The following is a 57,671-nucleotide window of genomic DNA, read 5'->3' on the forward strand; positions in this document are numbered from 1 at the left end:
CCACACATTGAAGCTTTATATCAACGATTATTAAGCCAGGGTAAAAATAAAATGTGTGCTTTAGGTGCTGCAATGCGCAAGCTTATACATCTGTGTTATGGCGTTTTAAAACATCAGACTGCCTATCAAAGAGATTATTTAGTGGTCGAATAATCTCAAAACCTGATTGACTACCAAGACGGTATCTCATCTCCTAAAAGGCGAGGGAATTTCACTGTGAAATCTAACCCTCTATTTAATTAAATGAGACACCCTCTCCCTGTGGGAGAGGGATGGGGTGAGGGATAAGTCAAAAAATTACTTAATATGCTCAGCAATATCAGTAAAGATCACACCTAAACCATGCGCACCAGCATCTGGATATCCCAGACTTCGATCACCTACAGTCCCGGCACGACCCATACGTGCGACGATATCTTTAGTGGATTCCGCACCTTGAACTGCTGCTTGAGCGCCTAGAACAAAGTTCTCTTTGAAGGTCTTGTCGATATTGGCAGACCACGAATCTGCGCACGGCACCAAAGCATCAATCAGGGTTTTGTCACCTACAACGGCACCACGGCCAAATGAACGTTCACCAGTCGTTTGAATACCTTTTACCGCTGCTTGCAGCATTTCGGCAAAATTCGCCACGGTTAATGTGGTTTTACCTTTAATGGCTTTACTTGCAGCACGGAAAGCTGAACCCCAGATTGGACCTGATGCACCGCCACAATGTTCCATGATGATCATTGAACAGTTCAGCAGAAAATCATCCATCTGTTCAGCTTGAACCAGTTCATGCCATTGGCGTTTAAGTTGTTTAAAACCTTTGGCCACACTCATTCCGAAGTCGCCATCACCAGCATGAGCATCTAACTCACAGAAAGGTACTTCATTTTTAATGATGCAGGCACTCATCACATCGACCACATAGCGCATGTTTTCAATGGTGAATTGTTCATTGGCAATCACAGCATGTTCAGGATGCGTTTCAACATCTGTATTTACTGTGCGTACAGCAGCTTCGTCTTTGGCCGCAAACTCAAATGGCAGTGCAGTTGAACCATCTATTTTAAATGCAGGAGTATTGGCTTCTGCATCCAGATAGGTCTTTAGTTCATCATCCACTGCCAACAAAGAAACCGATGCACCTGCCATGTCGATACTGGTCATGTAGTTGCCGACAAAGGTACGGTAGATTTTGATACCTTTGCTGGCCAGATGTTCACATACATCATTATTAAACACATACAATTCTTGCAGTGGCGTTGTGCCAAAACCATTAACTAGTACTGCAACTTCAGTCAGGTTCGGACGATCCAGGAACAGGTCATCGACAATGCGCTGCGCCAGTTCTTTAGAAGACAGAATCTTTTCACGACGGATCCCCGGTTCACCGTGGATACCGACGCCGTATTCCATTTCATCTTCAGTTAAAGTGAACGTTGGTGTGCCTTTGGCTGGAACGGTACAAGAGGTAAAGGCAAAACCAAAGCTAATCACATTATCCGCAGCTTTTTGTGCCAGTTCTTTAACACGTGCCAGTTCATAACCTTTAGAAGCAGCAGCACCGGCAATCTTATGCACGAAGATCGTACCGGCAACACCACGACGACCAACTGTATATAGGCTGTCTTTTACTGCGATGTCATCAGCGACTTTGACGTAATCGACTTTGATGCCATCTTCAGTTGCTAATGTAGCGCCATTCTGGAAATTCATCATATCGCCAGAATAGTTTTTAATGATCATTAGGACGCCTTTGTCAGTCGCCACTTGCTGCAAGGCTTTATAAACCTGAATTTGTGAAGGTGATGCAAATACGTCTCCACATACGGCAGCATCTAGCATGCCTTTACCAACAAAGCCGGCATGCGCTGGTTCATGACCACTACCACCTCCACTGATCAAAGCGACATTTTGGTGTTTTTCTTTACGAGAAATGATTTTATAAGATTCATTAAATGCCAGTTCTGGATGTGCCAGCACAAAGCCTTTGCACATTTCGACAACGATGTTTTCAGCACCGTTCATGAGTTTCTTCATTGGAACACCAAGAGTCATTGATTTGGGAGATAAATTTATTGGTCTATTATTCATGAAAGTGATGAATTTTGCAGACTTAAAAGTGTAAAAATGGGCGATTAATAGATGAAGGATTAGAGAAAGAGTGTTTTTTAATCCCTCTTTATAAAAGAGGGAATTAGGCAAATTTAGATATTAAGCAGGTTCGGATTCTTCTTCAAACTGTATATTGGGTATGCTCTGTTCGAGTTCTGAAATATCAGACCATTCCAAAGCACCATCAGGAAGCTCAGCATCCTCTAAGTCTAAAATGGAATCCAATAGTTGTTTGATCAGGATATATTTTTGAGGATCAGATTTAATTTTATTAATGCTGTTTTCAGGCTTATTAGAACTAATAGTTTCTGAAAAATATGCATGTTCAAAATTTATTAAAGAGGATATTACCTTACAATTTTCTCCCATCTGATCCTGAATTTTGCTGTTATTAGTCCAAGCAGGGTTATTAATTTCCACAATGTCATAGACTTTATTTTTTGCACATGAAAGCTGTTTATTAAGTTTACGACTTTGACACTTTGGAGTATCTGAATCATGTAAAACATAATATTTATTTTTGAAATGATTTAAAACTTTCATCATTGAAGCAACAGTTACTTTACCTCGTGCTCTGATGATATTTAAATTATGATAATTCTGATTTCCAATTTCAGTTTCACGCTGACGAATATAATTAAATGCTGAATACTCTGTGTCTCCTTCTACAATTAAAATTTTACCTCCAAAAAATGCGTGAGAAATATGAGAATCAAATAAGTTCATTAACTTTAAATTTTCTTTATCATTTTCATCTAATTTAGTTTGCTCAGGAGAAAAGAGAGTTGTAGTTTCAATACTATTTTCTATATTTTTTTCGACTCTTATAATAGTCGTATTATCTTTAGTTAAATCAATAAAGTTTGGGGAATGAGTAGCAATCATGATTTGCCAGTTTTGACTGTCAGGTAATGAATAAAGTACATCACGAGCATTTGCGATTGCTAGAGGATGTAAGCTAACTTCAGGTTCGTCTAGTAGAAGTATATGAGAACTATTTGAACCTAAATTTTCATGTTGAGATTTAGTTCCTTTTTTAGCTTTTATTCCTTTATCTGCTAGAAGTTTAAGGATTGTCCATAAAGCTGTTCTTCGACTACCACTTCCTTGTTTTTCTAAGGGGAATTTTTCACCATGAATTGCTCCCATTTGAACATCAAATTCATCTCCCAACATTTCTATGGAATATTCTAAATTAGAATTTGGTGATGTAATTTTTAATTCATGATTAGGGAAAATTTTACTAATAATACTATTAGCCTCAACTTCTAAAGTTACTATATTTTCTTGTTGCTGTGTTTTTGTTGAAATTTTTAAAATATCGATAAGATTTATAATTTTTTCATAATCTGTTTTTTCATCATCAGGATTAGATTTATAGGATTTTATTGCGGTATCAAGTAAACTTTTTAGAAGAGATTTAATCGCTTTCGCTTGAATTTCCGGCTCATCAAATGTACTAACTCTATGGGGCTTTGGTCGTTTTGACTTTGCAACATTATTTATTCCCCATGGCATTTTTTCTTTATCACTTGAGATAGCGAATCTTCCCTGAAAAACATTATATCCTATTCTTTCTGGTGCTTTTTTTGTTCCTGTCCAAGTCCACTTTTCTTTAATTAAATATGTCTGATCACTAATTTGTTCACACCATTCATCACCCGGTTTCGTTTCATTAGTAGCTATAGAATGTACTTCAATTTCAGGGAAATTTTGGGGATCAATCTGGTTATTATGAAAATCACATTCTTCTAGTTCTAAGCAATCAGTTACTACTTCAATTGCTTTTAAAATTGTACTTTTGCCTGCATTATTAGCACCAACTAAAATAACAACTTTATCTATATCTATTGATACAGGTGTACTACCAATACAACCAAAGTTTTTAATTATTAACTTTTTGATCTTAGGTATATTCATTATTTTCCCCGTTATATTTTTAAAAAGTACATTATTTAATCAGTTTGTAATTGTTTTTTAAAGAAAAAAATAATAATTCTTCATTTATTAAATTTCTATCTAAAAAAATCCCCTCAAGTGAGGGGATTTTTTCTTATCTAAATTAGAGGAATCTTAAACCACTGAATCATCCAGATTTGGCGCTAACCAGCGTTTCGCTTCATCCAGTGTCCAGCCTTTACGCTTCGCATAATCTTCCAGCTGATCGCCAGAGATTTTACCCACGTTAAAGTATTCAGTTTGAGGGTTTGCATAATAGAAACCACTCACTGATGAAGGTGGCCACATTGCAAAGCTAGAAGTCAGGTAAGTACCCATCTTCTCAGTCGTACCTAACCAGTCAAACAATGGCGCTTTTTCAGAATGTTCAGGACAAGCTGGGTAGCCCGGCGCAGGACGGATGCCGACATACTTCTCTTTGATCAATTCATCATTGTCCAGAGTTTCGTCAGCCTGATAGCCCCAGAACTCTTTACGGATCCGCTGGTGCAGATGCTCTGCAAAGGCTTCCGCAAAACGGTCACCCAAGGCTTGAACCATAATCGCATTATAGTCATCACCTTTGGCTTTATATTCCTGAGACAATTCTTCCGCACCGAAGATCGAAACGGTAAAGCCACCCAGATAATCCTGAGCCACATCTTTAGGCGCAATAAAGTCAGCCAATGAGTAGTTAGCCTTACCGGTTACTTTGTCAGACTGCTGACGCAAGTGCTCGAATGTATGTGTGATATTGCCAGCTTCATCAGTCACCGCAACCGTATCTGAACCGGTACGATTCGCAGGGTAGATACTGAAAGTTGCACGCGCATCGAAACGTTTATTTTCAATGATGTCTTTCAACATCGCCTGTGCTTGTGCATACAGGTCACGTGCGGCTTCACCCACGACTTCATCTTCAAGGATTTTCGGGAATTTGCCCGCAAGACTCCAAGAAATAAAGAACGGTGTCCAGTCAAAGTATTCCACCAAGGTTTCTAAAGGATAGTTGGTGAAAGTTTGTGAACCGATGAAGTTTGGTTTAAATGGTGCATTCTTATCGAAGTCGATTTTAAAACCATTTTCAACCGATTCAGCATAAGACAGTTTCGCTGCTTTCGGCTGCTTGTTGGCAAGACGGATACGAATCTTTTCATAATCCGCTGCATAGTCTGCTGCCAGTTTTGGCTTCATCTCGGCAGAAAGCAATTGAGTCGCTACACCGACGGCACGAGACGCATCAGCTGTGTAATACACGCCATCATTCTGGTATTGAGGGGCAATCTTCACAGCAGTATGCGCTTTAGAAGTCGTCGCACCACCAATCATCAATGGAATGTTAAAACCTTTACGCTGCATTTCTTTAGCAACGAAGACCATTTCATCTAGAGAAGGGGTGATCAGACCAGACAAACCGATGATGTCAACTTTCTCATCAATCGCAGTTTGCAGAATCTTTTCACATGGCACCATGACACCAAGGTCGACCACGTCATAACCGTTACAGCCAAGAACAACGCCGACGATGTTCTTACCGATGTCATGCACGTCACCTTTTACGGTCGCCATCAGGATTTTACCTTTGGCTTCGCCTTGAGTTTTTTCTGCTTCGATGTACGGGTTCAACCAAGCCACGGCCTGTTTCATCACACGTGCAGATTTCACTACCTGTGGCAGGAACATTTTACCGGCACCGAACAGGTCACCGACCACGTTCATACCGGCCATTAATGGGCCTTCGATCACGTCAAGTGGACGAACGGCTTTCAGGCGAGCTTCTTCAGTATCCTGGTCGATGTAAGTGGTGATACCTTTGACCAGTGCATATTCAAGACGCTTTTCAACTGGTTCATTACGCCATTCAAGGTTTTCTTCAGCTTTTTGCGCGCCACCTTGACCACGGTATTTCTCGGCAATTTCAAGCAATTTTTCAGTTGCTTCATTTCCGCTTTCACCCTGGTTACGGTTCAGGATCACATCTTCAACCGCATCTTTCAGGTCTTTGTCGATGTCATCGTAAATTGCCAGCTGACCAGCATTCACGATCCCCATGGTCAGACCTTGCTGGATACCGTAGTACAGGAATACCGCATGGATCGCTTCACGTACCGGCTCATTACCACGGAATGAGAACGATACGTTTGAGATACCACCAGAGATCATCGCATTTGGCAGGTTCTGTTTGATCCAGCCAGTCGCTTCGATGAAATCAACAGCATAGTTGTTATGTTCTTCGATACCGGTTGCCACCGCGAACACGTTCGGGTCAAAGATAATATCTTCAGACGGGAAGCCAACTTCATTCACCAACACGTCATAAGAACGCTTACAAATTTGTTTTTTACGTTCAGCAGTATCGGCCTGACCATTCTCATCGAATGCCATGACGATCACCGCTGCACCGTACTGACGGCAGAGGCGGGCGCGTTCTACAAACTCGTCATAACCTTCTTTGAGGGAGATCGAGTTAACAACCGCTTTACCTTGCACGCACTTCAGACCAGCTTCAATGATTTCCCATTTTGATGAGTCAATCATGATTGGCACGCGTGAAATATCAGGTTCAGATGCCACCAGATTCAGGAAGTGCACCATCGCGCCTTCTGAATCGAGCATGCCTTCATCCATGTTGATGTCGATGATCTGTGCACCGGCTTCAACCTGTTGACGGGCAACATCTAGTGCTTCAGCGAAGTTTTCTTCTTTGATCAGACGCAGGAATTTTTTCGAACCGGTGACGTTGGTACGTTCACCGACGTTCACGAACAATGAATCTTTGGTGATGTTAAATGGCTCTAAACCACTGAGGCGACATGCTGGTTCAATTTCAGGGACCTGACGCGGAGCAATACCCTCAACTGCTTGAGCAATCGCGCGGATGTGATCGGGAGTGGTACCACAACAACCACCGGTGATGTTGATTAGACCACTTTCAGCAAATTCTTTAATGAAAGCTGCAGTTTCTTCTGGAGTTTCATCATAACCACCGAAGGCATTTGGCAAGCCGGCATTAGGATGCGCAGACACAAAAGTATCCGCCACATCAGACACAGTTTTTACGTGTGGACGCATGGCATCTGCACCCAGTGCACAGTTGAAACCAATCGAGATCGGTTCTGCATGACGCATTGAGTTCCAGAACGCTTCCGCAGTTTGACCAGTCAAGGTACGGCCAGACGCATCAGTAATCGTACCTGAGATCATGATTGGCAATTCAGTGCCCAGTTCTTTAAACACTTCTTTCACTGCAAAGATGGCAGCTTTGGCGTTTAAAGTATCGAATACGGTTTCGATCAGGATGATATCAACACCACCTTCAATCAAGGCCTTGGTTGATTCGATGTAATTCACTTTCAATTCGTCAAAAGTGATATTACGGAAAGCAGGGTCATTTACATTTGGTGAAATCGACGTAGTACGTGATGTCGGCCCAATCACACCTGCCACAAAACGTGGTTTTTCAGGCGTTGAGTATTTTGCACAGGCTTCTTTGGCAAGACGCGCCGCTTCACGGTTGATCTCAGGAACCAGATCTTCCATGTGATAGTCAGACATTGAAACACGGGTGCCGTTAAAGGTATTGGTTTCAATAATATCGGCACCGGCTTCAAGATACGCTTCGTGAATGCCTTGAATAATCTGTGGCTGAGTCAGCACAAGTAAGTCGTTATTGCCTTTAAGGTCGTATGCCCAATCAGCAAAACGCTCACCACGATAATCGGCTTCTTCCAATTTATGGCGTTGGATCATGGTACCCATCGCACCATCGATAATTAAAATTCTCTTGGCAAGAAGTTCTTTTAGGGTGGCAAGTGTGGACATTCAAACTTTCTCAGTAAGCATCAAAAACGGCAATAATCTTAACAGATTAGTGCGCAGTTTTCTGTAGTGCTTATACAGAATGCTGGATATGCTTGATATGAAAATTTGATAAAGAAACTTAAGTTGGTATAGGAAGCTGAAAACAGATGGAAATCTGGAAATTAAAGTTTTTGATAAAAGGGTACGACTGGAAAATAAAATGTAAGCAGCTTTCATCAGAGTGTCATATTACAAAGCTAATCTTTAGCCAAATATGACAGGCTCGCAAATATGACAGCCGGGTAGGAATGATCAGATATATTGCAAAACATGAATAAAGCTGGGCGATTCAAGCGTTTTATTTTTAATAAATAATTGATTATATTTGTATATTTTTAAAATTTAGAGCATGTGGTTACAGGATAAACGGCAACGAGAAAGTCTAAAAAACTGGTTTATATGACAGCACTTTGTCATATAATTGTCACAATTTAACTGAACAATATGGGGATTCTTGAATCCTCTATTCCTGCTTGCATGAATTCTAATCAAACTCCCTTAGGTTCAGCACAACAGTCGCCTTCTGATAAGCCGGCCAATGTTCATGTGCCCACACCGAAATTTTTTATGCCGGTGTTTCTGACTCTAATTATCTCCACGCTGATCTATATCGGCTTCCAATTGACTTCAGATTTAGCTCATGTCCCACCGATCGGTCTGTATTCAATGCTTCTTTTAGGCACGGCGTTATTCATTGCGCTGGGCTTCGAATTCGTCAACGGTTTCCACGACACGGCCAATGCGGTTGCGACCGTGATTTATACCAATGCATTGTCTGCACCGGTTGCAGTCATGTGGGCAGGTTTTTGTAATTTCCTTGGGGTAATGGTGGCCAGTGGTGCTGTTGCATATGGGATCATTGCATTATTGCCTGTCGAGCTGATTATGAATGTCGGCACAGGTGCCGGTTTCGCTATGGTTTTTGCCATGCTGATTGCCGCGATTCTCTGGAATTTGGGTACCTGGTTCCTTGGCATTCCCGCTTCCAGTTCACATACCCTGATCGGTTCGATTCTGGGGGTAGGTATCATGAACTACCTGTTGAATTCAGGTGGTGGTGCTTCTGGTGTGGATATGGAACAGGTGCTGAAAGTTGGTAAAGCATTGCTGTTTTCACCTTTGATCGGTTTTGCTTTTGCTGGAGTGCTATTCCTGCTGGTGAAAAAGATCTTCAGAAAGCAACTTGAACTGTTTAAGCCACCTGAAGGCAATAAGCCACCACCACCGCTGATTCGTGCCATTCTGATCTTTACCTGTACAGGTGTGAGCTTCGCGCATGGTTCAAATGACGGTCAAAAAGGTATGGGTCTGATCATGCTGATCCTGATCGGTTGTGTACCTTTGGCATATTCATTAAACAAAAATCTGGATGCAGCACATATCCAGTCTTTTGGTCAGTTGTCTGCGCAAACGGCTGATGCGATTTATCCGCAGCATGAAGATATTCCGGACGAAAAAGCACGTGCCATCATCACGACCTACATTCAAACCAAAGAATTGAATGCTGAGGTTGTTCCTGCACTGGCAAGCCTGACAGATCATTTGGGTGATAAAGTCGGTAGCTACAGCAATATTAAAGATGTCCCAGAAACACAAGTTTCAGAATTCCGTAACGACATGTACCTGAGCACCACAGCATTTAAACGTCTGGACAAAGCAGAAGCTTTACCGGCAATGAGCGAGGCTCAGGAAAAAACCGTTGATGAGTATCGAGACAACTTGGATTCATTCCTGCAATACATTCCGACCTGGGTGAAAGTGGCAACAGCCTTGGCATTGGGTTTAGGTACCATGGTGGGTTGGAAACGAATTGTCGTAACTGTCGGTGAGCGGATCGGTAAAGAGCACATGACTTATGGTCAGGGGATGTCTGCCGAACTGGTAGCCATGTCTACGATTGCGGCTGCTGATGGCTTTGGTATGCCAGTATCTACCACTCATGTCCTGAACTCTGCAGTTGCAGGTACCATGGTGGCGAACAAGTCGGGCCTAAACTTTAAAATGGTCAAATCAATTCTGTCTGCCTGGGTATTTACACTGCCAGCAACGATCTGTTTATCAGGTGGTTTGTACTGGATTCTTCTGAAAGTTTTCTAAGAAGATTCGATGTAATAAACGCTGCTTAGGCAGCGTTTTTTTATGGGTGATTTTTATATTTCCTTGTGGAAGATAGGAGTACTCCTCTTCTGCAAGAGATGAGGGATTTAAATAAAAGATGACCCCTCCCTAACCCTCACTTGCGCTGCGCTTTAAAAGCAGTGCTTTAAAGCTTGCTCAGGAGAGGGAATTTCCATTTGGAAGTTATAGATAAATCACATGATAATCCCTCTCCCTATGGGACGAGTAGCGCCACTGCGCAAGGGGGAATTATTGAAACCTCTCTCTAACCCTCACTTGCGCTGTACTTTTAAAGCAATGCTTTAAAGCTTGCTCAGGAGAGGGAATCTTCTTGAAGATCCAAAAGAAGTATTAATTTCACAAAGAAAACACCCTCTCCCTATGGGATGAGTAACATTGCTACGCAAGGGGGTGAGGGTAAAGTAAAAATACTTTTTCACTAACCCATATTTGAGTATTACCTTAAAACTTGCTCTGGAGAGAGATCTATCTATTTAAGAAGAATTACTTCTTCAACTTCTTACCCAATAATCCCTTTGGTAATTTATCCGTTGCAAAACCATACAGCGCAGCAAAAGGCAGAGCAGTACGTGCCAGATAAGCCACACGCCATAAACCGCCATGATTTGCGCCTGACATCATCAACTCAAGGGGATGGTTGAGTTGTATATCAGGATTGGCCACAGATTCAGGATTACGTAGGTCGTGAATCCACAATGCCGCCATAATCGCATTGGTGGTTTCAGGTGCGAAAGCTTCTACATCAAACAGGCTGGCACCGTTAAACGCAGCTTTCAGCAGTGGATTTTTGGTCACAGAGTAAGTTGTGGTAGAAGGAGCGATATTGATGCTCACTTGCTGCCCGTTGGCACGAGCCAATGTTGCACGCCATTGCTGAATGCGTTTAGCCAGTGCATAGTTCGGACCTTGCTCAACGACCAGACAGTCACAAACACCATAAGACTTATCGCCAACCTTAAACAGATCCTGCTTATTTTTCTGGAAAAAATGCTTGCGTGAAATCAGTGAAATCCCTTTAGTTAAAGTGCTTTCTAGCTTAGATAATTGCTGATATTTGCTTTGTGAAGCCTGCACCACTTCTTCAGGTACGGCATAAACATCCGTTGGCGTGCACATATACATCAGGCTGGTATTGGCTTTCTGCTCGCTGACATATTTCATAATGGCATCCATTGCCATAGAAACACGTACGTGCTTTTCACCGTCCAGATAAGCAATTGCCGCGAGATCTAGATCTTGTTCAAACTGAATCAGCCATTGTGCAATTTCTGGAATCTGGGTGAGTAGGTTAGCCCCCAGTTTTTCTTTTAAAATGTCCAGTGAAGTATCAGCTGGCAGCTCTTCAACTGATGGTGCATATAAAGTGGCGTTGCCTTGACTCACTGTATCCAGAATTTTGTCCCACACACGGGTATTCGGCAGATCAATCGCGACAATATTAGCTTTCCATTTGGATAACCAGGTCAGTGGGCCTGCTTCAGAGGCAGCACCGAAGAGCACCATAGTACGATCCGACAGGTCAAACCATTCCGGATGGGCAATACATTCACGCAGGGCATTGGCATGACTCGGTTCGACGATACCACGATCTTCCCAAGATTGAATCTGATCTAGTAGTTCTTGTCCTTGCAGTTTTTTGCCATGATAGGGCACATACCATTCTGGGGCTTTTTCAGACTGACCTTTCAGCTGGAAAGTATTCAGGTTCTGCGCAGGTAAGGACATCACATCTTTCAGTAGATGCTTCTGGCCATCACGATAAAACTCAAAACTGGCATGTGCAGTTTCCAGACCTTGCTTGGCAATACTCAGTGCTGCACCTGCGGAGCGTAATCCATCCTCAACCAGATGTTTAAAGTGTACTGGATACTGCTTACGCCAGTTTTTTTCCTGCTGTGCTGCGGTAGCATGTACAGGATCGACTGCGCCTAAGGCTTCAGAAATAATATTACGGCCGATTTTCGATGTGCTTGGTTTTTGTTGTGAAGCAGAAATGGGAAATTGAAGACCGTCTAGGGAAGTGGACATGCAAAATATCTCGCGATTTACAGCAATTAATATACAGATGTATACATTATCGCTGCTAAGTTGCTTCCTGAGTTGGCATTAAATTCCAGTCTTGGGTCTTAATTTATTACTAGATGTTTCAAATAAAAAGGAAGCTTGAAGCTTCCTTTTTAGTAATGGGTTAAAAATTAATTCGCTGTGCCTTTAATGAGTTCTTCCAGCATGAAAGCGGTATTGTCCAAACCTGCACCAGTGATGTACCAGGCATCAGCACTCACATAGATCACTTTTTTCTCTGCCAAGGCTTTAGCATTTTTTAGGGCAGGGTGTTTCTGAATATTATCCTGAGCGGTGTATTTCTGGGTATTCACTGCACCACGATCCAGGACGATGATGTAATCCGGATTCTTCTCAACGGCTGCTGTAATACGCTGAACATTTTTCTCCGCTGCTTTCAATGCTTCTGGAGAGCCGGCTTCTGGACGGGGTGCATCTGACTGTTCAGAGGGATCCAATACCGGTTTAAAACCCGCTAATTCATAGACAAAGCCAAAACGGTCATTTCCTGCATGTGGCATAAAGTTTTCACCAACCGCAAACAGCATCAGTGCAGTTTTGCCTTCAGTTTGCTTTTTAAGCTGTTGCTGCAGCGTTGCGATTTTACCGAGCTTTTCAGTAGCAATTTTCTCTTTACCAAATGCACGTGCCAAGACATGGGTGCGTTCCGTCAGATCGGCAATATATTGACTAGTATCTGAAGAAAGGTCTAAAGTCGGAGCAATACCTTTAACTGCCTCAGCTTTAGAAGCCGAACGACCACCGACAATAATCAGATCAGGTTTTGTAGTTTTTAGTACATTGAGATCCGGTTCAAACAGAGAACCAGCTTTGGTGAATTTGTCCTGCTGGTATTTGCTTAAGTTGCCTGCAAAGCTTGCAGAAGGCACCAGCTGAGCTTCAAGCCCTAGTGTATTCAAGATATCCAGTGCCGAAAGGTCATATACTGCGATCTTTTTCGGGTTTTTTTTGAGTTGAATATTTTGGTCTTTATAGTCGAAAGTGACCTGTGCAGAAACTGTAAAGGAAGTCGTCAGTCCTAATATTGTGGCAAATGCTAAAGTCTTAAATTTCATGTTTATTCCTCTAAATTCGCGACAAGATTAGCATAATTGGTAGAAATGAAAATCATTTTCATATGTGAATGATTAAAAAAGGGATATTTGCTATCCCTTAATCATTCAAAACTTTAGAAGGGGATTTGAGTCAATTTATTCAGGAAATGCGGAATAAGTCGTGGCTCCAGAATAATCGTCATCACCACACCATAAGCTGCACCCCAAAGATGGGCACTGTGATTAATATTGCTGTTGCCACGTTTGCCCGACCAAATGCTATAGGCCACATATAAAACAGCAAAAATAATCGCAGGTACGGGAATAAAGAATACGAAAATCAGCTTCCATGGTTCAAACAGAATATAAGCGAACAGAACTGCGGATACTGCACCGGAAGCACCCAAGCTGGCCCAGCGCGCATCATTTTTATGTTTCAGATAACTTGGCAGAATCGCTGCAACCAGACCACCTAGATAAAACAGGATAAAGCCCAGATCATATAAATACTGGCGATAAAAACTTTCAATAATGCTGCCGAAAAAGAACAGCGTGATCATATTGAATAGTAAATGCGTGCCATCTGCATGGATAAAACCATGGGTAATGAAACGGTCATATTGACCACGTTGCATGGCAGGCGGCCAGAAAATCAGACGATTCATTACCGTTTCTTTTGAAAAAGCAATAAAAGAAACAATACAGGTGATCAGAATAATAGTGACGGTATGATTAAAAGGTAAATCAAGCATATAAGTAATTCTGTTTCTATCTATTTGACAATGATCATGCCATTAAAACAAATCTAAAGTGCGACTTTTATAATAAATCCGACAATTTTGGTTGAATTTTTATAATTACCCCGCATCTTCAGTTAAAATAGTAGCTTCAGCTTGAGGAAATTATTGTTATGTCGACTGAGAACAGCAACACTCCGGTTGCAGAAGAAATTCCAAATCTTTTGATTACACCGACAGCACAAGAGTATTTAAAGGATCTATTGGACAAACAGAATACACCAGGTATTGGCGTACGTGTGTTTGTAGAAAATCCGGGTACACCGCGCGCTGAATGTTGCATGGCTTATAGTGCACCTGATGAGGTTGTACCTACAGACTATAAGCAGGAATATCCAGATTTTCCGGCCTATATTGACTCTCCGTCAATTCCATACTTGCTAGATGCAGTTATTGACTACAATAAAGACCGTTTTGGTGGTCAGCTGACTTTCCGTGCACCAAACTCTAAAGTGCCACGCGTCGGTCCTGATGCCTCTGTAGAAGAGCGTATTACCTATGTGCTTCAGTCAGAAATTAACCCGGGTCTGGCAGGTCACGGTGGTAACTGTGCACTGGTTGAAGTGGTTGAAGATCCTGAGCATGGCTTAACTGCAGTTCTTAAGTTTGGTGGTGGTTGCCAGGGCTGTTCAGCAATTGATGTGACTTTAAAACAAGGCGTTGAAACAACCTTGAAACAGCATATTCCTGAATTGGCACGTGTGGTTGACCAAACTGACCATACCCAAGCTGAAGGTGCTTATTTCAAATAAGTCTCTAATAAAATTAGCTTGTAAGAAATACCTCGAATGCTCGGGGTATTTTTTTATCTAGATTTAATAATGATAATAATTATCAATACTAATTGTATTTATAGTTACATTTGATACAATGCGTCACAATTCCAGCAATATTTCTTCATAAATCAACTTTTGGGGCACCTTCGAATATGAGTAAGCCGTTTATGAAATCGACTTTGGCCTTTGCAGTGCTTTCAGCATTAGCTGTTTCAGTACAAGCACAAGACCAGGTAACTGAAGAACAAAAAGCAACATTACAGACTGAAACTACTAAATTGCAGACCATTGTGGTAACCACAGCGGGCGGTTTTGAACAAAATATTGCAGATGCACCCGCTTCTATTTCAGTCATTACCGCGGAAGAATTACAAAAAAAATCATATACAGATGTAATTGATGCTGTAAAAAATATGCCAGGCGTCTCTGTGCAAGGTGGCGGCAATAATAAAGAGATTACAATCCGAGGTATGGGTGCAACCTATACGAAATACCTTGTTGATGGCAGACCAATTAGCGCCGGTAGGGCAGTGAATGGTAATGGTACAGACGGTGGGAAAATTGGTGCATATTTACCACCAATTAACATGATTGAACGGATCGAAGTCGTACGTGGTCCAATGTCATCACTTTATGGTTCAGATGCTATGGGTGGTGTAATTAATATTATTACTAAAAAAGCGTCTGCTAGTAATTGGTATGGAAGTATTTCTCCTGAATATACGAAGTCTGATAATGATTATGCAAATGATAGTTATGGCGTCAGCATGTATGTCACAGGCCCATTAATTCAAGATAAATTATCTTTAAGTATAGATGGTAACTTCCAGGGGAATGACGAAAGTGACTTTGTCGGTGGAGAAGGGCAAAAATCTGGTTCAAGTGAGTCTGAGAAGAAAGTGAGAAAGCTCGGTACTGAACTGGTTTGGAATGTCGATGAACATAACGATATTGGTTTGAGATATGATTTTACAGGGCAGCAGTACACTACAACACTGGGTAAAAGTGTGGATGTTGCCACTCAAGCCTCTATCAATGAAAATGAGAAAAATCTATATACCTTAACGCATAAAGCACGTTACGATAATTTTACCCTTGATTCATACTATCAAGATGAGACAACTAGAAAAGTTTATAGTGGTGTCGTTGCTGACGAAAAAAATGAAGAATTAAAAGTCTTTAATACACAAGGCTCATTCTTTTTGGGTAACCATGCATTAACAGTGGGTGGTCAATATCAAAAAGAAAAAATCACTGATACCACAAATGGTCTAGCCGATATTACTGGGGTCACTTCACTCGACCGTTGGTTATTTGCCTTATATGCAGAAAATGAGTGGAGCATTACCGATGATTTCGCTTTAACTGTGGGCGCCCGCTACAATAAAGATGAATACTTTGGTGGTGAAATTACACCGCGCGTCTATGGTGTTTATCATTTAACTGATGCTTTAACTTTGAAAGGTGGTGTAAGTACAGGCTATAAACAACCAACGATTAGCCAAATTTCAGAAGGTTTTGGTAGCAGAACAGGAAAAGGCAGTGCTGTCATCATTGGTAACCCTGATTTGTCTCCAGAAAAAAGTACGAGCTATGAATTCGGATTTAACTATTCGGCTCCTGAACTTGGTTTAACAAGCAGTTTAATGGTCTTTAAATCTGATTTTAAAGATAAAATTGTTGAAGATCGTTTATGTGACACGCCAGGAACAACAAATAGTTCTCCTGTAGAAGAATGGAAATGTTCGGCAAATGGCAAGCCATATCGATTTGTTAGCCAAATGAAAAACGTTTCCGATGCAGAAATGAAAGGTGCTGAATTCACATTAGACTATGATGTACTGGATAATCTTCACGCGAGTACAAGTTATACTTATACAAAAACTGAGCAAAAAAGTGGCGAATTTAAAGGCCAGCCTTTAAATAAAATGCCAAAACATATGCTGAATGTCGGTCTGGATTATGATGTTTCAGATACCTGGACGACCTGGATGGACTATAATTACCGTGGCAAAACCAGTGATTATTTAAGCCGTACTTCTATGGATAATGGGACACCGGGATATGGTACTTTTGATGCCGGTGCAGTCTTTAAAGCGACAGATAACTTAAGGTTGACCGCTGGTATTTATAACATTGCAAATAAAGAAATTACCAATGGCGATTATGACATTGTACTTGATGGTCGTAGATACACCGTGGGTATGAATATCAAATTCTAATTCATAGATATGAAAAAGCCGCTTTCTAGCGGCTTTTTTTAGTCTTCAATCTTTAAAATTTTTAAGGTATTTTCAGTATAATAGAATTTTGCCAGATAGGCACGGGCACGTTCACGCAAATAGCCCTGATGAATCATCTGCTGAATAATCGGTGTCAGCAATTCATTCAGTTCATGTTGAATCAATGCTTCATCAATATTCAGATCTCGTAATAACTGATCAAAAGTATGTTCCTGATTACGTACATACCAAGTATAAATCCCGTCATGCAGTTGCTGCTGCATATATTCCGTCTGGCGCATATGATCCCAGATCTCGTGCCCTAAACTCACCGTCTGGTTCAGATCCTGGGTTTCAATATAGTTCTTGAGTACGGAAAGCGGCATGTCTTTGATCTTATGCCAAAGATTGGCCTGAAAATGGTACAGCTTGTCATCATCAAAGTGCTGGTTCAGGACATGCTCACTCATCTGGCTGAGTTTTAAAATATTTTTTTGCAGATAACGGGAGACCGTGTTGTCCAGACTGGAATCCGTGACATTTTCCAGAACAGATTTGCCCATTTTCATAAAACGGGAAACACCCGGCACACTCTTGGCAATCACAGAATTATCCAGATAATCCTGAATCGAATGCTGGATCAGTTGCGTAATCATGGCCGAGAAAGCAGGGTTATTCACCACCGCTTTGATTAGGCGCTGACGATGACCACTTTTGCTGGCCACATATTGTGCAATTTTATCAATGGTCAGTACCGGAATGACATCTGCAATTTTGGTTGTATCATTGGCTGGATGAACCAATGCGAACCGGATATGTTCGGCAATCTGCTCAATCAGAAAAGAACTGGCAGCAGTATCCAGAATCTGCTTTTGTAGTAGCTGATTGATCAGTTCACAGCTCCACAGATCTTTAAGCGACTGCTTGCGCAACCAGAGATAAAACTCATGAAACTCGCTTTGAATGGTTTCAGATTGAGAAAATACCTGATCAAGAAAATCAAGTTGAGCATCAATCAACTGCTCAATCATCGGGTGTTTCTGCATAACTTCTCTGAAACTTAATTGAAAGGAATGAGTGTATCAGCTAGTGGATTTTTTAGGGTCTGTGTCTTGGCCAGGAAAGGCAAATAATGTTGGGCAACCTGTTTTTCTGCTTCCAGAATCGGCATATGACCAACATTATTTAAAATCACCGGAGTTTCAGCACGTTTCAATAAAGAATATAGCTCTTTCACCACTTCGACATTAATAATTCGATCCTGTTTTCCCCATAAAATTAAAGTCGGGGCTTCCACTGTACGGGTCAGACGGGCAAAGGTATCAGGCGTATACAGCCGGTTGAGCATTACCACCTGATCAATCGATTTGCTGGTTTGTTCCGAACGGGCAATCAACAGTTTTTCCTGCGCATGTCTTAACTGGTAAGGCATCGCTGGTGGATTCTGCATCAGCTGTTTGGAGACATCTTCCAGATCGCCCGGTTTACTGACAATCAGATCTTTGAGCGCATGTGGGTCTTTGGTATAAGGCGTATTGCCCATTTTATAGATGCCGGCACTATTTACTAGAAACAGGCTTTGGGTATCGAAAGGGTATTGGGATGCATAAACTGTCGCAATTGAGCCGCCCAAAGAATGACCGGCCACATGCAGATTCTTTTCAATCTTCAGGGTTTCGACAAAAGCACGTAATTGCGAAGTGACATTGGGTACAGACAAGTCAAAATCTGCTGGAATCCGGGTATCGCCATTGCTCGGCAAATCCGGAATGATGACATGATAATACGGAGTCAAAAACTGGGCGACACGATTCCAATTGTCGCGTGTGCCTGCTAGGCCATGAATCAGGATAATCGAGGGTTTGTTTTTTGCACCGCCTTCGCTATAACTCCAAGTCACATCCCCGACTTTCAAGGTTTTGGATTGTAGACCCGCCTGGATGCGTTGCTGGCTCAGGTAAAGCTGTAAAACTTCGGCAGATTTGGCTTTCGGTGGCGTAAACAGATATTGGCTATGGCTCAGGCTAGATAGGCTAAGACCCAGAGCGACTAAAGTGGAATAGATAATTTTTGAGCGCAATTTTATTATTTTCTTCATTAGCACTGTCCCCTGAAAAAACTGAGCAAAAACGCTCAAAATACTTCCGTGTTATCGATTTGCAATTTATAGATGAATCAAATCGTAATCTTTCACTTATTTTAAAGCATTCCTTAATATTGTACATCTGTTAATTATTAGCTTGAGCAGAAAAACTGCTCAAAAAACGTGATGAATTTCACAGAAAAATTCCCAGAACAAGAAATCATCAAAGCGCTAAAAATTTTACAGCTAATTTTTTTTGCAAGTGACATTCAAAAAATCTAGCAGTAAGATATTCCCACTAAAAACATCGATGGTAAAAAAGAATGCTCACAGCTCAGGAAGCTATAGATCGTCTTAAAAAGGGTAACCAGCGCTTTGTCAATGGTGAAACGCAGCATTTAAAATTATTATCGCATCAGCAACGTGCTGAAATGGCAGAAAGTCAGGAACCATTTGCTATTGTTTTAGGATGTTCAGATTCACGTGTACCTGCAGAAATGGTCTTTGACCAGGGTCTGGGTGATCTGTTTGTCATTCGGGTAGCAGGTAATATTGTTGCACCGTCTCAGGTCGGCAGTGTCGAGTTCGCAGCAGAAAGCTTTGGCTGTCCGATTGTGATTGTCTTGGGTCATACGCATTGTGGCGCTATTCATTCAACAATTGAAGCATTAACCAATCCGGCAACACCGCCATCTGCAAATCTAATGTCAATCGTGAACCGTGTACGTCCATCAGTTGAAATTCTAATGCAGACTGAACTGAAAGATGACCTGAATAAACTATCTAAACATGCAGTCCGTTCCAATGTATTTGCTTCAGTAAATCAATTACGTCATGGTTCTGCAGTTCTAGAAAGCCTGATTGCTAAAGGTAAGTTACAGGTGATTGGTGCAGAATATTCACTTGAAACCGGTGAAGTAACTTTCTTTGACTTCTAAGAAAATTTTAAGATTTGATTCAGTTAAAGGCGCCTTAGAGGGCGCCTTTAATATAAGGATAAGCATTATTTAATAAAATAGTCTGGGCTTTGGTGTTGGGATGAATCTGATCCTGTTGCATCAGACTTTTATTGCCAGCGACGCCTTGCATAAAGAAGGGTAGTAGTTTGACCTTATACTGCTGACTGACCACCTTATAGTTATTTTCAAAAGCCTTACTATATGCCTGGCCATAATTTGGTGGCATTTTCATTCCAAAAACAACCACATTCGCCTTGGCTTTCTGACTTTGTTGTACCAGAGCTGCTAAATTTTTTTGAATCATTTGGGGTGGCTGTCCACGCAGGCCATCATTCCCGCCAAGCTCAATCACCACAATATCTGGACGGTGCGTCTGTAGCAGTTTCGGCAGCCTTGCCAAGGCACCACTGGTGGTTTCACCGCTCACACTTGCATTGACCACTTTATGCTGTTTCGGATAGTGTTGGTCCAAACGCTTTTGTAATAAATGTACCCAACCTTGCTGTGGTTGCATGCCATAACCAGCACTTATACTGTCACCCACAATCATAATGGTCTTTGCCGACAGACTAAAAGGAATCAGGCACAGTCCAAAGAATACCAGGCAAGGCAATACACGATTTTTCTGATTTAGATCTTTCATATAGGACACGTATGATTCAAAGCAGCAACGATTCGACCATCATGCCACAAGCGATTATTTCTGCCCAGAAATTGACACAAAAGATACAACTTTCACAAAAACAACTGACTATTTTTGAAGATCTTTCGCTGGAAATTTTGACTGGAGAACAGGTCGCCATTACTGGGCGTTCCGGTTCAGGAAAGTCAACTTTACTGGGCATTTTGGCCACTTTGGATCAGGCTAGTTCCGGGCAGTTAACGGTTTGTGGAGAGCTGGTATCGAACTTGAATGAAGAACAGCGTGCTTTAGTCCGGCTAAAAAATATTGGCTTTGTATTTCAGTCTTTCCAGCTTTTACCTCATCTTACGGCACTTGAAAATGTCATGCTGCCTTTACGTTTACAGCTAGATTTTAAATATAGTGATGCCGAACAAAAGGCGCTGGCATTGCTACAAAAGGTCGGATTAGACCGTCAGGCTCAGCAAACACCAAAAGTACTGTCGGGTGGGGAGCAGCAACGTGTCGCTATTGCCCGCGCATTGGTCAGTGAACCCAAAATCATATTTGCTGATGAACCGACAGGTAATCTGGATGGGGAAACCGCTCAGGAAATTGAACAGCTGCTCTTTCAGTTAAATCGCGAATTAGGCACCACGCTGGTTCTGGTTACCCATGATCCTGATCTGGCCCAACAATGCCAGCGTCATTTTGAACTGGTCAATGGTCAGCTGATTGAACATGCGAGTGGAGGCTGATATGCAGCATCTGTTTCGTCCTTTACTCAGACAAAGTTTTAATACGACAGGGATTTATCTGCTAATCATCGCGCTGACCTTAGCGATTAGTGCCACAACGGCACTAAAGTTCAGTAATGAACAGATTCAGAACGCCGTTGCTTTACAGGCAGCTGAAATGCTGGCGGGGGATCTGGTGCTTTCTGATAATGAGCCGCTAGCTCAGGAATGGCGTGATCAGGCCAGGCAGCTCGATTTACAGCAATCCGAAGTCACATTTTTCAGTACGATGGCTTATACCAATGATCAGTTTGTCATGGTCAATGTTAAGGCTATTGATCAGGCTTTTCCTTTACGAGGAGAGCTACGGGTTCAGCCTGCAGCAGATAAAATCCAAGCGGGGGAAATCTGGCTGAGTTCACGGGCCATGGATCTGCTCAAGGTCAAACTGGGTGATGAACTGAATATCGCCGATGCCAAATTTAAGGTTACTGCAAAAATTGAGCAGGATTCTAATCAGGAGCTGGGTTTTTCTGGCTTTTCGCCGACTGTGATTATTGCTCAGTCAGAAGTGGCGCGCACCAATGCGATTCAGGTCGGTAGCCGGATTGATTACCGTTTATTAATGGCAGGCAATCCAGCCGATACCCGGCAATATGAAACCTGGTTCAAGCAGAAGATAAAATCTGAAAATGGGACTTCAGATGAAGCAGATGCTGAGGTTGAGGGACAAGAACTGGAACAGCAGGGCAGTCTACGCTTGCGTAATGCCAGCGAAGGCAATACCCGTTTAATGAAACCAATTGCCAATCTGGATACTTTTCTGCAACTGGCGAATATTCTCACCATTTTATTATGCGGGATTGCCATTGCTTTAACCGCACAACGTTATGTACAGCAGAACCAGGATCATATTGCCCTGATGCGTTGTATTGGCGCGACCAAAAATCAGATTCTGGCCGCTTATCTGGCTTTGCTGGGTTTAGTGCTTTTAATCGCCATGTTGATTGGTAGCGTGATAGGTGTTGCATTGGGTTATGGCTTGCTGCAGCTCATGCTACAGCTGATTCCAAACTTGCAGCTTGAGTTCTCTGCTACGGCGATGCTGCTGGGGCCCTTGCCAATTGCCATGCTGACCAGTGCAGTGGTGTTACTGGGCTTTGTCATGCCCAGTCTGTTTCAACTCTTAAATACTCCTCCGATTCGGGTCATTCGTCAGCAGGAAAAATCCGTCCATTCGATGTTGTGGATGTTACTGACCGGAACCTTAAGTCTGATTATTTTCAGTGTGATTTTAACGGAAAATATCGTGCTGACAGCTTGGGTGATTGGGGCCATTATTCTGCTTTGTGCTGTTCTGTATTTTACGGTCTGGAGTATTTTAAAACTGCTGCGTAATCTGAAATTCAATCTGTCTGCCTATGTACGGACACCGTATCAGACCGCTTTACAGATTACTGCCTTAGCTTTAGGACTCAGTTTGATTAGTGTGCTGGCTGTACTGCGTACAGATTTACTTGATCGATGGCAGCAACAGTTGCCGGAAGGGACACCCAACCAGTTTGTTTATGGTCTGCCGCCTTTTGATATGCCTGACTTAAAAGCTCAGTTAGAACAGAATGGCTGGAAAAGCACGCCGCTTTATCCCAATATTCGCGGGCGTCTGGTAGCGAAAAATGATCATCCTTTTGCTGCTGAACTGGTCAAAAAGAGTAATACCTTAAGACGTGAACTGAATCTGACCCAGTCGGATCGCTATCCTCAGGATAATGTGATTGTTCAGGGGGAGGCAGGATTGAAACAGCCGGGTGAGGTTTCGGTCGAAGCCAATACTGCACAAGAGCTGGGCATCAAACTGGGAGATAAGCTCAACTTTAGCCTGCCTGAAGGCATACTCGAAGCCAAAGTGGTGAATCTCAGAACGGTAGAGTGGGAGAGTTTTAGTCCAAACTTCTTCTTTATCTTTGCACCAAATACTATGGATGCCAATGCGGGCAGTTATCTGGGCAGCTTCTATGTACCGGAAACAGACAAAGATAAACTGGTGAATCTGGTTCAGCGTTTTTCGAATACGGTATTTATTGATGTCAGCCTGATTCTGGAAGAAATCAAACGAATTGTGAATGTGCTGGTACAGATCATTACCATTCTGGCTGTGCTGGTCAGTGTATCCGGTTTTCTGGTACTGATGGCCTGTCTAAACCTGCTCATGGATGAACGTAAACGTGAAGTGGCTTTGCTCCGGTCTTTTGGTAGTTCCAAACAGAAGCTGAAAACCATGATGAGTCTGGAAATCGGTTTTATCGGACTATTCGCCGGTATTGTTTCATGTCTGTTTGCAGAAGTGATCAGCGCCATTGCCAGCTATAAGATGGATCTGATCATCCAGCCTCATTGGGAAATCTGGATTATCCTGCCTGTGTTTATGACTGTATTATGTACCCTGATCGGGCGTTATCGTCTGAGTTATCTTTCCGAAATTCCACCTTTACAAAGCCTGCGTGAGATGAATCAATAAGATTCATTTCGCAGGTTGATCGGCCAACTGCTGTTGTAGCATTTGTAAAATCTCTTGCCAGAGTGGGCGGATCGGTTCAAGCAAAGCCAGATTATATTGATACAGCACGATACAGGCAGCGACGCCGAGCAGTAAGGCAACCAGACTGACCAAACGGCCACGCTGCATTTTCTGACCAAGATACCAGAGCGCTGTTAGTCCGGCCCCCATGATCATGCCGCCAATATGTGCGGCATTGTTAATTCCGCTGATCATAAAGCCCATCGCCAGGTTAAGGCCCATGATCATTACGAGCGTTTTTTTATCCAGAATAAAAGGCTGACGGGGCAACATTGGCAGTAAAGATAGAACAGTCAGGGAGGCACCGAGACCCATGACTGCACCCGAAGCACCCGCACTAACACCCGGCAATAAGCCAGGATTGGCTACACCGCCTTCGATTAAGGCATAACTGTCCTGGATACTCATATAGCCACTGAGCAAACTACCCATCAGGCCGGCACAAATATAAAGACCTGTAAAATAGATCCGGCCAAAAATTTGTTCAGCGACACTACCAAAAATATACAGTGCCCACATATTCAACATCAGGTGAATTAAGCCAAAATGAAAAAACATGCTACTAAACAGGCGTATGGGTTCCGCTAAATACGTTAAAGGTGCATAATCTGCTCCCCAGCGAATGGCATCTGGAGAACTTGGCTGTGTGATGTCCATTCCATTCAGAACCTGCCAGCCAAACAGGCCGACATTGATACAGATCAGGAGTGCGGTCATCCACCAGAGCTGCATTTCCAGTTTGCGATGTGTTGTTGGGGGAGAATATTCAGGCATGCTATTTTTTTGCTGTGATTGTATATTTCGAATAAGCTTAACACGAAAAATTGAATTTTCAGGAGTAACGCACTGACATGAAAGCCTTTCTGACCCGCACCCTTCTCGTGATTGTCAGTGTGATTCTACTTGTTCAACTGTGGATTTTTGCAAGTTTAGCCTGGTGGCGAACCAATCCGGTGAATACCACCATGATGATGCGGATCGATTATTGGACTGAACCCTCCAAGCCCATTCAACATCAGTGGCGCCCTTATGATGAAATCAGTACCAATCTGAAGCGGGCAGTTGTTACGGCAGAAGATGGAAAATTCATGCACCATCATGGCTTTGACTGGGATGGTATTCAGACTGCGCTCAGCCGTAACAAGAATGAAGGTCGTGTCGTGGCAGGGGGGTCAACCATTTCCCAGCAGCTGGCTAAAAACCTGTTCCTTGTCAACAAGCGTTCATTCCTCCGTAAAGGTCAGGAAGCTGTTGCGACTTGGATGATGGAGCGCATGTGGTCTAAAGAGCGTATTCTGGAAGTATATTTAAACTCGATTGAGTTTGGAGACAATATCTATGGAGCAGAAGCGGCAGCCAAACATTATTTTGGTAAGACTGCAGAGAGCCTGACTCGTGATCAGGCCATCTTCCTGGCAGCGATTCTCACCAATCCAAAATATTTTGAAGATCATCGTAATGCATCAGCCCTAAAAGCACGTAAACGTATGATTCAGCGTTATATGCGCTATGCTGAAATCCCTTAAATAAAAATATCAAGATAAAGCCCAAATATTTGGGCTTTTTTTATGAAAATGTCATTAATTTGAAGCATACTAAAAGCAATAAGCAAGACTTGAAAATAGCGTAGGTTTAATATGAATACGGCAGCCAGTACGACTTCGGCACCAACCGAATATACTTATAATGATCGTTACATTAATCGTGAACTGTCTATTCTGGATTTCCATTTGCGAGTGCTGGAACAGGCGGTTGATCCTCTGCATCCTTTGCTGGAACGCATGAATTTTCTACTGATCTTTTCACGTAATTTAGATGAGTTTTTTGAAATTCGTGTGGCTGGCGTCATGGAACAACTGGATTTGGGCAATGAAAGCCGCAGTCCGGATGGTTTGACGCCAAAACAAGTATTAGAGCAGATTGCCGAAACTGCACATGCCGCCATTGAACGTCAGTACCGTATTTTAAATGAAGAGATTTTGCCTAAACTGCGTGAGGAAGATATCTGCTTCTTGCGCCGTGGAGAGCTAACACCGGCACAATCGGCCTGGGTGAAAAAATATTTTCAGGAACAGGTTGCTCCAGTTCTTACGCCTATTAGCCTTGATCCGGCACATCCATTCCCACGTCTGGTGAATAAATCCCTGAATTTTATTGTGACGCTCGAAGGGAAAGATGCCTTTGGCCGTCAGATTGATCTTGCGGTTGTTCCTGCGCCACGTTCATTGCCACGTGTTGTGCGTTTACCGGATGAACTGACTGATGGTAAAGAACATCATGTGATGTTATCCGCCATCATTCATGAACATGTGTCTGACCTGTTCCCGGGCATGACCGCGACTGGCTGCTATCAGTTCCGTGTTACCCGGAATGCCGATCTGGCCTTAAATGAAGATGTTGAAGACCTGGCCAAAGCCTTAAAAGGCGAGCTAAGTTCGCGCCGTTTTGGTCGTGCAGTCCGTCTGGAAGTGACTGAAAATTGTCCGCAGCATATTTATGAATATCTGCTGGAAGAATTTGATCTGGATGAAGAACAGCTCTATAAAGTGGCAGGACCGGTTAATCTGGCGCGGTTACTGTCCAACTTCAAACGTCCACATCTACGTTATGATTCACATACGCCAATTCTGCCTAAAGTACTGAAGAAATCTGAAAATGTTTTCAGTGCCATGCAGAAGCAGGATATTTTGCTACATCATCCATTTGAATCTTTTGCACCAGTGATTACGCTGTTACGTGAAGCGGCACGTGACCCTCAGGTACTGGCAATCAAGCAGACATTGTATCGTAGTGGTCCAGATTCCGAGATCGTGCAGGTGCTGGCAGAAGCGGCCCGTAACGGTAAGGAAGTGACTGCAGTCATCGAGCTGCGTGCACGTTTTGATGAAGAATCTAATATTGCAGTTGCCAATGTGCTGCAAGAAGCGGGTGCTGTCGTGGTCTATGGCATTGTTGGCTATAAAACCCATGCCAAAATGATTCTCGTTGTACGCCGAGAAAATAACAAGTTGGTGCGTTATGTACATCTGGGTACCGGGAACTATCATGCGGGCAATGCACGGATTTATACCGACTATGGTTTGTTAACCACGGACAAAGATCTGTGTGAAGATGTGCATCGTATCTTCCAGGAATTGACCGGAATGGGGAAAATGGCCAAGCTGAAAAAGCTGCTCCATGCACCATTTACCTTGCATGCCCAGCTCATCAACTATATTGATAATGAAATTGCCAATGCCAAAGCGGGCAAGAAAGCCCAGATTATCGTGAAAGTCAATGCTTTAACTGAACTGCAACTCATCAACAAACTTTATGAAGCTTCTCAAGCAGGTGTACAGATTGATCTGATTATCCGCTCGATTTGTTGTCTACGTCCAGGCTTGCCGGGACTTTCAGAGAATATTCGGGTACGTTCAATCGTCGGCCGTTTCCTGGAACATACGCGCGTATTTTATTTTAGCAATAATGGCAATTCCCGCATTTATTGCTCAAGCGCAGACTGGATGGATCGTAACCTGTTTAATCGTGTAGAAGCCTGTTTTCCGATTGAAGATGAAGCATTAAAGAAACGCATTTACCAGCAAGGCTTATTAAATTACCTGAAAGACAATCAGCAGGCCTGGTTGTTACAGGGAGATGGAACCTGGGTGCGTGCCCAAGTTGCAGAAGGTGAACAACCGCATAATGCACAGCGTACCTTGCTGGAAACCTTTAAATAACTCTATGCAAACTAAAAAGGCTGATGATTCAGCCTTTTTTATACCCTATTAGGTTTGGAAACCAGTTAATGGCTTCACGAGCTTTTGATAGATTCTGCGAATAGCAGCATAAATCTGGTAATCGTGCAGACTTAATCTGTTTTGAATTTCGGCCAAAGTCAGGTCTTGGCTGAAATACTTTAACATCTGTACTTCAGTCTGATTTAAAAGATGTATCTTTGTTTCCTGACTCACTAAATAACGGGCTAATTCAGGATGTAAATAGGAACCGCCACGTAGAATGATTTTCAGGCTTGCCACTATTTTCGAAACAGGATGCGAAGCAATCAGATATCGATCCACGCCAGATGACAAGAATAAATCGATCATTTCAAGTGAATCATCAGCTAAAACTATAATCAGATGAGGAATCTGGATTCGTGCTTGAATTACATTAAGATTCTTAAGTTGCGTTTTCTCATGAATCTCATATAACACTAGATTGGGAAGATACTGTTCAATATGGGATTGAGCAGACAGATGATTGGTATAGGACAGCATATCTGGTTGATAACCGAGCTGTAGCAATGCAAGATCAAGATTGGAAGAGAGCGGGGGTGGATAAGGTTGCACCAATAATACGGGTGCGGGCAAAAATTAGGCCAAAGAAATCTTATCCTGAGAGTAATTAATATACAGATGTATTTTGGCTTAAATTATTCTTAATGCCAATCCCAAGAAATAGGGATTTAATTTTTATATATTATAAATAGTTAAAGTTTGAAAAACTGGTTTTTGGATCATTTTAATTGACTGAATTTATAAAAATTTACTTTATCAGAAGACACAGGCAATAAAAAAGGAGCAATCTAAGTGCTCCTTTTTTCTTAGGGCTTAATTAAGTTGCATCATGGGCAGTAATTTTTTGCAAAATTTGTAATAACACATCGAATTCGCTTTGTAGCGGTGTGCTCTTACGAGTGACCAGTGCCAGAGTACGGCTTGGTGCTGCGTTGATTGGATTGATGCGCAGATCCGGATTGGCTTTGATCATATTGGTATGCAGCGCAATTTCTGGCAACAGGGTGAAACCAAGATCAGCAGACACCATTTCAATTAACGTCGGTAATGAACTTGCTTTCAGGCGATGATCATTTTTACGCTCACCAATCGGGCAGGCACTCAATGCATGATCACGCAAGCAATGGCCTTCTTCCAGCAGCATCAGGCGAGACAGATCCAGATCTTCCAGAGACTTGGCTTGAGCCGCATTCTGGTCAGATTTGTGATGTACCAGATACAGATTCTCTTTGGCAATTTCAGCAACTTTCAGGCTACGGGTATCGAAAGGCAGCGCTAGCACCACCATATCCAGATTACCATGCTCCAGTTTCTCTACAATTTTCTCACTTTGAGCTTCATGTAAATGTAGCTGAATTTTCGGTAGCTGCTGATGCACTTCATCCAGAAATTGCGACAGGATGAAAGGGGCAATGGTTGGAATAACGCCAAGATGCAGATCACCGGTTAATGGTTCACTCATTTCACGACTTAAACGCATTAAGTCCTGAGCATCAGCCAGTAGAACACGGGCACGTGCAACCACTTGTTCACCAAGCGGCGTTAAACGTACATTCTGGCGATCGCGTTCAACAAGAACGCCACCGAGTAAACGCTCCAGCTCCATAATACCGCCAGACAAAGTTGACTGGGTAACAAATGAGCGGCGAGCAGCTTCTGTAAAATGCAGCGTCTCAGACAGTGTTACGAGGTATGACAGCTGTCTTAGGGATGGTAATGCAGCCATAGTGTCCTAATGTTTATGATTTAAAATGATCAGCAAATAATTCGCTAAGATATGGAATAAAATGCGGAGGGATATCATGCCCCATTCCATCAATTAATTCAAATTTAGCCCCTGAAATTGCTTTTGCAACAGCCTTACCATGACTAGGAGGCAGCAATCTGTCACGAGCACCATGAACCACCAGGGTCTCTTGTTGGATTTGCTTGTCCAGTTGCAGCAATGAACCCGTACATAATATTGCTAAAAACTGTTGAAGTACACCCGCTGGATGGTAACTTCGCTTATATAACTTACGGGCGGTCTGAATCGCTTCCAGATGATTCACATAACCCGGTGAGCCAATAATATTAAACAGCTTCAAGCTATGATCGACAATGCCATCTTCATCTGTGGAAGCGGGTTTGTCAATTAAACTAAAGAGTTGCTTTGGAAAAGGCGGGGGTAACAGTGGCTGGTTATTACTGGTAAACAGTAAGCCCATTTTTTTAACTTTGTCAGGATAACGTGCGGCCAGAATCTGGGCAATCATGCCGCCCATAGAGGCACCGAGCACATAGACCTGACCCAGTCCCATTTTTTCAATCAGAAGATGTACATCATCTGCCATATCGTACAGCGTATAAGGCGCGCCCTGATTGCCTAAACCCAGTACAAAACGGCTCATCATTTTTAAGGTGTTTAAGCGAGGCCCTTTATGGTGAATCTTGGAAGATAAACCAATATCCCGGTTGTCAAAACGCACCAGATGATAGCCCTGATCAATGAGTGATTTACAGAAGAAATCGGGCCAGTATAGCATCTGTGCCCCAAGTCCCATAATCAGCAGAATGGTCGGGTGTTCAGGATTTCCTCCGACTTCCACGTGCAATTCGATGCCATTGCCAAGATCGGCCTTGGTTTCACGCATGAAAGCTGTATACGGAGAATGATTGAACTGCAGGGCACTGTGCATGATGTATTTCCTGATTAAAGGACATTTCGCTTAAAAAATGTCCTTTGTATTAAACATCTAAACTGTAGCTGGAATCAAGTCAGGAACCTGCTTGGTCAATGCCAGGCGTTGTTTGGCAGCAGTGGCACCGAGCAGGACAAAACCACGTAAAGTGCCACTAGCATCAAAGGCTTTGGCCAGCATACCGTCATCAAACTCTTCATTTTCCCAAGTTACTTCGACATCAACCGGAGCAGGAAGGACAGTCAATGGCGCAGCTGGCGTTTTTACCGCAACAGGCATTGCTGGATAATGGACTGCAGTATGTTCGCCATTCAATGTTTTAGACAGGGCACGGGCCTGCTGCATGATTGGCATGACATATGGCAAAAGCATTCCATTTACTTCCGCACAGTCGCCTACTGCATAAATATCCGGTTGATTGGTTTCTAGTTTTGTATTGGTCAGAATCCCGCGACTGGTATGAATATCGGCTTCTTTTGCGACAGAAATATTCGGTTGTAAGCCCACAGCAGACAGCACCACATCAGCAACAACTGACTGACCATTGGCAAGTGTGACCAGATAATTACCATTTTCAACTTTAGAGACTTTTTCAACTGTTGTCCCTAATACAAAATGAATACCCGTCTCTTCAAGATTTTGCTGGAAAGCATCTGCGACATGAGCTGGTAATAAGCGACCTAAAGGCTGGGGTGCCAGATCAATCACGGTGACCTGATGATTGGTATGCTGCAAGTCATTGGCAAATTCACAGCCGATCAGGCCTGCGCCTAAAATTACTACGCGTTTATCCTCACGTGCTGCCAGATTATGACGGAAAGCTTTATAGTCAGTCAGGTTATTGACCATATGAATATCGTCGCTGGCATCACCGGCAATGGCTAGGCGTACTGGATTGGCACCTACAGCTAGCACCAGTTTAGAATAATCCTGTGTACTTTCCTGACCGTCTTTTTCTAAAGTCAGCTGATGCTGTTCAGGATGAATCGTTTTGACCCAGGTATTTTTTTCGATGCGCATTTTCAGCTGCGCTGACATTTTTTCTGCATCACCCAAAGGGATATGTTCTGGCGCTTTGTTTCCTGCTAAAGCATTAGAAAGCGTAGGTTTTGCATAATTAGTCGCATCATCAGCACAAATCATGACAAGTTCATGGTCTGGGTTGAGTTTGCGAAACTCACGGGCAACAGCATAACCCGCCATGCCCGAACCAATGATGACGATAGGATGCATACGATTCTCCATGCTTTTTTAAATTAGTTTTTTTCAGGTATAAAGGACATAAAAAAGACCATTCAATATGGTCTTTAAAAGAACATGATTAGATTTCAATCATTTCAAAATCGACTTTAGAAACACCACAATCCGGACAAGTCCAGTCATCAGGAATATCTTCCCATTTGGTTCCAGGAACGATTCCGTCCTGAGGCCAACCTTCTGCCTCGTCATAAATCCATCCACAAACGATGCATTGATATTTTTTCATATAACTCTCCAAAACTGACCAACTGTAGCTGTCAGCTTAAAATCCACAAATGGCAAGACCCTAAAGAATATGACTTTTAATAGTAAACATATTTGGCTAAATTTTTACGCAGTTCTATTCATAAAGTAAAGCGAATAAAAGTTTAATCAGTGAAATTAACAGCAGAAAGGGCAGTCTCTAGGTATTTCATTACTAGAAATATATTTAAGGTTAGGAAAAGAGTTGTATTTTTAGTTTTATAAAACACGTTTCTGGCTTAGATTTTAAGTTGTAGACCAAAGTCGGGCAGAAAAAATGATTAAAATCAGTTAACTTAGACTTAGCCTTATCTTCATTAAATATTTTTTAAAATAAATTTATATATTTAAATCAATTGGTTATTATTATTTTCTGCTTTAATATTGCACAGTCGTTGTTGTTACACATTGTTAATTTAGTTTAAAATTCACCTATTCCTTTCCTTGTTTAAAGATCTCCCATGAGCAATTTGTCTACTTCTCTGTGGTCTCACATTCGTACTGTCCAGAATTTCCCAAAACCAGGCATTTGTTTCTTTGATTTGACTCCATTATTCATGAATAATCTGGGTCCATTAACTGATGCTTTGATTGCCAGCATTCCTGAAGAAAAGCTTGCTGAAGTAGACAGCTTTGTGGCAGTGGAAGCACGTGGTTTTGTGCTGGCAAGCCTGTTGGCGCAGCGTACTGGCAAAGGCTTATTACTGGTTCGTAAAGCAGGTAAATTGCCACCTCCAGTCGTAGGTGTAGGTTATAGCCTTGAATATGGTCTGGACCGTCTGGAAATGTCTGCAGAAGTTCAGGGACAAAAAGTGATTATTGTGGATGATGTACTGGCAACTGGCGGTACATTGAAAGCAGTTCATGAATTGGCTGAAAAATGTCAGCATCAGGTTCTAGGTGCGAGCATCTTCCTTGATCTGCCAGATTTACACGGTGAATTAGGTTTAGATATCTGGTCAGTACTTGATGATAAATCTCAGCCTGAAGCTGCAGTTGCTTAAGTCTGAATGATCAAAAAAGCCCCAACTATTGGGGCTTTTTTATTGCCGGATAAAATGATATTCAATTTCCTGAATCAGGTCATTAATCTGTTCAGGGTGTTCAAGACGATGATGGCCACCTTCAATGGCATGAATTTGCATATAGTCTTCAAGCTGTGCCTGTGCTGCATGCATATCCAGAATTTCATCGCCTAATTCCAGATAGGCCATTTGCGGAATATCATGCTGCAAATCACTGTCACAAATCGCAGGATAATCATCGCGGAAATTCGGTTGCAAGCTAGGATTCGCGATCACACAAGGGATCTGATGAGCTTGTGACATTTTTAGCGCCCAATAACCGCCCAGACTGTGTCCGACCAGAATATCCGGTTTAATGGTTTCAACCATTTCGTGGTAGAAATCGGCTACCGACTGGTAGCTCAGATTGCGATAATCCACATCTATACAATATTTATGCATTGCATCAATTGCATGAAATTTCGTGGACTGTTTTGACGAATCCAAGCCATGAAAAAACAATATTTTAGACATATTTTTACTCATTTTTATCGGACATGGCAAAGTCGTGGTCAGGGTGTTAAGACACCACCTTCTAATATGGTCATTATTGTAAAACGTCTATTTCGAGGAAGCAGTTAGCTATTGGTCTAAGCTGATATGGGATATAAAGGCAGAATTTGTGCAGAGGATTGAGGTCTTGGACTTTCATCTAACAAAAGTTGGGCAATATTCTAAAAAAACCAATCATAAAATTCGAAACTGAAAATAATGCAAATCATTTGTCTTTAAGAATTTCATATATCCAGAAATTTTTCTCAAGAAAAGCCACGTGAGGGAAGTCTTTACGCTACGATTTGATGCAGATTTCTGCTATTCTATGCAACTTCTATTTTTTAACTAATCTTATCCGAGGCAGAGATGACGCAAAATAACGCTCAATCGACTTCTGAACAAATCATTTCCGAAAACGATTTAATTGCACAGCGTCATGCCAAGTTAAAGCAGATTCAAGACCACGCAAAAGAAACTGGTGTTAGCCCATGGCCAAACACATTTAAACGTGAACATTATGCGCAAGACTTACAAGACCAGTTTGCTGATAAATCTAAAGAAGAAATTGAAGCTGGCGAACACGTTCATGTAAAAGTAGCAGGTCGTGTGATGTTGAACCGCGGTTCATTCATCGTGATTCAGGATATGACCGGTCGTATTCAGCTTTATGTTCCACGTAAAGAACTTGAGCCAGAAGTACTTGGAACGATCAAAGGCCTGGATCTGGGCGATATCATTGCAGTTGAAGGTTATATCGGTCGTTCTGGTAAAGGTGACCTGTATGTTCATATCGAACATTTTGAATTACTGACAAAATCATTACGTCCACTTCCAGACAAGTTCCATGGTTTGACTGATACTGAAGTGAAGTATCGTAAGCGTTATCTTGATCTGATCGTAAATGAAGAAACCCGTAAAACTTTTGAAGTTCGTGCCAAAGTTGTTGCCGGTATTCGTAGCTTCCTGAACGACAAACGTTTTATGGAAGTTGAAACCCCGATGATGCACGTAATTCCTGGTGGAGCATCTGCGCGTCCATTTGAAACGCATCATAATGCACTGGATATGCCGTTGTTCCTGCGTATTGCACCTGAGCTTTATTTGAAACGTCTGGTTGTGGGTGGTTTCGAGCGCGTATTCGAAATTAACCGTAACTTCCGTAATGAAGGTGTTTCTACTCGTCATAACCCTGAATTCACTATGATCGAATTCTACCAGGCGTATGCAGATTACAAAGACCTGATGGAATTGACAGAGCAAATGCTGGAAAAACTGGCAATTGATATTCTGGGTACCACTGATGTGCCTTATGGCGATGAAGTCTTTAGCTTCAAAGGACCATTTAAAAAGATCTCAATGTTTGACGCCATTCTTGAGCACAATCCACAGTTCACTCCAGAAAATGTCAATGACCGTGAGTTCCTGGCGAAATTCATTCAGGAAGAACTGAAAGAACAGGTAAAACCAGGTTTTGGTCTGGGTAAACTGCAAACAATCGTATTTGAAGAAACGGTAGAAACTCAACTACGTCAGCCTACATTCGTGACTGAATATCCAGCGGAAACTTCTCCACTAGCTCGCCGTAATGATCAAAATCCGCATATTACAGACCGTTTTGAATTCTTTATCGGTGGTCGTGAACTGGCAAATGGCTTCTCAGAATTAAATGACCCGATTGATCAGGCTGAACGCTTCCAGGCACAGGTTGCTGAGAAAGATGCGGGTGATGATGAAGCAATGCACTATGATGCTGACTTCATTGAAGCTCTGGAATATGGTCTGCCTCCTACAGCAGGTGAAGGGATCGGTATTGACCGTCTGGTGATGATCTTTGCGAATGCACCAAGTATCCGTGATGTAATCTTATTCCCGCATATGCGTCATAAACACTAATGACTTATTCGAAAAAAGGCAGTTTTTAAAACTGCCTTTTTTATGTGTTCAGTATTTATTTTAAATAAAATTAAAACCCAGCATTATTTAATTCTATTTTTTACATTTGTAATTTCATTTTTGTATTTCTATCTCATTTCTCGAAGCGATTTATTATTTTGAAAGTCAATTAAATCTAGGGTTTCATATTATACTGATACAGTTTCGCCATTGAATATTGTTTTTGAAATATCTATGGTTAGGCAAAAATAAACTTGAGAATATTGATCCCATGTTTCTAAAAAAACCATTATTAAGTGTACTTCTTACGACACTTTCACTTCCTGTTTTTGCTCAAGGGCTGGTTCTGAATGATGCAAATCTTCGTACTGACTTGAACTGGTTAAACCAGCAAGGGGTGATCCAGATCAGTACCTCGACCTGGCCGCTCAGTGGTGATGAAATTCAACGAGCTCTATCCAATGCACAAGTGAGTAACAAAGTACAACAACGTGTTATTGATTCAGTTCTGGCAAAATTAACAGCAGACAATCAGCAGCTCAAAGTAGGCTTATTTGCGGAAAGTGATCCAAAAGATATTCCTCAAGCCTTTGGCGATCAGCAAAAGGCACAATTTCAGGCAGCTTTAGAGTTTAATGCAGGTGGCGAAAACTGGGATGCCAAACTCCGGGTTAATGCCGAAAAAGATCGACAAATTGAGAATGATCAGGATGTAAATCTGGAAGGATCTTATCTAGCAGGGAAACTCTGGAATCAATGGCTGATTGCCGGCCAAATTCCGACCTATTGGGGTCCGGGACATGATGGCAGCTTGATTCGCGGCGATGCTAGCCGCCCAGTATATGGATTTATGGCACAACGTGCAGAACAAACAGCTTTTGAAACTAAATGGCTGTCCTGGATTGGACCGTGGCAATATCAGGCTTTTGCAGGACAATTGGATGATTATACTGCCGTTCCAGATGCCAAACTAATTGGTCTTCGTGTAACAGCACAACCTTTATCTTACCTGGAGCTAGGTGCTTCTCGTGCGATTCAATGGGGTGGGGAAGGACGTCCTGAAAGCTTAAGTTCATTATGGGATGCTTTTGTCGGGAATAAAGATAATGGTGGTACGGGTGAACCTGACCCATCAAACCAGATTGCGGGTTTTGATGCACGCCTGAACCTGTTTCCTTTGACACAGGTACCTATGGGCTTCTATGGGCAATATGTAGGTGAAGATGAAGCGGGTGGTCTGCCTGCGAAGAAAATGTATCTGGCTGGAATAGACTATTCTTCGACTGTAAGAAATATGCCATATCAACTTTATACAGAATGGGCAGATACACGTACTAACGGCAAGGTGCGAGGTATTTCTTATAACCATACCAATTATACTGATGGTTTTTATCAGCATGGTTATCCGCTGGCACATGCTTTAGGTGGTGATGCACAGATGGTTTCAGTAGGTGGTGATATCCGTTTTGATCCGATGAACCGTTTATCTGGGCGGGTATTGTTTGCTGAAGTGAATCAGTCTGAACGTGCAAGTTTAAATAATGCTGCTTTTGCTTTTGATGATGAAATTAAAGCACTAGATGTCACCTGGTCGCATTATATTCGTCCAGAAATGCCACTTAAAATTAATGCCTGGATAAGTGACTCAGATGTAAATGGTCAGGATGGCGGTGCCTCTATTGGAATTGAAATTCCATTAGAAAAAGGCTTGTTCAAATATTAATATTCAAGACACAACAAAATCCTGCTCATCTGGCAGGATTTTTTTATATTTTCAAAAATTACAGACAAAAAAAACGCAATGATTGGGGTTGTCATTGCGTAGAAAAAGGAAGTTTCTTTCAAAACTAAATCAAGATTAACTGTGGAGAGAGTTAAATTTGATTCCTTACTGTATGTAAATATATTAGGACTCATTCTCATGCGACTCATCAGTATTCATGTTAATAGATGTTAAATAAGGTTAAAACTATGAAGAATCTGTGTGGAAACTTGCCTTATTTTTGCGCATTTTGGCCTTAAATAAAAAAAGCCCTTTATGAAGGGCTTTTTTAAATATTGTCTAGCTTAGAAATGGAAAACACCTAAGCCTGTTTTCACTTCATCTAAAGTGGCCTGTGTAATGTCACGGCATTTATCTGTACCCGTTTTCAAAATATCCATGATGTAATCCGGATCTTTGGCCAGTTCCATCCGACGTTCACGAATTGGACCGATCAGCTCTTTCAGAATACCTTCCAGACGTTTTTTCACCGTACCATCACCTAAACCACCACGGCGATAATGTGCTTTCAGTTCTTCCAGTTCTTCTTTATTGGTGTCGAATGCATCCAGGTAAGTAAATACCACATTGCCTTCAACCTGGCCTGGATCTTCGATGCGAAGGTGATTCGGATCGGTATACATCGCATTGACAGCTTTTTTGATGTCTTTGTCAGAGGCATCTAGAACAATAGTATTACCTAATGATTTAGACATTTTCGCTTTACCGTCAAAACCTGGTAAGCGTCCCACATTAGAAAGCAGCGCCTTACATTCAGGCAGTAATTCACGGCCAATCTGACGGTTAAGGCGACGTACAATCTCATTGGTCTGTTCGATCATTGGAATCTGGTCTTCGCCCACCGGAACTACAGTTGCTTTAAAGGCTGTGATATCTGCTGCTTGAGCCACTGGATAGCATAAGAAACCTGCAGGAATATCACGCTCAAAACCACGCATCTGAATTTCTGATTTAATGGTCGGGTTGCGCTCTAAACGTGAAACTGTCACAAAGTTCAGATAGAGCATAGTCAGTTCGTTTAAGGCTGGCAGGCAAGACTGAACACAGATTGTAGTTTTAGTTGGATCAATGCCGACAGCCAGATAATCTGTTGCTACTTCAATAATATTGCGACGTACTTTTTCAAAGTTATCTGCATTATCTGTCAAGGCTTGAGCATCAGCGAGTAACAAATGTTGATGGTGAGAATCTTGTAAACCTACGCGAGAGCGTAATGAACCGACAAAATGGCCAAGGTGAAGCTGTCCGGTAGGACGGTCGCCAGTCAAGATTACTGGACGATTATCTTGATTACTCATTATCTATTCCAAAAAGTAGTCTGTACTACATCAATATTTTAACGAATGGCCACATTGTACGGCATTCTGTTTTTGAATGTCAGCCAGAAAAAAAAGCCGTAGTAAAAAATCTTATTAATTAAACAAGTGAATACAATATTTTTTAATATTTTCATTAAAATATGTCTAAAGGTGATAAGGATAACAAGAATGGCGAGCAGCTTATTAATATTATTGGATGATATTGCGACTGTTTTAGACGATGTTGCCGTGATGAGCAAGATGGCTGCAAAAAAGACAGCAGGTGTCTTGGGGGATGACTTGGCATTAAATGCCCAGCAAGTCAGCGGTGTACGGGCAGAACGTGAACTTCCTGTGGTGTGGGGAGTAGCCAAAGGTTCTTTTATTAATAAGCTGATTCTTGTTCCTTTGGCTTTACTTATTAGTGTGGTTGCACCCTGGTTAATTAATCCTTTACTGATGATTGGTGGTCTATTTCTCTGTTATGAAGGCGTAGAAAAAGTCCTGCATAGCTTAAAGCATAAGAAAGCTAAGACTGAAGAAGATGCTGAGGCTGAATTCACTACGATCGAAACCGATTTGGCTACATTTGAAAAAGAGAAAATTAAGGGTGCGATCCGAACTGATTTCATTCTGTCAGCGGAAATTGTAGTGATTTCTTTGGGCACCGTGGCAGCCGCAGCTTTTACCACCAAGGTCATCGTACTGGCAGGGATTGCCATATTAATGACAGTCGGGGTGTACGGCTTCGTTGCCATGATTGTTAAAATTGATGATCTAGGTTTGTACCTGACTAAGCAGGCATCCAGCTTCAAGCAAAGTATAGGCCGTGGATTGCTGGCTTTTGCCCCTAAATTGATGAAAACCCTGACGATTGTAGGTACGATTGCGATGTTCCTGGTCGGTGGCGGGATTATTGCCCATACCATTCCATGGTTTCATCATTTCACTGAAGATTCGGTTGATTATGTAGAGCACATTCCTAGTCTGGGCAGTATTGTAGGGGCTGTTACGCCTACACTGATTAATCTGGTGATTGGTTTTGTGGCAGGATTAATCGTATTTATCCTGATTGGCTTTATTCAAAAAATCAGATCAAAATCAAAGCAGGCATAAATCAGGCCCGTTAAAATAAGCTGACTTTAAACTATAAGGAATCTCACTATGCGCTGGAAAGGACGTCGTGTTAGTAGCAATGTAGAAGACCGTCGTGGCGGTGGTACCAAAGCCGGTGGAATCAGTATTCTCGGGTTGATTATTGCTTTCGTGGCCTGGAAGTTTTTTGGTGTCGATCCACAGCAAGCCTATCAAACCACCAAGCAAGTCACGCAAGGTGTTTCTAGTGCAGAAACACGGGGACTGGAAAATCCAACGCCAGAGCAGCAAGAAGCGATCGATTTTGTAGGAACTGTGCTTGCCGATACAGAAGATACCTGGTCTCAAGTATTTCAGCAGCAGCTGAACCAGCAATATACTCCGCCTAAACTGGTTCTATTTAGTGGGGTAGTAAATTCTGGTTGTGGTACAGCGCAATCGGCTATGGGACCTTTCTACTGTCCGGCAGACCAGAAAGTTTATATTGATACGGCATTCTTTAAAGATATGCGTACTCAAATGGGAATCAGCGGGGAACAGAACTCAACCGAGTTATCTCGCAATGATCAGGCAGGCGATTTTGCTCAAGCCTATGTGGTAGCACATGAGGTGGGTCATCATATCCAGACCATTTTAGGTATTTCTTCACAGGTACAGCAGGCACGTCAACAAGCCACTCAAGCTCAGGGCAATCAGCTTTCTGTACGTCAAGAACTACAGGCAGATTGTCTGGCTGGGGTATGGGCTTATCATAACCATGAGCGTACGCAGTTCCTGGAGCAGGGTGATGTACAAGAAGCTATGGATGCGGCACACAAGATCGGTGATGACTATCTGCAGAAAAAGGCACAAGGCCATGTCGTGCCGGACAGCTTTACGCATGGTACCAGTGCACAGCGGGTAAAATGGTTTAATACCGGTCTGAAATCAGGTCAAATGTCTGCTTGTGATACTTTTAATCAAAATATCTAAAACTAAAGATCAAAAAAGGGGAGCAAATGCTCCCCTCATGATTGAATAGTTATTTTTCCAGAAAACGACGGAAGTTTTTCAAAATCTTGATACTGACAAACAAGGCAGCCAGGGCAAATAGCGAAATCGCAAAGAGAATATATTTTAAATTGCTGATGTCATTATTATAAAATTGCTTCAATTCATTTTTGGAATAGCTGAGTGTAGTGATTTGACCAGTTCGACTATCTTGGAACTGAATATTTTCAATATAAAAATAATTTCTCGCTTTTAATAAATTAACATTTTGAATCTGCCGGGTATGTGACTGGTTATAGTCATCAGTACATAGGGCAGCATAATGCTCACAGCTGATTTTTGCTACATAACCATTTCCGGCAATCAGGATAAACAAGGCATTGTCTGGACGTTGATTATTAGACACCAGTACATATTGCGCTTTGGCGCTGCTTTTTAAAGGAATGCTCACGGCTTGCTGATAATGTTGATCTGCTTTCAGAATTTCCTGAACTTTGGCAACACAGGTGAACATCAAGGAAAGTGTGACCAGAAAAATGACAGCAGCGAGGCACAGACGGAATATGGTTTTGACAGTTTGATGCATGGGAGAAAATTTCTAAATATAAAGAAGAGGTGAGCAATAAAGTGCTTTAAGGCTGTATGTTAAATCATCAGTTGTGAATATTGAAAAGAAACTTAACTTAATTCGAAAAAAAATGGGACTAAACTTGATCCGCTAAAATATACTGTTTTTTTAAATTTATATTTCAAGTAAATCTTTCAGCTCACGGCTGCAAATTGCCAAATCTTAGGAAACCTAATGGGAAGTTTCTTTTTTTTACAACTGTTGACAGTGGTCTTTGCTCTGTCAATTGCCACTACCATGTTCAACAAACGTGTTCTAAGTTTTCCTCAAGCCATTGGTGTGCCGATTGTTTCCGCTATTTTTGTTTTTATCCTGCAATGGTGTGCAAGTCTGCTACAGGGTAATCCATTTTTTAGCATCAATATTGATAATATTGAGAAAGCAGTGCGCCATGTCGATTTTTATGACTTCCTGATTAATGGGGTGATCTGTTTCATTCTGACTTCATCCGCATTGAAGTTTAAGGTTTCAGATTTACGCAATCACTGGCGGCCGATTGGTATTCTGGCCAGTCTGGCATTGGTTTTCTGTGCAGTTTTCTTTGGTATTGCGCTGTACGGTTATCAGTTTCTGATTGGCAACCATGTCGATATATTAGTCCTGCTATTACTCGGTGCTGCGCTCGGAGCAACGGATCCCATTGGGATTAAAGGTGTCCTCAGTTCGGTACGCGCACCCCATCATTTGATCGTGAAACTGGAAGGTGAGTCGCTGTTTAATGATGCGATGTGTATTGCATTATTTATGACTTTACTGAATGTACTGCAAGGTGAAAACTTTACCGTACTCGCCGTCCTGCAAACATTGCTTTATGAAATTGTCGTGGCAGTTTTGATCGGAATCGGTTTTGGTCTGGCGATTTTACGTATTCTGCGCGGTAAGCATGAAATGGAATCACTGATATTAACTACTGCACTGTTGGCTTGTGGTTCATATCTGGTTGCTTTACTGGCGCATGCTTCTGCACCAATTGCCTGTGTAATTGGAGGTTTGATTGTCGGGAATAAATGGAAAGAAATTCTGGCTGATGCAGATATCGGTGATGTAAACCATTTCTGGCATACGGTAGAGGGAATTATCAATTCCTTCCTGTTCACCTTGATCGGTCTGGAACTGTTCATTATTGATCTAAGCACCAGTCTGGTTCTAGGCGGGATTGTCGCTTTCATAATTCTGCATTTGGCACGATTCCTGGCCAACCATCTGTCTTTTGCATTATTCCCTAGAATGCGTAAAAAAAGTTATAACGGCAGTTTAACCATTCTGTCTTGGGGCGGTGTACGTGGCGGGATTTCCTTAGCCCTGATTCTGGCAGTGGCCAATATTCCGCAACTGGAAGCGTATAGCAGTATTCTGATTGGATATACTTTTATTGTGGTGCTTCTTTCCGGAGTAGTTTGTGGTCTAGGTTTGCCAGCAGTAATGAATGCTTTCTATTACAACCCGAATGAAGAAACTCAAGGTTTTAAGGGCTGGTATCAGCGGATGTGCCACAAGATGAATCGTCGCGGTTTTCAGTATATTGTGGGGGAGGATGCAAATGGAAATGAAACCATCACCATCTTCCAGCCTGAAATGCTGATTGATAAGAAAGATGCCGATGGTGTAGCAACCGTGCATCATCCTGATAAAGTACAGGAAGTGAAACGCTTAGAGAATCCGGAGAATTTCTAATTGTTAGAATTTTCTATCAAGATTGAAAGCCTATGACATCAAGTGCAAGCCAGGAAATGGCACAAATGATTCTGAGTGTGGTCAGCCAGATTCCTTATGCGAATGTAGCGACCTATGGACAGATCGCTAAGCTGGCTGGCTTGCCTAAACATGCACGTCTGGTAGGTAAGGTTTTAAGTCAGCTTGATACAGAAACCGATTTGCCCTGGCATCGTGTCCTGAACGCTCAAGGTAAGATCAGTCTCAATAAACTGGATGAATATGGACATAATATTCAACAGCAAAAGTTAGGCGCAGAAGGAATTCTATGTGTTGGAAATCGGGTCAGCTTAAAGCAGTATCAATGGGATGGATTTGTCTGAAAGAGAAATCCCCACTTGATTGAAGTGGGGATTTTTTTATTATTTACGGATAACCATTACAGGAACAGTGGCCTGTCCTAAGATGCTTTGCGCAACACTTCCCAGGAATAGTTTCTTGAAGCCAGTACGGCCATGTGAACCAATCACAATCAGATCAGTATCCAAGGATTCAGCTGCCTTGACAATTTCACTATAAATCACCTGACCTTCGAGTAGCTGGGTCTCTGCATCAATACCTGCCGCAGCAAATTTCGCTTTTGCTTCATCAAGTGTCTTCAGAATTGCAGTACGGGCACGTTCAACCAGGTCATTGGTTTGAGCTGCTGTAATGTATTCAGCAGCGATATAGGGATCAAGTGCCAGCACCTGAACCACTGTCACTTTACTGTTAAATGCTTTGGCAATTTCGACAGCTTTATCGACTGCAGCGTAGGAAGTTTCTGAACCGTCAACGGGTACTAAAATATGTTCAAATGACATTAGAATTCTCCTTATCGGAAATAAGTTTTATAAAAATATGACGCGTTAAAATCGTATACGAATTGTTGTTTATACTTTGATCATAACGCGTATTTTATAAAAATAAAACCAAGTAAATTCCTCAGTATTATGTTTAACAAAGCAATAATTTTTAATGGTTGGTATATTTTCTAAGTTTTTGATTTATATTTATATTTTGAGATTAAAATAATATGATTTTAGAATATTAATGAACTAACTTAAAAAAGCCATCTGATTTTAATACTGCGTTATTACCTGTAATTTTAGATTCAAAAAATCCCTGTTATATAAAACTATAGGAACAGGTTTAAAATTGAGATTTTAATAATGAAAAATCTATCAAACTGCATAAAGATAGACTGCTATTTCTAATAGTAACCTTCTATCAGCATAATTTTAGTGTTCTAAAACTTCCCTTTCCAAGGGTGGGTTAATACCGTTATTTTCTTTTTTAAATTGAGCACGATCTGTAATGGATTTCTCACATTCATTATAGTGATCAATTGCAAAGTTTTTAATTAAGGCGGAACGTCCAGACTGATCTTGGGGTATTTCATATTTAAACGCTTTTTCAGTAAGTTTTATACCAATCAGAGCATGGAGATCATTCGCTGTACCGTAGTGCTGTTTTATTTGCTGAATCATCCATTTCTGTGGTGCACCTTTCAGTCTAAAGAGCATGACTTCTTGAGCCAAACTTTTCACATCATCACATCCTGAAAATCTGCTGCTTGGATGAATAACAGTTGCATTGGCTAAACTTATAAAACTCAATAGGAGCAGGCTTAGGTATATTTTGAATTTCGTCATCTTCAGTTTTGCTTTAATCCAGAGATACTATTGGCCATATTTGGAAAAGTATTATAGCGATAGGAAAAGGTCCTAGATTCACTTTTTATTTTGTTTCTTCAGCAAGTTATTCTTAAAATTAAATATTATATGATACGACTTCGATTTAGATTTGGCTTTAAAAGTTGGTACCAATTTTTGTAGATTCTGTTATGGGATTTCGAATTAAATCATGATTTGTACAAAGTTTAAGAGTTTATGATTAATTTGCATAAAGACTGAACATTTGTGGTTTAAAATGCTTGACGATACAACCTGAAATTACGATAATGCGCACACAGTTTACGGCTATGTAGCTCAGTTGGTTAGAGCACCGCACTCATAATGCGGGGGTCACAGGTTCAAGTCCCGTCATAGCCACCATTTTTAAAGACCAAGCTCTCAGCTTGGTCTCTTTTTTTGTGCCATAAAAATATCAATAAAAAATTAAGAGAAAGTTCTTCTAAATATCTGTCTGTTTAAATTTTTGAATCTTCTTTTAATTTCTTAACCCTATTTATTGCTTAAAGATAAAAAAATGCCCAAGCATTTACTTGGGCATTATAGCTAATCTAGTTTTGTTAAAACTTAGATACCTGCTTTCCAACCATTAACGACCGGATAGCGACGTTCACGACCATAAGAACGCGAGCTGATACGTGGACCAATCGCACCCTGACGACGTTTGTATTCGTTAATATCAACCAGACGAATCACCTTTTTCACGACTTCAGCTTCAAAGCCTTTGGCAATGATGTCATCCTGGCTCAGATCTTCTTCAATATAAGCATAAAGAATCGCATCAAGTACTTCATAAGCCGGTAATGAATCCTGATCGACCTGATCTGGACGAAGTTCTGCTGAAGGTGGACGAGTGATTACACGCTCAGGAATCACAGGAGTTTCTGCGATGCTGTTACGGTATTTCGCCAGTTCAAACACAATGGTTTTATAAACATCTTTTAATACAGCGAAGCCGCCCACCATATCGCCATATAGCGTACAGTAGCCAACGGCAAGTTCAGATTTATTGCCGGTTGCCAGAACCAGATTGCCGAACTTGTTAGACAGCGCCATTAATAGCGTACCGCGTGCACGTGCTTGCAGGTTTTCTTCAGTGGCATCTACAGGGGCATTGCCAAAGAATGGATACAGGGTTTGCAAGAAGCCACTTACAATCGGGTTAATCTCGGCAATACCGAAAGTTACACCCATGGTTTTTGCCTGTTCAGTGGCATCTTCTACACTGATCTGAGCAGTATAGGTATAAGGCATCATCACTGCTTGGACTTTGTCAGGGCCAATCGCATCTGCTGCGATGGCAAGAGTCAAGGCAGAGTCAATACCACCAGACAGACCCAGAATTACACCTGGAAAACCTGAACGCTGTACATAATCACGGGTTGCCATCACCAGACTTTGATAAATCTCGGCCATAGTTTCTAGGGCTGGAGTAATCGTGCCTTTGCTGAACTCTAATTTTTCTGCATCATATTCAGCGATATACAGGCCTTTTTCAAAGCTAGGCGCTTGCAGAGCCACTTCGCCTGATTTATTGAGTACAAAGCTGGTACCATCAAAGATGAGATCATCTTGGCCACCTACCTGGTTACAGTACACCAGATTGATATTCAACTGTTTGACCAGCGCAGCCATGGTATCGATACGGTGTTGCGGTTTGCCAACTTCATATGGAGAAGCATTCAGAACCAGTGCAGTATCAATATTCAATTGAGCCAGCTGTTGAACTGTAGATAATGACCAGACATCTTCACAGATCAGAACACCAAACTTGTGTCCCAGATATTCGAAGACCAGATGCTGATGTCCTTCACCAAAATAGCGTTTCTCATCAAATACACCATAGTTTGGCAAAGTCTGTTTATTATAAACCCCTAAAACTTCGCCATCTTTCATAACGGCGGCTGAGTTATAGCGTTCACCATCTTCGGTTTGATTGACAAAACCAAAGACCATGACGATATCTTTTACTTCAGTCAGTTTTTCAAACGCCAGCTTTGTGCGTTTAGCCAGACTTGGACGAATTAATAAATCTTCAGCCGGATAACCTAAAGTTGAAAGTTCAGGGAAAATAATAAGATCAGCATTATCTTTTTTGGCCTGATTTGCCAAATCTATCATTGTCTGCGTGTTTGCATCTAAATTGCCCACATGTGGAGAGAATTGAGCAATCGCAATTTTAAAACTTTTCATTCCAATTAAGTCCTATTCCTATAGGTGAATACACTAAATCACTGATTTTTAAAATTCTAATTATCCAGCTGAGTGCAGTTTGATACGAACAAAATGCCAAATGGCCAAAATTAAAAAAGTCATGACCGCATGATCATTAAATCTTGATTTGCGAGCTAAAAATATCATACTTGGCTTATTTTATCGAAATTTGAGGCAGATGCTAGAGCTGTTTCAGGAGAATTGAAACAGATGCACAAAGTTATGGTCAAAAATGACTTATTATGGTGCTTTTTTATTCTGGTAAATGCACAAAAATACTCAATTGGATTTAAATAAGTTTATTTTTCATAAATAGAAATCAACAGAATACTTGAGTGAAAAGTATTCAATATCATCTGCTTATCTGATTTTTTAAAATAATATTGGGAATTTTTTTTAGAAAAATATCGCGTGCCATATCTCCCTGTTGTTCAATGTTATAGTCTAAAAAGGATTTGTTGGGATTAAATTGATATTTGTAAGGATTATATTTTCCCATACTTAAAAAATAAGCGGCTTGTAAAAAAGCGCCCTTAAACAACACATTAATATTCTGCTGATATTGATAAATATGCGCCATTTCATGAATGAAAAGCGCCTGATAAGAACGGCTTTCTTTAGAATAATCGTCCCGATAATTCAGGTTGCGGACGTGAATATAACCACTTGGTGCCATAATCACATGCTTGGATTGCCAAGGCAGGAAAGGGTGATTCATGACACGGACTGCTGAATAGTCAATCAGGTCAGCAAAGACTTGCTGGCAAAGCTTGATTTCCCCTGAAGTTAAGTTCCGGCTTTTAAACTGATCAAAACGAATCATTCTCAGGATGAAGGGAAGCAGGTAAAACAGCATTAAAACTCAATCCTTAACGATATAAGAGTAATTTCTAGAAATTTGTAGAAATTGAAAATTCTTCAGGTTTACTATTTTAAGTTTTTCACATCTTGGTTGTGTTGGTTTTTGTCAGTCATAAAAAAACCACCCAGAAGGGTGGTTTTTACGTCTTTCAACGCTAACCGAATTAACGGTTGATGTCACGTTGAACTTCACCAGTGTAAAGCTGACGAGGACGACCGATCTTGTAAGGACCGCTGTGCATTTCTAACCAGTGGCTGATCCAACCAACTGTACGTGCAAGCGCGAAGATCACAGTAAACATTTCTGTTGGGATACCAATCGCTTTAAGGATGATACCTGAGTAGAAGTCTACGTTAGGGTAAAGGTTACGTTTGATGAAGTATTCGTCAGAAAGCGCGATACGTTCAAGTTCCATAGCAAGAGCAAGCTGTGGATCGTTGATGCCAAGAGCACCAAGAACTTCGTCACAAGTTTCTTTCATTACTTTCGCACGTGGATCGAAGTTTTTGTACACACGGTGACCGAAGCCCATGAGTTTAACTTCTTTAGTTTTCACTTTTTCCATGAAGCCAGCAACGTTTTCTACAGTGCCGATTTCATCAAGCATCTTAAGAACAGCTTCGTTCGCACCACCGTGAGCAGGACCCCAAAGTGCAGAGATACCAGCAGCGATACATGCATATGGGTTAGCGCCAGTAGAACCAGCTAAACGTACTGTAGACGTAGAAGCATTTTGTTCGTGGTCAGCGTGAAGCGTGAAGATACGGTCCATTGCTTTCGCAAGGATTGGATCTACTTTGTAGTCACGGTCTGCAGGAGTTGCAAACATCATGTACAGGAAGTTTTCAGCGTAAGTCAAATCGTTACGTGGGTAAACGAATGGTTGACCAACAGTGTATTTGTAGCTCCAAGCTGCCAAAGTAGGAATCTTAGCGATTAAACGAATCGCAGTGATTTCACGATGGTTAACATCTTCGATGTCCAGATTGTTGTGATAGAACGCAGACAACGCACCAACAACACCAACCATGATTGCCATAGGGTGAGCATCACGACGGAAACCGTTATAGAAGCGGCTTACTTGATCGTGAACCATAGTGTGGTTACGAACTTTAGCGTCGAATTCTTCTTTTTGCTCAGCTGTTGGAAGCTCGCCATTAAGAAGTAAGTAGCAAGTTTCTAGGTAATCAGCTTTAGTTGCTAACTGGTCAATTGGGTAGCCACGGTGTAAAAGAACACCTTTATTACCATCGATGAAAGTGATTTTAGACTCGCATGCAGCTGTTGCCATAAAACCAGGATCAAAAGTAAAGTGACCTGCAGCCAACACATCTTTAACGTCGATTACATCTGGGCCCAATGTGCCGCTGTAAATTGGTAATTCAATTTCTTTGCCATCAAGCTGTAAAACGGCTTTCTTGCCAGTTGCTTCAGACATTCAATAGATCTCCTGTCCTGGTGAATGTATATCCGAGTTGCCTATCAATCTTTTAATGCACAAAACGGACGGATCAAAAATTTGCTATAAGATTAGTGGCTACTGAAATTTTGTCAATTATACTTATGGATGAAAAATGACATTCTCACAGTGGTTTAGTCATTTATCTTGGTATAAAAAGTTTAATAAAATCACAGTACCAAACCTCTATAATAAGTCAAATTGAACAGAAGGTGCAGAAAAAAATATAGTCTTTGCCGTATTTGTAAGCGTTTTTTCCTAGCAAAAAATAAAGGAGAAATTGAGAAAATATTCTAAGACTGCAACTTAAAATTATATAAATCTCGTAACTTACATCGATTTCCTTAAGTTTTTACTTCAAACTTGAATTATAAATAAAAGCAATAAATTTTCTTTTTGGCTCTGTTTAATCGGCTAAAAAATAGCTCGTAAATTTGCTTCACTTTGTTTAATACAACTTAAACAAAAATAAATAAGTGTTTTTTTGAATATAAAATGTCTAAAAACATCAAAAAAACTATGATCTACAAAGAGATAAGTAGGTTTTAGTATAAAAATTCTAAATTGAGATGCCTTTATATAAATAGTCATTATTTATTTGTGAAATATATCCTTATGATTTTACTTGGGATTAATAAGGACTTAGGATCGAAATTATATTTTTGCTGTTCATCTTTAGTCTAAATCTACTTAGTCGAAGCTTGGCTAGATAACAGACTAAATTAATCAAGTTAATTATTAAAAAACAAATATCTAGAATGAGAATATGAAGATAAAGTAAGTGGGGGAGAACTTAAAGTTGTTGTTAATGATTCTTATTTAAAGGTTTTTTGTTCAAAAAGCCAAATACAGTTGTTTGTATTTTAATAGTTCACGTTTTATAATTCAGTGTCGTTTTATGTTTAGGCATGTATTTGCCTGATAATGCCAGCTTTCCTTCGAATTAATTCCAACAAACTCCGGATGGAGTTTTTAACTACAGGATGCCCGCTGTGAAAAGCAACAGACCTGTCAATTTGTCCATGGGTCAAGTTTTAGAAGTAAACTTAAAATCACCCGTGGCTATTGCATCAATTCTACACCGTCTTTCAGGTGTCATCGTATTTTTACTCGTACCGGTCCTTTTGTGGCTGTTGGATAAATCATTGTCTTCAGCAGAAGGTTTTGCTGAAGTGCAGGAAATCTTTAACGGTTTCTTTGTCCGCTTTATCGTATGGGTATTTGTAGCCGGCTTAATTTATCATTTGTTCACTGGTATTAAGCACTTACTTGCAGATATCGGCGTTGCAGAAGAACTGCAAAGCGGTCGTACTGCAGCTACTATTTCATTAATCTTGTCTGCAATCGGTATTGTTGCAGCATTTGTATGGATCGTACTCTAATGAAAAGTGCTACTGGTTTAACAGGTTCAGGTTCTCGTGATTGGTTTGTCCAACGCATCAGTGCTGTAGTTCTAGCTGTTTATACCGTTGTGGTGTTTGGTTGGATCCTACTGAATGGTGGCTTCAACTACGAGCAATGGTACGGCTTTATGATGACAGTTCCAATGAAGATCATGTCTTTGTTGGCAGTCTTATCTCTTGTTGCGCATGCATGGATCGGTATGTGGCAGGTATTCACTGACTATGTGACTACTCGTCAAATGGGTCCATCAGCATCAGGTTTACGCCTTGTACTGACTTCAGCAGTGATTATTGCTGTATTTGCATATGCGATCTGGGCAATCCAGATTTTTTGGGCGAATTGATAGGAAACAATCATGGGCGCTATAACCCCTAAAGAAGATTACACAAATATTCCACACGAAACTTTCGATGCAGTTATCGTTGGTGGTGGTGGTTCTGGTATGCGCGCTTCTTACCAACTTGCTCAAGCAGGTTTGAAAGTTGCGGTACTGACTAAAGTATTCCCAACACGTTCTCACACTGTAGCAGCGCAGGGTGGTATCGGTGCATCTCTTGGTAACATGCAAGAAGATAACTGGCATTACCACTTCTACGACACAGTTAAAGGTTCTGACTGGTTAGGTGACCAAGACGCGATCGAGTTCATGACTCGCGAAGCACCGCAAGTGGTATACGAATTAGAACATTTAGGTATGCCATTTGACCGTAACGCAGACGGTACGATTTACCAACGTCCATTTGGTGGTCACTCTGCAAACTACGGTGAAAAAGCAGTTCCACGTGCATGTGCTGCAGCCGACCGTACAGGTCACGCGCTTCTTCATACGCTTTATCAAAGCAATGTGAAAATGGGTACTCAGTTCTTCGTTGAATGGATCGCGCTTGACCTGATCCGTAACGAAGCTGGTGATGTACTGGGTGTGACAGCAATCGATCAGGAAACTGGTAAAATTGCCGTATTCCAGGCGAAAGCTACATTGTTCGCTACAGGTGGTGCTGGTCGTGTTTATCGTGCATCTACTAACGCATATATCAACACTGGTGACGGTCTTGGTATGGCAGCTCGTGCAGGTATTCCATTACAAGATATGGAATTCTGGCAATTCCACCCTACAGGTGTTGCGGGCGCAGGCGTACTGTTGACTGAAGGTTGTCGTGGTGAAGGTGCAATCCTTCGTAATAAAGACGGCGAACCGTTCATGGAACGTTATGCACCGACTCTGAAAGACTTGGCTCCTCGTGACTTCGTATCACGTTCTATGGACCAGGAAATCAAAGAAGGTCGTGGTTGTGGTCCTAAAGGTGATTATATCCTTCTTGATATGACTCACTTGGGTGCTGACACCATCATGAAACGTCTGCCATCTGTATTCGAGATTGGCAAGAAATTCGCTAACGTTGACATCACTAAAGAGCCAATTCCTGTAGTACCTACAATCCATTACCAAATGGGTGGTATTCCTACAAATATTCATGGTCAGGTAGTTGTTCCTGAGTCTCCAGAATCTGAAGCTCTAGTAACCAACTACGACAAGAATACTGATACCTATTCTACTAACCAAGAAGGTCGCAACTTCACGAAACCAGTGAAAGGCTTCTATGCGATCGGTGAATGTTCATGTGTATCTGTACACGGTGCAAACCGTTTAGGTACAAACTCACTGCTTGATTTGGTTGTATTTGGTAAGGCTGCTGGCCAGCACATCATCGACTACGTGACTAAACACCACGGTGATGAGTATGAACCGCTTCCTACAACTGTGCTTGAAAACACAATTAAGCGTGTTCGTAAGCTGGATGAATCAACAACTGGTGAGAATGCTCAAGAAGTTGCTGATGCAATCCGTGACATCGTTCAAGACCACGCGGGTGTATTCCGTACAACTGCGCTGCTTGAAGAAGGTGTAAAACAAATTCTTGCAATTGAGCCGCGTGTTCGCAACATTCACTTGAAAGACAAATCTAAAGTATTCAATACTGCACGTATTGAAGCTCTAGAAGTTGAAAACCTGTATGAAGTTGCTAAAGCGACCTTGATTTCAGCTGCTGCACGTAAAGAATGTCGTGGTGCTCACACTGTGGTAGATTTCGAATTACCACCAGATCACCCAGAGTATCCATATGGCCGTCGTGACGACGAGTGGATGAAACACACCTTGTGGTTCTCTGCTGATAACCGTCTTGAGTACAAGCCAGTGCGTTACAAACCACTTTCGGTTGATGCAATTCCACCGAAACCACGTACATTCTAATCAGGAGATTAAAGATGAGTAGAGGTACTCGTACATTTCATATCTACCGCTACGATCCTGATAAGGATAAAGCACCGTATATGCAAACTTTTAAGCTTGAACTGACTGATAAGCACCGTATGTTGCTTGATGCGCTTCTTGCATTAAAAGTACAGGACGAATCTTTGACATTCCGTCGTTCATGCCGTGAAGGGATCTGTGGTTCTGATGGTGTGAACATTAATGGTAAAAACGGTTTGGCGTGTCTTTGGAACCTGAACGATTTACCAAATGAAATCACGATTCGTCCACTACCTGGTCTTCCAGTAATCAAAGACCTTGTAGTTGACATGAACCAGTTCTACGACCAGTACAACAAGATTCATCCGTTCTTGATCAACAACCAGCCTGCACCTCCTAAAGAGCGTCTGCAGTCTCCTGAAGAACGTGAACACTTGAATGGTCTGTATGAATGTATTCTTTGTGCATGTTGTTCAACTTCATGCCCATCATTCTGGTGGAACCCAGACAAGTTCTTGGGTCCTTCAGCATTATTGAATGCATACCGTTTCATTATCGATTCGCGTGATACAGGTACTCAAGAGCGTCTGGCTCGTCTTGACGATCCGTTCTCTCTGTTCCGTTGTAAAGGTATCATGAACTGTGTATCTGTATGTCCTAAAGGCTTGAACCCTACTAAAGCAATCGGTCACATCCGTAACATGCTTCTAGATATGGCTGGCTAATTTAGACTGCAATAAACAGTTTTTCAAAAAGCACACCACTTGGTGTGCTTTTTGCTTTATAGGGCTCCATAAACGAACAGTGGTCGTGAAAACTGCTGTTATTGGTGCTGTATCTCATATGATCAAATCGGGTGATGAATCATTGCAGAACATTTTGGTCGGATTTATGCACTATTATGATGTTGTTTGAGGTATTTATGATTTTTAGATGTAATTCTGGACTGAAAAAGGTTTTCAATAATGTTATTATATAACGCAAAGTTGCAAAGGGAGTGGATTGGAAGATTTACTCTCTTTTTGTTTATCAAAAAGATGTAGGACTTTGGTCTACGCTGAATGTGTTTTTCATTTAAAGCTCCCTATGTTAGAGTAATTTCTGATAGAAGTATTTGACTAAAAAACATGCGTTCCTCGTCAAAAAAATCAATTGATTAGTCGAGATCGTGATAGCATTTAGCACAAGACTATATTTAAAAATGTGTGGGCCGATGTACATTTTTTAAACACGGAAGAGGTTGAGAATAGTATATAAATGTAAGTCAAAGTCGCTTTAGAAAAAATATAGTTTAAATCTTTGTTTTTTCTAAGTCGATTTGCAAAAAATTGCTCGGTCACGATCGGGTATTCAATGAGTGATGATGCCGCTGAGGGGCGTTATTGTTCATTAAACATATCAAGAATTTTCTTGGTGTGGTGATAACGCCTCATGGCTTATGCCTTATGGGGGACTAATGTTGAATTATCAATTTGACATTACTAATCCTGGGTTTTGCTTAAAAAGCATCCTGAAAATGTTTTTGCAATAGGAAATGGGTCCACAAATGCAAGAAGTTGCTGACGCTCTGCGTCTTGACACTGAACTTTCCGCTGATAGTGCAGCGTATATTGAAGAACTTTATGAGCAGTACCTCACTGCTCCAGACTCAGTGGGTGCTGACTGGAGAGCGTACTTCGATAAATTCCCAAAAGGTGATCAACCACACAGTAATGTACGTGAGCAATTCCTACTTTTAGGTCGCAATTCAAGCCGTATTCAGCCTGTTATCCAATCGACAGTTAGTTCAGAGCATGAACGTCGTCAAATTGGCGTTTTACAGCTGATTGCTGCGTACCGTAACCGTGGCCACCAAAAAGCAAAATTGGATCCATTAGGTCTGGCTAAACGCGAAGTTGTGCCAGATCTTGATCTTTCTGCGCACGGTTTAACTCAGTCTGATCTGGACACTATATTCAATACCGGTAACCTTGCGATTGGTAAGGAAGCAGCGACTTTGGGCGAAATGGTCCAAGCGATGGAAGCGACTTACTGTAGCTCTATCGGTGCTGAATACATGCACATCGTGGATACCAAAGAAAAACGCTGGATCCAGCAACGTCTTGAAAGCGCACGTGGTCAATATGGACTAAGTGCTGATCAGAAAAAACATGTTCTTGAACGTTTAACTGCGGCTGAAGGTCTAGAAAAATACCTCGGTAATAAATTCGTGGGTGCAAAACGTTTTGGTGTTGAAGGCGGTGAATCTTTCATTCCTATGGTGAATGAATTGATCCAGCGTGCCGGTTCTGTAGGCTGTAAAGAAGTCGTGATCGGTATGCCACACCGTGGTCGTCTGAACCTTCTGGTTAACATCATGGGTAAAAACCCGGCTGACCTGTTTGGTGAGTTCGAAGGTAAATCACTACATAAAAAAGGTTCTGGTGACGTTAAGTATCACCAAGGTTTCTCTTCTAACGTAATGACTCCAGGTGGTGAAGTTCACTTGGCATTGGCGTTTAACCCATCTCACCTTGAAATCGTTGGACCTGTAGTTGAAGGTTCTGTACGTGCACGTCAAGTCCGTCGTAAAGACATTGGCGGTGATGACGTATTGCCAGTCATTGTTCACGGTGATGCTGCATTTGCAGGTCAGGGCGTAAACCAAGAAACCTTCCAGATGTCACAGACTCGTGGTTACACAGTAGGTGGTACAGTTCATATCGTAGTGAACAACCAGGTTGGTTTCACAACCTCTGATCCACGTGATGCGCGTTCTACAGAATACTGTACTGATATCGCGAAAATGATTCAGGCGCCGATCTTCCATGTAAATGGTGATGATCCTGAAGCTGTGTTGTTTGTTGCTCAGCTTGCCCACGATTTCCGTCATACTTTCCGTAAAGACGTTGTGATCGACATGTTCTGTTACCGTCGTCGTGGTCATAACGAAGCGGACGAACCAGCTGCAACTCAGCCAATGATGTACCAAGTGATCAACAAAAAAGCGACAACTCGTACGCTTTATGCTGACAAACTGGTTCAAGAAGGTGTACTTGATCGTGCTACTGCAGATCAAATGGTTGAACAATACCGTTCTGATCTTGAAGCAGGTAAACATGTTGCCAATGCACTGGTTCTAGAACCGAACAAAAAAATGTTTGTAGACTGGACACCGTACCTGGGTCATGAATACACAGACGAGTGGGATACTACTTGCGATCTAGAACGTCTTAAAGAGCTTGGCCGCAAAATGCGTGAGCTTCCAGAAGGCTTCGTGATGCAGCGTCAGGTATCTAAAGTAATTGACGACCGTCTGAAAATGCAAACTGGTGAAATGCCGCTGAACTGGGGTGCTGCTGAAACTCTAGCCTATGCATCACTGCTAGATGATGGTTATCTGGTTCGTTTAACTGGTGAAGACGTGGGTCGTGGTACATTCTCACACCGTCATGCAAAACTGCATAACCAGGTAGATGGCTCAACTTATATTCCACTTTGCCATATCAAAGAGAACCAACCGCGTGTTGCGATCTATGACTCTTTATTGTCTGAAATGGCAGTACTGGCATTTGAATACGGTTACGCGACTACTCTTCCTAAGAGCCTGATCATCTGGGAAGCTCAGTTCGGTGACTTTGCAAACTGTGCACAGGTGGTGATCGACCAGTTCATCTCATCTGGTGAAACCAAATGGGAACGTGTATGTGGTCTGACTATGCTTCTGCCACACGGCTTCGAAGGTCAAGGTCCTGAGCATTCATCTGCACGTCTGGAACGTTTCTTGCAGCTATGTGCTGAAGACAATATGCAAGTGATGACTCCAACTACACCTGCACAGATCTTCCACGCGTTACGTCGTCAGGCAATCCGCCCGATCCGTAAACCAATGATCATCATGTCACCTAAATCATTGCTTCGTCACAAATTGGCGGTGTCTAACCTGGAAGAACTGGCTAACGGTACATTCCAGACTGTGATCGACGAAGTAGACAACATCAGCAAAGCAGACGTAACCCGTCTGGTATTGTGTGGTGGTAAGGTTTACTACGATCTGGTTGAAAAACGTCGTGAAAAAGAATTGAACAACACTGCAATTGTACGTATTGAACAATTGTATCCGTACCCAGAAGCACGTCTTGCAGAAGTTCTTGCTCAGTATCCAAACGTGAAAGAACTGGTTTGGGCACAAGAAGAACCGAAAAACCAAGGTGCTTGGTTGTTCATCGCGCCTCGTTTATATGACGATGTGATGAAAGCGGGCAAACAAATCCGTATTAGTTACGCAGGCCGTGAAGCTTCAGCTGCACCGGCGTGTGGTTCACCATACTTGCATGCAAAACAACAAGCTCAGCTCGTTAACGACGCTCTAGCGATCGATGCTGAATAATCCAGGAGATTCTAAATAATGGCAACCGAAATTAAAGCACCGGTATTTCCAGAGTCAGTTGCGGACGGTACGATCGCAACTTGGCACAAACAACCAGGTGAAGCAGTATCACGTGATGAAGTGATCTGTGATATTGAAACTGATAAAGTTGTTTTAGAAGTTGTTGCTCCTGCAGACGGTACAATTGCATCAATCGTTAAAAATGAAGGCGATACAGTGCTTTCTGCTGAAGTGATTGCACAGTTTGAAGAGGGTGCCGTATCTGGCGCAACTCAAACTCAAGCAGTTCAATCTGAAACTGAAGCATCAGTAGAGCAAGCTGCTGCAAAAACTGAAGCGGGTAATGCACCGATCGTTGAGCGTCAACAGGTTCAAGACCAAGCTCCAGCAGTACGTAAAGCATTGACTGAATCTGGTATCAATGCTGCTGACGTATCTGGTACAGGTCGTGGCGGTCGCATTACTAAAGAAGATGTTGCGAACCATCAGTCTAAACCTGCAGCGCCTGCTGCTGCACCGTTAAGCGTTGCGGTTGGCGAACGTATTGAAAAACGCGTTCCAATGACTCGTCTGCGTAAAC

General features: G+C 41.8%; 44 protein-coding genes, 1 tRNA gene and 1 pseudogene (1 of these 46 running past the window's edge). 23 read left to right on the top strand and 23 right to left on the bottom strand.

Features of this window, described 5'->3' with window-relative positions:
* Nucleotides 1-153: pseudogene (locus FTV14_RS15950) on the top strand (IS110 family transposase); the annotation flags it as partial.
* A gap of 144 nt (nt 154-297) precedes the next feature.
* Here FTV14_RS15950 and dhaK read toward each other — a convergent pair.
* From dhaK to metH, 3 genes are all read right to left on the bottom strand, one after another.
* Nucleotides 298-2,028, bottom strand: a complete 1,731-nt coding sequence (gene dhaK, locus FTV14_RS01140) for a dihydroxyacetone kinase subunit DhaK (protein ID WP_180053140.1) — start codon at nt 2,026-2,028, stop codon at nt 298-300.
* Nucleotides 2,029-2,202: 174 nt separating this feature from the next.
* Nucleotides 2,203-4,023 carry an ATP-dependent endonuclease gene (locus FTV14_RS01145; protein WP_180053141.1) on the bottom strand — a complete coding sequence of 607 codons (1,821 nt, stop codon included), beginning with the start codon at nt 4,021-4,023 and terminating at the stop codon, nt 2,203-2,205.
* A gap of 153 nt (nt 4,024-4,176) precedes the next feature.
* Nucleotides 4,177-7,863: a methionine synthase gene (gene metH / locus FTV14_RS01150; RefSeq protein WP_180053142.1), complete on the bottom strand. Its 3,687-nt coding sequence runs from the start codon at nt 7,861-7,863 to the stop codon at nt 4,177-4,179.
* A gap of 516 nt (nt 7,864-8,379) precedes the next feature.
* Here metH and FTV14_RS01155 point away from each other — a divergent pair.
* Entirely contained in the window at nt 8,380-9,999 is a 1,620-nt protein-coding gene (locus tag FTV14_RS01155) for an inorganic phosphate transporter (protein ID WP_034589959.1), read from the top strand.
* 525 nt (nt 10,000-10,524) lie between these two features.
* On the opposite strand, the gene FTV14_RS01160 is transcribed toward FTV14_RS01155, so the two are convergent.
* The 3 genes from FTV14_RS01160 to FTV14_RS01170 form a co-directional block, all read right to left on the bottom strand.
* A complete protein-coding gene (locus tag FTV14_RS01160; protein WP_180053143.1) occupies nt 10,525-12,069 on the bottom strand; it encodes a hypothetical protein in 1,545 nt (514 codons plus the stop codon).
* Between the two features lie 167 nt (nt 12,070-12,236).
* Entirely contained in the window at nt 12,237-13,181 is a 945-nt protein-coding gene (locus FTV14_RS01165) for an ABC transporter substrate-binding protein (RefSeq protein ID WP_180053144.1), read from the bottom strand.
* Between the two features lie 113 nt (nt 13,182-13,294).
* On the bottom strand, nt 13,295-13,912 hold the full coding sequence (locus FTV14_RS01170) for a rhomboid family intramembrane serine protease (protein WP_004783040.1): 618 nt from the start codon (nt 13,910-13,912) through the stop codon (nt 13,295-13,297).
* 158 nt (nt 13,913-14,070) lie between these two features.
* Between FTV14_RS01170 and nfuA the strand changes: the two genes are divergently transcribed.
* Together nfuA and FTV14_RS01180 are read left to right on the top strand one after the other, a co-directional pair.
* Nucleotides 14,071-14,709 (top strand): Fe-S biogenesis protein NfuA, encoded by a 639-nt coding sequence (gene nfuA / locus FTV14_RS01175; protein ID WP_004783039.1) that lies wholly within the window; start codon nt 14,071-14,073, stop codon nt 14,707-14,709.
* Nucleotides 14,710-14,900: 191 nt separating this feature from the next.
* On the top strand, nt 14,901-16,955 hold the full coding sequence (locus FTV14_RS01180) for a TonB-dependent receptor domain-containing protein (protein ID WP_257219732.1): 2,055 nt from the start codon (nt 14,901-14,903) through the stop codon (nt 16,953-16,955).
* A gap of 38 nt (nt 16,956-16,993) precedes the next feature.
* On the opposite strand, the gene FTV14_RS01185 is transcribed toward FTV14_RS01180, so the two are convergent.
* Together FTV14_RS01185 and FTV14_RS01190 are read right to left on the bottom strand one after the other, a co-directional pair.
* Complete coding sequence (locus FTV14_RS01185) at nt 16,994-18,001, bottom strand: hypothetical protein (protein ID WP_180053146.1); 1,008 nt, start codon at nt 17,999-18,001, stop codon at nt 16,994-16,996.
* A gap of 14 nt (nt 18,002-18,015) precedes the next feature.
* The gene (locus FTV14_RS01190) at nt 18,016-19,053 is read right to left on the bottom strand and encodes an alpha/beta fold hydrolase (RefSeq protein WP_180053147.1); all 1,038 of its coding nucleotides are present in this window, start codon (nt 19,051-19,053) and stop codon (nt 18,016-18,018) included.
* Nucleotides 19,054-19,361: 308 nt separating this feature from the next.
* Here FTV14_RS01190 and FTV14_RS01195 point away from each other — a divergent pair, with 308 nt between their 5' ends.
* Nucleotides 19,362-19,976 carry a carbonic anhydrase gene (locus FTV14_RS01195; RefSeq protein WP_004783034.1) on the top strand — a complete coding sequence of 205 codons (615 nt, stop codon included), beginning with the start codon at nt 19,362-19,364 and terminating at the stop codon, nt 19,974-19,976.
* A gap of 34 nt (nt 19,977-20,010) precedes the next feature.
* Here FTV14_RS01195 and FTV14_RS01200 read toward each other — a convergent pair whose 3' ends face one another.
* Nucleotides 20,011-20,640: an arylesterase gene (locus FTV14_RS01200; RefSeq protein ID WP_179992124.1), complete on the bottom strand. Its 630-nt coding sequence runs from the start codon at nt 20,638-20,640 to the stop codon at nt 20,011-20,013.
* Nucleotides 20,641-20,651: 11 nt separating this feature from the next.
* Between FTV14_RS01200 and FTV14_RS01205 the strand changes: the two genes are divergently transcribed.
* On the top strand, nt 20,652-21,377 hold the full coding sequence (locus FTV14_RS01205; RefSeq protein WP_034170433.1) for an ABC transporter ATP-binding protein: 726 nt from the start codon (nt 20,652-20,654) through the stop codon (nt 21,375-21,377).
* Between the two features lies 1 nt (nt 21,378).
* A complete protein-coding gene (locus tag FTV14_RS01210; protein ID WP_180053148.1) occupies nt 21,379-23,874 on the top strand; it encodes an ABC transporter permease in 2,496 nt (831 codons plus the stop codon).
* Between the two features lie 3 nt (nt 23,875-23,877).
* On the opposite strand, the gene FTV14_RS01215 is transcribed toward FTV14_RS01210, so the two are convergent.
* Nucleotides 23,878-24,708, bottom strand: a complete 831-nt coding sequence (locus FTV14_RS01215) for a rhomboid family intramembrane serine protease (protein WP_180053149.1) — start codon at nt 24,706-24,708, stop codon at nt 23,878-23,880.
* A gap of 77 nt (nt 24,709-24,785) precedes the next feature.
* Between FTV14_RS01215 and mtgA the strand changes: the two genes are divergently transcribed.
* Together mtgA and ppk1 are read left to right on the top strand one after the other, a co-directional pair.
* On the top strand, nt 24,786-25,460 hold the full coding sequence (gene mtgA / locus FTV14_RS01220; RefSeq protein ID WP_004783023.1) for a monofunctional biosynthetic peptidoglycan transglycosylase: 675 nt from the start codon (nt 24,786-24,788) through the stop codon (nt 25,458-25,460).
* Nucleotides 25,461-25,571: 111 nt separating this feature from the next.
* Nucleotides 25,572-27,653 carry a polyphosphate kinase 1 gene (gene ppk1 / locus FTV14_RS01225; RefSeq protein ID WP_034704182.1) on the top strand — a complete coding sequence of 694 codons (2,082 nt, stop codon included), beginning with the start codon at nt 25,572-25,574 and terminating at the stop codon, nt 27,651-27,653.
* 48 nt (nt 27,654-27,701) lie between these two features.
* Here ppk1 and FTV14_RS01230 read toward each other — a convergent pair whose 3' ends face one another.
* From FTV14_RS01230 to rubA, 5 genes are all read right to left on the bottom strand, one after another.
* The gene (locus FTV14_RS01230) at nt 27,702-28,286 is read right to left on the bottom strand and encodes a DNA-binding response regulator (RefSeq protein ID WP_257219733.1); all 585 of its coding nucleotides are present in this window, start codon (nt 28,284-28,286) and stop codon (nt 27,702-27,704) included.
* A gap of 244 nt (nt 28,287-28,530) precedes the next feature.
* Entirely contained in the window at nt 28,531-29,439 is a 909-nt protein-coding gene (oxyR, locus tag FTV14_RS01235) for a LysR family transcriptional regulator OxyR (protein WP_180010752.1), read from the bottom strand.
* A 13-nt stretch (nt 29,440-29,452) separates the two neighbouring features.
* On the bottom strand, nt 29,453-30,391 hold the full coding sequence (gene estB, locus FTV14_RS01240) for an esterase EstB (RefSeq protein WP_218945715.1): 939 nt from the start codon (nt 30,389-30,391) through the stop codon (nt 29,453-29,455).
* Between the two features lie 57 nt (nt 30,392-30,448).
* Entirely contained in the window at nt 30,449-31,627 is a 1,179-nt protein-coding gene (gene rubB, locus FTV14_RS01245; RefSeq protein WP_166137019.1) for a rubredoxin reductase RubB, read from the bottom strand.
* Nucleotides 31,628-31,715: 88 nt separating this feature from the next.
* Nucleotides 31,716-31,880 (bottom strand): rubredoxin RubA, encoded by a 165-nt coding sequence (rubA, locus tag FTV14_RS01250; RefSeq protein ID WP_004783011.1) that lies wholly within the window; start codon nt 31,878-31,880, stop codon nt 31,716-31,718.
* Nucleotides 31,881-32,358: 478 nt separating this feature from the next.
* On the opposite strand from rubA, the gene FTV14_RS01255 reads away from it, so the two are divergent.
* Entirely contained in the window at nt 32,359-32,901 is a 543-nt protein-coding gene (locus FTV14_RS01255; protein ID WP_004783009.1) for an adenine phosphoribosyltransferase, read from the top strand.
* A gap of 39 nt (nt 32,902-32,940) precedes the next feature.
* Here FTV14_RS01255 and FTV14_RS01260 read toward each other — a convergent pair whose 3' ends face one another.
* Complete coding sequence (locus tag FTV14_RS01260) at nt 32,941-33,435, bottom strand: YqiA/YcfP family alpha/beta fold hydrolase (protein WP_034704192.1); 495 nt, start codon at nt 33,433-33,435, stop codon at nt 32,941-32,943.
* A 387-nt stretch (nt 33,436-33,822) separates the two neighbouring features.
* Here FTV14_RS01260 and lysS point away from each other — a divergent pair, with 387 nt between their 5' ends.
* Nucleotides 33,823-35,349, top strand: coding sequence for a lysine--tRNA ligase (gene lysS, locus FTV14_RS01265; RefSeq protein ID WP_180053150.1), 1,527 nt, complete (start codon nt 33,823-33,825; stop codon nt 35,347-35,349).
* A gap of 271 nt (nt 35,350-35,620) precedes the next feature.
* Entirely contained in the window at nt 35,621-37,072 is a 1,452-nt protein-coding gene (locus tag FTV14_RS01270; protein ID WP_180053151.1) for a capsule assembly Wzi family protein, read from the top strand.
* A 344-nt stretch (nt 37,073-37,416) separates the two neighbouring features.
* On the opposite strand, the gene trpS is transcribed toward FTV14_RS01270, so the two are convergent.
* The gene (gene trpS, locus FTV14_RS01275; protein WP_005234596.1) at nt 37,417-38,430 is read right to left on the bottom strand and encodes a tryptophan--tRNA ligase; all 1,014 of its coding nucleotides are present in this window, start codon (nt 38,428-38,430) and stop codon (nt 37,417-37,419) included.
* 189 nt (nt 38,431-38,619) lie between these two features.
* On the opposite strand from trpS, the gene FTV14_RS01280 reads away from it, so the two are divergent.
* Together FTV14_RS01280 and FTV14_RS01285 are read left to right on the top strand one after the other, a co-directional pair.
* Entirely contained in the window at nt 38,620-39,546 is a 927-nt protein-coding gene (locus FTV14_RS01280) for a DUF808 domain-containing protein (RefSeq protein ID WP_180053152.1), read from the top strand.
* A gap of 48 nt (nt 39,547-39,594) precedes the next feature.
* A complete protein-coding gene (locus FTV14_RS01285) occupies nt 39,595-40,497 on the top strand; it encodes a neutral zinc metallopeptidase (RefSeq protein WP_180053153.1) in 903 nt (300 codons plus the stop codon).
* A gap of 49 nt (nt 40,498-40,546) precedes the next feature.
* On the opposite strand, the gene FTV14_RS01290 is transcribed toward FTV14_RS01285, so the two are convergent.
* Complete coding sequence (locus FTV14_RS01290; protein ID WP_179992116.1) at nt 40,547-41,101, bottom strand: hypothetical protein; 555 nt, start codon at nt 41,099-41,101, stop codon at nt 40,547-40,549.
* A 216-nt stretch (nt 41,102-41,317) separates the two neighbouring features.
* Here FTV14_RS01290 and FTV14_RS01295 point away from each other — a divergent pair, with 216 nt between their 5' ends.
* Together FTV14_RS01295 and FTV14_RS01300 are read left to right on the top strand one after the other, a co-directional pair.
* Nucleotides 41,318-42,817 carry a sodium:proton antiporter gene (locus FTV14_RS01295; RefSeq protein WP_004782994.1) on the top strand — a complete coding sequence of 500 codons (1,500 nt, stop codon included), beginning with the start codon at nt 41,318-41,320 and terminating at the stop codon, nt 42,815-42,817.
* A gap of 65 nt (nt 42,818-42,882) precedes the next feature.
* Nucleotides 42,883-43,179 carry an MGMT family protein gene (locus FTV14_RS01300; RefSeq protein ID WP_180053217.1) on the top strand — a complete coding sequence of 99 codons (297 nt, stop codon included), beginning with the start codon at nt 42,883-42,885 and terminating at the stop codon, nt 43,177-43,179.
* Nucleotides 43,180-43,218: 39 nt separating this feature from the next.
* Here FTV14_RS01300 and FTV14_RS01305 read toward each other — a convergent pair whose 3' ends face one another.
* Entirely contained in the window at nt 43,219-43,659 is a 441-nt protein-coding gene (locus FTV14_RS01305; RefSeq protein ID WP_180053154.1) for a universal stress protein, read from the bottom strand.
* Nucleotides 43,660-44,076: 417 nt separating this feature from the next.
* Nucleotides 44,077-44,490, bottom strand: a complete 414-nt coding sequence (locus FTV14_RS01310) for a hypothetical protein (protein WP_218945519.1) — start codon at nt 44,488-44,490, stop codon at nt 44,077-44,079.
* A gap of 325 nt (nt 44,491-44,815) precedes the next feature.
* Here FTV14_RS01310 and FTV14_RS01315 point away from each other — a divergent pair.
* Nucleotides 44,816-44,892 (top strand) — tRNA-Met (locus FTV14_RS01315).
* A 204-nt stretch (nt 44,893-45,096) separates the two neighbouring features.
* On the opposite strand, the gene FTV14_RS01320 is transcribed toward FTV14_RS01315, so the two are convergent.
* From FTV14_RS01320 to gltA, 3 genes are all read right to left on the bottom strand, one after another.
* Complete coding sequence (locus tag FTV14_RS01320) at nt 45,097-46,722, bottom strand: NAD+ synthase (RefSeq protein WP_180002274.1); 1,626 nt, start codon at nt 46,720-46,722, stop codon at nt 45,097-45,099.
* 373 nt (nt 46,723-47,095) lie between these two features.
* The gene (locus FTV14_RS01325; protein ID WP_180053155.1) at nt 47,096-47,599 is read right to left on the bottom strand and encodes a hypothetical protein; all 504 of its coding nucleotides are present in this window, start codon (nt 47,597-47,599) and stop codon (nt 47,096-47,098) included.
* A gap of 169 nt (nt 47,600-47,768) precedes the next feature.
* Nucleotides 47,769-49,043, bottom strand: coding sequence for a citrate synthase (gene gltA, locus FTV14_RS01330; protein WP_004782984.1), 1,275 nt, complete (start codon nt 49,041-49,043; stop codon nt 47,769-47,771).
* Nucleotides 49,044-50,047: 1,004 nt separating this feature from the next.
* Here gltA and sdhC point away from each other — a divergent pair.
* The 6 genes from sdhC to odhB form a co-directional block, all read left to right on the top strand.
* Nucleotides 50,048-50,446: a succinate dehydrogenase, cytochrome b556 subunit gene (sdhC, locus tag FTV14_RS01335; RefSeq protein ID WP_034705238.1), complete on the top strand. Its 399-nt coding sequence runs from the start codon at nt 50,048-50,050 to the stop codon at nt 50,444-50,446.
* Nucleotides 50,446-50,811 (top strand): succinate dehydrogenase, hydrophobic membrane anchor protein, encoded by a 366-nt coding sequence (gene sdhD / locus FTV14_RS01340; RefSeq protein WP_004782980.1) that lies wholly within the window; start codon nt 50,446-50,448, stop codon nt 50,809-50,811. Before sdhC ends, sdhD begins: the two co-directional genes overlap by 1 nt.
* A gap of 12 nt (nt 50,812-50,823) precedes the next feature.
* On the top strand, nt 50,824-52,722 hold the full coding sequence (locus tag FTV14_RS01345; protein ID WP_004782979.1) for an FAD-binding protein: 1,899 nt from the start codon (nt 50,824-50,826) through the stop codon (nt 52,720-52,722).
* Nucleotides 52,723-52,736: 14 nt separating this feature from the next.
* Nucleotides 52,737-53,447, top strand: a complete 711-nt coding sequence (locus FTV14_RS01350) for a succinate dehydrogenase iron-sulfur subunit (protein WP_004782977.1) — start codon at nt 52,737-52,739, stop codon at nt 53,445-53,447.
* 821 nt (nt 53,448-54,268) lie between these two features.
* A complete protein-coding gene (locus FTV14_RS01355) occupies nt 54,269-57,091 on the top strand; it encodes a 2-oxoglutarate dehydrogenase E1 component (protein WP_004782976.1) in 2,823 nt (940 codons plus the stop codon).
* 18 nt (nt 57,092-57,109) lie between these two features.
* Nucleotides 57,110-57,671, top strand: partial view of a 2-oxoglutarate dehydrogenase complex dihydrolipoyllysine-residue succinyltransferase gene (gene odhB, locus FTV14_RS01360; protein WP_005234619.1) — the beginning only. It continues 659 nt past the right edge of the window; 562 of the gene's 1,221 nt are visible here — the first part of the coding sequence; it begins with the start codon at nt 57,110-57,112; its stop codon lies off the right edge, out of view.

The organism is Acinetobacter sp. YH12236 (genome assembly GCF_013417645.1).
Lineage (GTDB): Bacteria > Pseudomonadota > Gammaproteobacteria > Pseudomonadales > Moraxellaceae > Acinetobacter.

Excerpts from the sequence above, each read along its gene's own strand:
- FTV14_RS01160 (WP_180053143.1), bottom strand. The coding sequence starts at position 12,069 with ATGTCCACTTCCCTAGACGGTCTTCAATTTCCCATTTCTGCTTCACAA.
- rubA (WP_004783011.1), bottom strand. The coding sequence starts at position 31,880 with ATGAAAAAATATCAATGCATCGTTTGTGGATGGATTTATGACGAGGCA.
- sdhC (WP_034705238.1), top strand. The coding sequence starts at position 50,048 with ATGCCCGCTGTGAAAAGCAACAGACCTGTCAATTTGTCCATGGGTCAA.
- metH (WP_180053142.1), bottom strand. The coding sequence starts at position 7,863 with ATGTCCACACTTGCCACCCTAAAAGAACTTCTTGCCAAGAGAATTTTA.
- FTV14_RS01280 (WP_180053152.1), top strand. The coding sequence starts at position 38,620 with ATGGCGAGCAGCTTATTAATATTATTGGATGATATTGCGACTGTTTTA.
- FTV14_RS01155 (WP_034589959.1), top strand. The coding sequence starts at position 8,380 with ATGAATTCTAATCAAACTCCCTTAGGTTCAGCACAACAGTCGCCTTCT.
- FTV14_RS01350 (WP_004782977.1), top strand. The coding sequence starts at position 52,737 with ATGAGTAGAGGTACTCGTACATTTCATATCTACCGCTACGATCCTGAT.
- FTV14_RS01200 (WP_179992124.1), bottom strand. The coding sequence starts at position 20,640 with ATGAAAGATCTAAATCAGAAAAATCGTGTATTGCCTTGCCTGGTATTC.
- FTV14_RS01215 (WP_180053149.1), bottom strand. The coding sequence starts at position 24,708 with ATGCCTGAATATTCTCCCCCAACAACACATCGCAAACTGGAAATGCAG.
- FTV14_RS01305 (WP_180053154.1), bottom strand. The coding sequence starts at position 43,659 with ATGTCATTTGAACATATTTTAGTACCCGTTGACGGTTCAGAAACTTCC.
- trpS (WP_005234596.1), bottom strand. The coding sequence starts at position 38,430 with ATGAGTAATCAAGATAATCGTCCAGTAATCTTGACTGGCGACCGTCCT.
- rubB (WP_166137019.1), bottom strand. The coding sequence starts at position 31,627 with ATGCATCCTATCGTCATCATTGGTTCGGGCATGGCGGGTTATGCTGTT.
- oxyR (WP_180010752.1), bottom strand. The coding sequence starts at position 29,439 with ATGGCTGCATTACCATCCCTAAGACAGCTGTCATACCTCGTAACACTG.
- FTV14_RS01345 (WP_004782979.1), top strand. The coding sequence starts at position 50,824 with ATGGGCGCTATAACCCCTAAAGAAGATTACACAAATATTCCACACGAA.
- FTV14_RS01185 (WP_180053146.1), bottom strand. The coding sequence starts at position 18,001 with ATGCAGAAACACCCGATGATTGAGCAGTTGATTGATGCTCAACTTGAT.
- dhaK (WP_180053140.1), bottom strand. The coding sequence starts at position 2,028 with ATGAAGAAACTCATGAACGGTGCTGAAAACATCGTTGTCGAAATGTGC.
- sdhD (WP_004782980.1), top strand. The coding sequence starts at position 50,446 with ATGAAAAGTGCTACTGGTTTAACAGGTTCAGGTTCTCGTGATTGGTTT.
- FTV14_RS01325 (WP_180053155.1), bottom strand. The coding sequence starts at position 47,599 with ATGCTGTTTTACCTGCTTCCCTTCATCCTGAGAATGATTCGTTTTGAT.
- FTV14_RS01210 (WP_180053148.1), top strand. The coding sequence starts at position 21,379 with ATGCAGCATCTGTTTCGTCCTTTACTCAGACAAAGTTTTAATACGACA.
- FTV14_RS01260 (WP_034704192.1), bottom strand. The coding sequence starts at position 33,435 with ATGTCTAAAATATTGTTTTTTCATGGCTTGGATTCGTCAAAACAGTCC.
- FTV14_RS01255 (WP_004783009.1), top strand. The coding sequence starts at position 32,359 with ATGAGCAATTTGTCTACTTCTCTGTGGTCTCACATTCGTACTGTCCAG.
- FTV14_RS01355 (WP_004782976.1), top strand. The coding sequence starts at position 54,269 with ATGCAAGAAGTTGCTGACGCTCTGCGTCTTGACACTGAACTTTCCGCT.
- FTV14_RS01205 (WP_034170433.1), top strand. The coding sequence starts at position 20,652 with ATGATTCAAAGCAGCAACGATTCGACCATCATGCCACAAGCGATTATT.
- FTV14_RS01170 (WP_004783040.1), bottom strand. The coding sequence starts at position 13,912 with ATGCTTGATTTACCTTTTAATCATACCGTCACTATTATTCTGATCACC.
- FTV14_RS01285 (WP_180053153.1), top strand. The coding sequence starts at position 39,595 with ATGCGCTGGAAAGGACGTCGTGTTAGTAGCAATGTAGAAGACCGTCGT.
- estB (WP_218945715.1), bottom strand. The coding sequence starts at position 30,391 with ATGCACAGTGCCCTGCAGTTCAATCATTCTCCGTATACAGCTTTCATG.
- nfuA (WP_004783039.1), top strand. The coding sequence starts at position 14,071 with ATGTCGACTGAGAACAGCAACACTCCGGTTGCAGAAGAAATTCCAAAT.
- FTV14_RS01165 (WP_180053144.1), bottom strand. The coding sequence starts at position 13,181 with ATGAAATTTAAGACTTTAGCATTTGCCACAATATTAGGACTGACGACT.
- FTV14_RS01300 (WP_180053217.1), top strand. The coding sequence starts at position 42,883 with ATGATTCTGAGTGTGGTCAGCCAGATTCCTTATGCGAATGTAGCGACC.
- FTV14_RS01195 (WP_004783034.1), top strand. The coding sequence starts at position 19,362 with ATGCTCACAGCTCAGGAAGCTATAGATCGTCTTAAAAAGGGTAACCAG.
- FTV14_RS01290 (WP_179992116.1), bottom strand. The coding sequence starts at position 41,101 with ATGCATCAAACTGTCAAAACCATATTCCGTCTGTGCCTCGCTGCTGTC.
- FTV14_RS01190 (WP_180053147.1), bottom strand. The coding sequence starts at position 19,053 with ATGAAGAAAATAATAAAATTGCGCTCAAAAATTATCTATTCCACTTTA.
- FTV14_RS01145 (WP_180053141.1), bottom strand. The coding sequence starts at position 4,023 with ATGAATATACCTAAGATCAAAAAGTTAATAATTAAAAACTTTGGTTGT.
- FTV14_RS01320 (WP_180002274.1), bottom strand. The coding sequence starts at position 46,722 with ATGAAAAGTTTTAAAATTGCGATTGCTCAATTCTCTCCACATGTGGGC.
- FTV14_RS01180 (WP_257219732.1), top strand. The coding sequence starts at position 14,901 with ATGAAATCGACTTTGGCCTTTGCAGTGCTTTCAGCATTAGCTGTTTCA.
- ppk1 (WP_034704182.1), top strand. The coding sequence starts at position 25,572 with ATGAATACGGCAGCCAGTACGACTTCGGCACCAACCGAATATACTTAT.
- FTV14_RS01310 (WP_218945519.1), bottom strand. The coding sequence starts at position 44,490 with ATGACGAAATTCAAAATATACCTAAGCCTGCTCCTATTGAGTTTTATA.
- lysS (WP_180053150.1), top strand. The coding sequence starts at position 33,823 with ATGACGCAAAATAACGCTCAATCGACTTCTGAACAAATCATTTCCGAA.
- FTV14_RS01270 (WP_180053151.1), top strand. The coding sequence starts at position 35,621 with ATGTTTCTAAAAAAACCATTATTAAGTGTACTTCTTACGACACTTTCA.
- mtgA (WP_004783023.1), top strand. The coding sequence starts at position 24,786 with ATGAAAGCCTTTCTGACCCGCACCCTTCTCGTGATTGTCAGTGTGATT.
- gltA (WP_004782984.1), bottom strand. The coding sequence starts at position 49,043 with ATGTCTGAAGCAACTGGCAAGAAAGCCGTTTTACAGCTTGATGGCAAA.
- FTV14_RS01295 (WP_004782994.1), top strand. The coding sequence starts at position 41,318 with ATGGGAAGTTTCTTTTTTTTACAACTGTTGACAGTGGTCTTTGCTCTG.